The 56,528-nt window shown below is 64.8% G+C and carries 52 protein-coding genes, 1 pseudogene and 1 riboswitch (2 of these 54 only partly in view); of the genes and pseudogenes, 46 read left to right on the forward strand and 7 right to left on the reverse strand.

Annotated elements, in window-relative coordinates:
• On the forward strand, positions 1-1,620 hold the 3' portion of the coding sequence (locus L4X63_RS05475) for an alkaline phosphatase family protein (RefSeq protein WP_250677575.1). The gene continues 93 nt to the left of window position 1, outside the view; only the last 1,620 of its 1,713 coding nucleotides appear in the window; its start codon lies beyond the left edge, outside the window; it ends in the stop codon at positions 1,618-1,620.
• Positions 1,621-1,777: 157 nt separating this feature from the next.
• Here the strand turns inward: L4X63_RS05475 and L4X63_RS05480 are convergent, their stop codons facing one another.
• The 3 genes from L4X63_RS05480 to L4X63_RS05490 all read right to left on the reverse strand — a co-directional run bounded on the left by L4X63_RS05480 (position 1,778) and on the right by L4X63_RS05490 (position 5,414).
• A complete protein-coding gene (locus L4X63_RS05480; protein ID WP_250677576.1) occupies positions 1,778-3,601 on the reverse strand; it encodes an SPOR domain-containing protein in 1,824 nt (607 codons plus the stop codon).
• Positions 3,602-3,841: 240 nt separating this feature from the next.
• Positions 3,842-4,924 (reverse strand): class I SAM-dependent methyltransferase, encoded by a 1,083-nt coding sequence (locus L4X63_RS05485; protein ID WP_250677577.1) that lies wholly within the window; start codon positions 4,922-4,924, stop codon positions 3,842-3,844.
• Positions 4,925-4,964: 40 nt separating this feature from the next.
• Positions 4,965-5,414, reverse strand: coding sequence for a ferritin-like domain-containing protein (locus L4X63_RS05490; protein ID WP_250677578.1), 450 nt, complete (start codon positions 5,412-5,414; stop codon positions 4,965-4,967).
• A 453-nt stretch (positions 5,415-5,867) separates the two neighbouring features.
• Between L4X63_RS05490 and L4X63_RS05495 the strand changes: the two genes are divergently transcribed.
• From L4X63_RS05495 to flhB, 37 genes and pseudogenes are all read left to right on the forward strand, one after another.
• Positions 5,868-6,761: an ATP-binding protein gene (locus L4X63_RS05495; RefSeq protein ID WP_250677579.1), complete on the forward strand. Its 894-nt coding sequence runs from the start codon at positions 5,868-5,870 to the stop codon at positions 6,759-6,761.
• 80 nt (positions 6,762-6,841) lie between these two features.
• The gene (locus tag L4X63_RS05500; protein WP_250677580.1) at positions 6,842-7,432 is read left to right on the forward strand and encodes a hypothetical protein; all 591 of its coding nucleotides are present in this window, start codon (positions 6,842-6,844) and stop codon (positions 7,430-7,432) included.
• 329 nt (positions 7,433-7,761) lie between these two features.
• Positions 7,762-9,273: pseudogene (locus L4X63_RS05505) on the forward strand (spermidine synthase).
• Positions 9,274-9,446: 173 nt separating this feature from the next.
• Complete coding sequence (locus L4X63_RS05510; RefSeq protein WP_250677581.1) at positions 9,447-11,720, forward strand: Ig-like domain-containing protein; 2,274 nt, start codon at positions 9,447-9,449, stop codon at positions 11,718-11,720.
• A 167-nt stretch (positions 11,721-11,887) separates the two neighbouring features.
• Complete coding sequence (locus L4X63_RS05515; protein ID WP_250677582.1) at positions 11,888-13,231, forward strand: TolC family protein; 1,344 nt, start codon at positions 11,888-11,890, stop codon at positions 13,229-13,231.
• The gene (locus L4X63_RS05520; RefSeq protein WP_250677583.1) at positions 13,228-14,322 is read left to right on the forward strand and encodes an efflux RND transporter periplasmic adaptor subunit; all 1,095 of its coding nucleotides are present in this window, start codon (positions 13,228-13,230) and stop codon (positions 14,320-14,322) included. Before L4X63_RS05515 ends, L4X63_RS05520 begins: the two co-directional genes overlap by 4 nt.
• Before the next feature lie 117 nt (positions 14,323-14,439).
• A complete protein-coding gene (locus tag L4X63_RS05525; RefSeq protein WP_250677584.1) occupies positions 14,440-17,652 on the forward strand; it encodes an efflux RND transporter permease subunit in 3,213 nt (1,070 codons plus the stop codon).
• A gap of 123 nt (positions 17,653-17,775) precedes the next feature.
• Positions 17,776-18,204 carry a C-GCAxxG-C-C family protein gene (locus tag L4X63_RS05530; RefSeq protein ID WP_250677585.1) on the forward strand — a complete coding sequence of 143 codons (429 nt, stop codon included), beginning with the start codon at positions 17,776-17,778 and terminating at the stop codon, positions 18,202-18,204.
• A 92-nt stretch (positions 18,205-18,296) separates the two neighbouring features.
• Entirely contained in the window at positions 18,297-18,509 is a 213-nt protein-coding gene (locus L4X63_RS05535; protein WP_250677586.1) for a YgaP family membrane protein, read from the forward strand.
• On the forward strand, positions 18,506-19,333 hold the full coding sequence (locus tag L4X63_RS05540) for an MBL fold metallo-hydrolase (RefSeq protein WP_250677587.1): 828 nt from the start codon (positions 18,506-18,508) through the stop codon (positions 19,331-19,333). The genes L4X63_RS05535 and L4X63_RS05540 overlap by 4 nt, the downstream gene beginning before the upstream one ends.
• 212 nt (positions 19,334-19,545) lie before the next feature.
• Positions 19,546-19,944, forward strand: a complete 399-nt coding sequence (locus L4X63_RS05545; protein ID WP_250677588.1) for a rhodanese-like domain-containing protein — start codon at positions 19,546-19,548, stop codon at positions 19,942-19,944.
• A gap of 437 nt (positions 19,945-20,381) precedes the next feature.
• A complete protein-coding gene (locus tag L4X63_RS05550) occupies positions 20,382-21,404 on the forward strand; it encodes a sensor histidine kinase (RefSeq protein WP_250677589.1) in 1,023 nt (340 codons plus the stop codon).
• 99 nt (positions 21,405-21,503) lie between these two features.
• Entirely contained in the window at positions 21,504-21,866 is a 363-nt protein-coding gene (locus L4X63_RS05555) for a response regulator (protein ID WP_250677590.1), read from the forward strand.
• A complete protein-coding gene (locus tag L4X63_RS05560) occupies positions 21,863-22,372 on the forward strand; it encodes a chemotaxis protein CheX (RefSeq protein WP_250677591.1) in 510 nt (169 codons plus the stop codon). Before L4X63_RS05555 ends, L4X63_RS05560 begins: the two co-directional genes overlap by 4 nt.
• A 12-nt stretch (positions 22,373-22,384) precedes the next feature.
• Complete coding sequence (locus tag L4X63_RS05565) at positions 22,385-23,398, forward strand: response regulator (RefSeq protein ID WP_250677592.1); 1,014 nt, start codon at positions 22,385-22,387, stop codon at positions 23,396-23,398.
• Positions 23,399-23,591: 193 nt separating this feature from the next.
• Complete coding sequence (locus L4X63_RS05570; protein WP_250677593.1) at positions 23,592-25,706, forward strand: tetratricopeptide repeat protein; 2,115 nt, start codon at positions 23,592-23,594, stop codon at positions 25,704-25,706.
• Between the two features lie 109 nt (positions 25,707-25,815).
• Complete coding sequence (flgB, locus tag L4X63_RS05575; RefSeq protein ID WP_250677594.1) at positions 25,816-26,235, forward strand: flagellar basal body rod protein FlgB; 420 nt, start codon at positions 25,816-25,818, stop codon at positions 26,233-26,235.
• Positions 26,236-26,667, forward strand: coding sequence for a flagellar basal body rod protein FlgC (flgC, locus tag L4X63_RS05580; RefSeq protein WP_250677595.1), 432 nt, complete (start codon positions 26,236-26,238; stop codon positions 26,665-26,667). It abuts the gene before it with no gap.
• A gap of 12 nt (positions 26,668-26,679) precedes the next feature.
• The gene (fliE, locus tag L4X63_RS05585) at positions 26,680-26,994 is read left to right on the forward strand and encodes a flagellar hook-basal body complex protein FliE (protein ID WP_250677596.1); all 315 of its coding nucleotides are present in this window, start codon (positions 26,680-26,682) and stop codon (positions 26,992-26,994) included.
• A 132-nt stretch (positions 26,995-27,126) separates the two neighbouring features.
• A complete protein-coding gene (gene fliF / locus L4X63_RS05590) occupies positions 27,127-28,698 on the forward strand; it encodes a flagellar basal-body MS-ring/collar protein FliF (RefSeq protein WP_250677597.1) in 1,572 nt (523 codons plus the stop codon).
• 42 nt (positions 28,699-28,740) lie between these two features.
• The gene (fliG, locus tag L4X63_RS05595) at positions 28,741-29,733 is read left to right on the forward strand and encodes a flagellar motor switch protein FliG (protein ID WP_250677598.1); all 993 of its coding nucleotides are present in this window, start codon (positions 28,741-28,743) and stop codon (positions 29,731-29,733) included.
• Positions 29,720-30,427 carry a FliH/SctL family protein gene (locus L4X63_RS05600; protein WP_250677599.1) on the forward strand — a complete coding sequence of 236 codons (708 nt, stop codon included), beginning with the start codon at positions 29,720-29,722 and terminating at the stop codon, positions 30,425-30,427. Before fliG ends, L4X63_RS05600 begins: the two co-directional genes overlap by 14 nt.
• Positions 30,420-31,739 (forward strand): flagellar protein export ATPase FliI, encoded by a 1,320-nt coding sequence (fliI, locus tag L4X63_RS05605; protein ID WP_250677600.1) that lies wholly within the window; start codon positions 30,420-30,422, stop codon positions 31,737-31,739. Before L4X63_RS05600 ends, fliI begins: the two co-directional genes overlap by 8 nt.
• Positions 31,740-31,810: 71 nt before the next feature.
• Entirely contained in the window at positions 31,811-32,254 is a 444-nt protein-coding gene (gene fliJ, locus L4X63_RS05610) for a flagellar export protein FliJ (protein WP_250677601.1), read from the forward strand.
• Complete coding sequence (locus tag L4X63_RS05615; RefSeq protein WP_250677602.1) at positions 32,251-32,751, forward strand: MotE family protein; 501 nt, start codon at positions 32,251-32,253, stop codon at positions 32,749-32,751. Before fliJ ends, L4X63_RS05615 begins: the two co-directional genes overlap by 4 nt.
• A gap of 103 nt (positions 32,752-32,854) precedes the next feature.
• Positions 32,855-35,146, forward strand: coding sequence for a flagellar hook-length control protein FliK (locus L4X63_RS05620; protein ID WP_250677603.1), 2,292 nt, complete (start codon positions 32,855-32,857; stop codon positions 35,144-35,146).
• Between the two features lie 13 nt (positions 35,147-35,159).
• Complete coding sequence (locus L4X63_RS05625; protein WP_250677604.1) at positions 35,160-35,828, forward strand: flagellar hook assembly protein FlgD; 669 nt, start codon at positions 35,160-35,162, stop codon at positions 35,826-35,828.
• Position 35,829: 1 nt separating this feature from the next.
• Positions 35,830-36,225, forward strand: coding sequence for a TIGR02530 family flagellar biosynthesis protein (locus tag L4X63_RS05630; RefSeq protein ID WP_250677605.1), 396 nt, complete (start codon positions 35,830-35,832; stop codon positions 36,223-36,225).
• A gap of 113 nt (positions 36,226-36,338) precedes the next feature.
• The gene (locus L4X63_RS05635; RefSeq protein WP_250677606.1) at positions 36,339-37,187 is read left to right on the forward strand and encodes a flagellar hook-basal body protein; all 849 of its coding nucleotides are present in this window, start codon (positions 36,339-36,341) and stop codon (positions 37,185-37,187) included.
• Between the two features lie 648 nt (positions 37,188-37,835).
• Positions 37,836-38,375 (forward strand): flagellar basal body-associated FliL family protein, encoded by a 540-nt coding sequence (locus tag L4X63_RS05640; RefSeq protein ID WP_250677607.1) that lies wholly within the window; start codon positions 37,836-37,838, stop codon positions 38,373-38,375.
• Between the two features lie 12 nt (positions 38,376-38,387).
• Entirely contained in the window at positions 38,388-39,368 is a 981-nt protein-coding gene (fliM, locus tag L4X63_RS05645; RefSeq protein WP_250677608.1) for a flagellar motor switch protein FliM, read from the forward strand.
• A 14-nt stretch (positions 39,369-39,382) separates the two neighbouring features.
• Complete coding sequence (gene fliN / locus L4X63_RS05650) at positions 39,383-39,670, forward strand: flagellar motor switch protein FliN (RefSeq protein WP_250677885.1); 288 nt, start codon at positions 39,383-39,385, stop codon at positions 39,668-39,670.
• Positions 39,667-40,140, forward strand: a complete 474-nt coding sequence (gene fliO / locus L4X63_RS05655) for a flagellar biosynthetic protein FliO (protein WP_250677609.1) — start codon at positions 39,667-39,669, stop codon at positions 40,138-40,140. Before fliN ends, fliO begins: the two co-directional genes overlap by 4 nt.
• A 14-nt stretch (positions 40,141-40,154) precedes the next feature.
• On the forward strand, positions 40,155-40,895 hold the full coding sequence (fliP, locus tag L4X63_RS05660) for a flagellar type III secretion system pore protein FliP (RefSeq protein WP_250677886.1): 741 nt from the start codon (positions 40,155-40,157) through the stop codon (positions 40,893-40,895).
• 21 nt (positions 40,896-40,916) lie between these two features.
• A complete protein-coding gene (fliQ, locus tag L4X63_RS05665; RefSeq protein WP_250677610.1) occupies positions 40,917-41,186 on the forward strand; it encodes a flagellar biosynthesis protein FliQ in 270 nt (89 codons plus the stop codon).
• A gap of 1 nt (position 41,187) precedes the next feature.
• Positions 41,188-41,973 (forward strand): flagellar biosynthetic protein FliR, encoded by a 786-nt coding sequence (gene fliR, locus L4X63_RS05670; protein WP_250677611.1) that lies wholly within the window; start codon positions 41,188-41,190, stop codon positions 41,971-41,973.
• 7 nt (positions 41,974-41,980) lie between these two features.
• Entirely contained in the window at positions 41,981-43,039 is a 1,059-nt protein-coding gene (gene flhB, locus L4X63_RS05675; RefSeq protein WP_250677612.1) for a flagellar biosynthesis protein FlhB, read from the forward strand.
• A 164-nt stretch (positions 43,040-43,203) separates the two neighbouring features.
• Here flhB and glgP read toward each other — a convergent pair whose 3' ends face one another.
• The 3 genes from glgP to L4X63_RS05690 form a co-directional block, all read right to left on the reverse strand.
• Complete coding sequence (glgP, locus tag L4X63_RS05680; protein ID WP_250677613.1) at positions 43,204-45,750, reverse strand: alpha-glucan family phosphorylase; 2,547 nt, start codon at positions 45,748-45,750, stop codon at positions 43,204-43,206.
• A 21-nt stretch (positions 45,751-45,771) separates the two neighbouring features.
• A complete protein-coding gene (locus L4X63_RS05685; protein WP_250677614.1) occupies positions 45,772-47,139 on the reverse strand; it encodes a sigma-54-dependent transcriptional regulator in 1,368 nt (455 codons plus the stop codon).
• A gap of 157 nt (positions 47,140-47,296) precedes the next feature.
• On the reverse strand, positions 47,297-48,730 hold the full coding sequence (locus tag L4X63_RS05690; RefSeq protein ID WP_250677615.1) for a sensor histidine kinase: 1,434 nt from the start codon (positions 48,728-48,730) through the stop codon (positions 47,297-47,299).
• A gap of 192 nt (positions 48,731-48,922) precedes the next feature.
• On the opposite strand from L4X63_RS05690, the gene L4X63_RS05695 reads away from it, so the two are divergent.
• Positions 48,923-49,117, forward strand: a complete 195-nt coding sequence (locus tag L4X63_RS05695) for a hypothetical protein (RefSeq protein ID WP_250677616.1) — start codon at positions 48,923-48,925, stop codon at positions 49,115-49,117.
• A gap of 1 nt (position 49,118) precedes the next feature.
• On the opposite strand, the gene L4X63_RS05700 is transcribed toward L4X63_RS05695, so the two are convergent.
• A complete protein-coding gene (locus tag L4X63_RS05700) occupies positions 49,119-49,970 on the reverse strand; it encodes an HDOD domain-containing protein (protein ID WP_250677887.1) in 852 nt (283 codons plus the stop codon).
• Positions 49,971-50,136: 166 nt separating this feature from the next.
• Between L4X63_RS05700 and yihA the strand changes: the two genes are divergently transcribed.
• The 7 genes from yihA to thiC form a co-directional block, all read left to right on the forward strand.
• Positions 50,137-50,787, forward strand: a complete 651-nt coding sequence (gene yihA, locus L4X63_RS05705) for a ribosome biogenesis GTP-binding protein YihA/YsxC (protein ID WP_250677617.1) — start codon at positions 50,137-50,139, stop codon at positions 50,785-50,787.
• 236 nt (positions 50,788-51,023) lie between these two features.
• A riboswitch (cobalamin riboswitch) is annotated at positions 51,024-51,204 on the forward strand.
• An 87-nt stretch (positions 51,205-51,291) separates the two neighbouring features.
• Complete coding sequence (gene cobU, locus L4X63_RS05710) at positions 51,292-51,810, forward strand: bifunctional adenosylcobinamide kinase/adenosylcobinamide-phosphate guanylyltransferase (protein ID WP_250677618.1); 519 nt, start codon at positions 51,292-51,294, stop codon at positions 51,808-51,810.
• 53 nt (positions 51,811-51,863) lie between these two features.
• Entirely contained in the window at positions 51,864-52,916 is a 1,053-nt protein-coding gene (gene cobT / locus L4X63_RS05715; RefSeq protein WP_250677619.1) for a nicotinate-nucleotide--dimethylbenzimidazole phosphoribosyltransferase, read from the forward strand.
• Between the two features lie 19 nt (positions 52,917-52,935).
• Positions 52,936-53,688, forward strand: coding sequence for an adenosylcobinamide-GDP ribazoletransferase (gene cobS / locus L4X63_RS05720; protein WP_250677620.1), 753 nt, complete (start codon positions 52,936-52,938; stop codon positions 53,686-53,688).
• Between the two features lie 19 nt (positions 53,689-53,707).
• A complete protein-coding gene (locus L4X63_RS05725; RefSeq protein WP_250677621.1) occupies positions 53,708-54,304 on the forward strand; it encodes a histidine phosphatase family protein in 597 nt (198 codons plus the stop codon).
• Between the two features lie 27 nt (positions 54,305-54,331).
• Positions 54,332-55,873, forward strand: coding sequence for a cobyrinic acid a,c-diamide synthase CobB (locus L4X63_RS05730; RefSeq protein WP_250677622.1), 1,542 nt, complete (start codon positions 54,332-54,334; stop codon positions 55,871-55,873).
• Positions 55,870-56,528: the 5' portion of a phosphomethylpyrimidine synthase ThiC gene (thiC, locus tag L4X63_RS05735; RefSeq protein ID WP_250677623.1), read on the forward strand. Its footprint extends 649 nt past the window's final position; only the first 659 of its 1,308 coding nucleotides appear in the window; the start codon lies at positions 55,870-55,872; its stop codon lies off the right edge, out of view. The genes L4X63_RS05730 and thiC overlap by 4 nt, the downstream gene beginning before the upstream one ends.

Consider the following 56,528-nt stretch of genomic DNA (forward strand, 5'->3'; position numbering starts at 1 on the left):
GAGCAGGGGCTCGGGAAGATCGGGCACTTCGTGGTGATCTACCAGGAAAACCACAGCTTCGACAACCTCTTCAGCGAGTGGGAGAAGGTGAACGGTCTGGCGGCCTACGTCCCCCAGGTGGACCAGCGCGGCGAAAGGTACTCCTGCCTTCCCCAGATCGACGTGAACCTCCGCTCCCCCGTGCCGCTTCCTGCCACCTGCCTCGACACACGGCGCAACCTCGCCAGCGCCTTCACCAACTTTCCCTTTCCCATCGAGAAGTACATACAGGCGGACGATAGGACCTGTCCCCAGCCGGACGAGAGGACCCCCGCGGGGGTAGAGAAGGGGAAGGGGCTCCCCGGCGGGTGTACCATGGACCTCGATCACCGCTTCTACCAGGAGCAGTACCAGATCGACGGCGGAAAGATGGATCGCTACGTGACCGGTTCCAACGCGGCGGGGCTCGCCGTCGGGTACTACCGAAGCAGGGAGCTGCCCCTCTATAAGTACCTGCACGAGAGGAACCACCCGAACTACGTGATCGCCGACAATTTCTTCCAGGCCGCCTTCGGCGGTTCCTTTCTCAACCACCAATGGCTGATCGCCGCCCGGACGCCGCAATGGCCGAACGCGGTTAACGACGGCAAGGAGCGGGACCTTCACTCGGTGGTGGACGCGAACGAGATGCCGAAACGGACACCCCTCTACCAGCCGGTTGGGGAGGTTAAGGACGGTCCGCTCTCCGCCTCTTGCCAGCCGGGTCCGGGGCGCCCGAAGACCCCGGCGGGCGTCACCTGCGGCGATTATGCCGTCAACACCATCCAGTCCGCTTCCTGGCCATTCGATCCTTCCTCCAAACCGGAGCAGCGTCTGCCGCTTCTGGAAACGCCCACCATCGGGGACCGCCTCACCGCGGCCGGCATCGGCTGGGGATGGTACTCCGGCGGCTGGGCCGACGCCGAAGGAGCAACCGGCCAAGCCGGGTTCACTGGTGGCTCCGGCCCGGTCTGCGGCCCCGGCGCCATCCCCGGATCCATCTGGCCCCGCTGTCCGGACCGTTTGTTCCAGTTCCATCACCAGCCGTTCAACTACTACGCCGCCTACGCCCCGGGGACCGAGGCGCGCCGGGAGCATCTGCGCGACGAGGAGGAATTCCGGAAACTGGTCGCCTCTTCACCCAAGGGTGGGCAATGCCAGCTTAGGGCGGTCAGTTTCGTGAAGCCGCTGGGGGCCGACAACGAGCACCCTGGCTACGCAAGTGAGCGAAACGGCAACTCGCACCTGGTGGATCTCCTCCGCTCCATCGAGAAGAGCGCCTGTGCCGCCGATACCATGGTCATCGTCACCTATGACGAATTCGGCGGCCAGGCCGATCATGTTCCTCCGCCCAGCCCGACCAACCCGAAGGGACCGTATGACCAGTGGGGCCCGGGTACCAGGATCCCTGCCGTGGTCATTGCCCCCGGCCTTCCCTACCGGTTCGCCGTCGACCACCAGGAGCACGATACCACCTCCATCCTGACGACCGTCGAGCGGCGCTTCGGCCTTGCACCACTCGGCCCCCGGGACGGTGCGGTGGAAGACCTCGGCTCAGTGTACCAAGCGCCGCGCGCCGAAGAGCAGCGCCGCCGCCGGTAGGACTCCACTCGCAAACAGCTGACCTCACGGCCTTCGGCCACTCCCTCCCTTAAAGGAGTCGAGGGGTCAGGTGGGGAGAGTGAAATAGAAAGGGCGACCTTCCCCGTGATGGGGATTGGTCGCCCTTTTGTTTGGCGGGAGGGGGAGGTGAAGCTCTCTATTTGCCGACGGGGACCACGTTTACCTTGAGTCCCTTCGCCTCGAGTTTAGGGAGCTCCGCGACGGCGGCGGCGCGTGTTTTGTACACGCCGGCGGTGAGGAGGTAGCTCGGCATCGGCACATCGACCCTCTGGAGATGGCTCTTGATCCCGAGGCGGGCCAGGCGCTTTTGCTCCTGTTCGGCACGCTGCTGGCTTGAGAAAGAGCCGGCGAAGATATGGCGTTTCTTGTCCTTCCCGGTCATGGCGATGGCCGCGGCATTAGCCTGCTTGAGGCGTTCCATCATGGTGTCCACCGATTTCTTGTCGTTGCGGGTCGGCACCTCGAGTCTGACCATGGGAGTCTTTTTCTTTCCACCCTCGATAACCAGCGGACCGAAGCCGGCCTCAGCGATCTTCCTCTTGGCCTCGGTCATCTCGTTCAGCACCTGGTACTCGCCGACCAGGAGGGCGAATCCTTTTCCCTTAACGATCTTGTAAATCTTATTGCTGTTTTGTAGAGGCTGTTGCGGCTGGGCCGTCGTCTCGGAAGCGGCAGACCCACCTCCTGCGGTGGTCGTTTCGCCGCTAGCAGGAGCGGGGGCGGCAGCGCTGGCGGTAGCCTCGGAGGGCGCGGCCGAGGCCGGTGCCGCGTTGGCGGCGACTACCGGCTCCGGAGCCGGAGCCGGTGCCGGTGCTGCCGGGGGGGTGGCAGCCGTGTCGGCTGTTTGGGTCGCCGCCGGACTTGCCGTAGCCGCCGGAGTAGTGGCCGGAGTAGTGGCCGAACTTGCCGCCTTCTCTGAGGTCTCAGAGTTCCCTGCAGTCCCTGTGGTCCCTGCAGTCCCTGTGGTCCCTGCAGTCCCTGCAGTCCCTGCAGTCCCTGCAGTCCCTGAAGTCCCTGAAGTCCCTGAAGTCCCTGAAGTCGCTGAAGTCGCTGAAGTCGCTGAAGTCGCTGAAGTCGCTGAAGTCGCTGAAGTCCCTGAAGTCGTGGCCGGAGTGGCCGGAGTGGCCACCGGAGTAGCGGTTGACGTCTGACCCTGCGTCGGCGCAGACACTGCCAGGGAAGGTGCCTGCGCGGGATTGGCGGTGGTGGCCGAAGCGGCCGGTGCCGGAGCCTTCGCAGCGGCGTCTTTCGCAGCTGTGTTAGCCGCGGGGGCCGCGCCGGTGGTAGCGCTCCCTTTGGCAGCTACCGGTGCGGGTTTCTGGACCGGAACGTATTCGTCTGCGTCTTCGGAGATTATCGGGATGGTATTGGTCAGCTTGTCGCCAGTAGCAGCGGCTTTGGAAGGGGCGGTAGCGGTTTGAGATGCGGTTGCCGGAGCGGAGGCCGCCGGTGCGCTTGCGGACGCCTTAGCCCCCGATGCGCCACTGGCCGTCGCGCTGGCCACTGGCGGGGCCGCAACCGGCGGTGCAGCAGCCACTGGAGCCGCAACCGGAGCGGGGGGCGATGCTGGTCTGGTCACTGCCGCTGGAGGGGCCGCCGCGGCCGCGGTCGTATCCTGCGGCAGGCTCTGGAGGAGCTTGGCGAGATCCGGATCGAGATGGGCGGTACTATCAGGATATTCCTTCACCAGGCTCTTCAGAGCGGTAGCGGCCTTCTCGTCCCGGCCAGCGGCCAGGTACCCCTTGGCAAGCAGGGTCAGGGCCTCCTTCCGGAGGGGACTCTTCGGATAGTCCTTGAGCAGCCGCTCGAGCCACGTGGTCGCGAAGAAGTACTTCCCCGTTTCCATATGGTGTTTTGCTTCGGTCAGCATCGTTTGATCGTCGGTCTTCGCGTGCGACACAGCGGGCACCGTGAAGGCCAGCAGGCAGATCAGCAGCAACAGTCTCAATACTCGTATCATACGGAATCCACTCTGTCTTTGATGGTGTTGGCGGGGGCTGGACGCCCGGTCTGGTTATAAAACCGCGTAATCATAGCACGATTATCGAGTCTCATAAATAGCTAATGTGAAGAGGCGCGGCGGAGGGTTCATTGGATGGAGGTGACGGGTGCCGGTGGGGTGGAAAGGGGGGGAGAAGGAGACTCTGGAGAAAAAGATCGAAACGGGGTGAGGCGGGCCGGCGGGGGCGGGAAAGATCGCCTACCCGCGGTAGCGGATCAGGATGAGATCGCCGGCATAGCGGAGCGCCTGCTCCCGTTCGGTTCCGGCGAGTTGCGAGGCGGGTACCGGGGAGGCGAACCGGCGCAGGAAGCGGAGGGCGGTGGAGTCGAGGGGCTCGAGACGATGGCCGAGGCGGCCCGTCAGGGAGAGCCTTCCCAGCCGGGGGCGTGAGATCTCCTTGGCCAGGCAGGGATTGATCTTGAAGAGGGTGGTGGCAGGAGGAGGAAGGTCCGGCGCGCTGCTCCCGAGGTAGAGGACGAAATTTCCCGGCGAGGTCCCCCGGCTCTCCATCTCCCTGATCCGGGCCACCTCGTCTTGCACGTCGGGGAGCGCGGAGGGGTGGGCGAAGAGCAGCGGGGTGAGGCCGCATCCTTCCACCAGTTCCAGTAACTGGTCGATCCGGTAGGTATGGACGCACGGGTGGAGCAGGGCATCGGCCAGCCCGGAGCGGTAGCTGGCCTCGCCGGACTCCTCGAAGAAGCGTCTCAGCCGGGAGCCGGGACGGCTGCGGCGCACCATGTCGAGCACCTCCCGGGGCTCCCGGACACCGAGCAGGCGCAGGGCGAAGCGGATCGCCTCCTCTTCGCGCCGGGCGAACCGGCTGTAGAGCATGATTCTGACGATGCCTCCCCTCCCGAGCCGCGCGGCAAGCGCCTTCAACCCCTCCGAGGGATCGTCGAGGTGATGGAGGACACCGTAGGCGTCGATGAAGCCGAAGGGGCCGCCAGCAATGCGGGGATCGGTGAGGTCCCCGGCCACGAAGGTGACCTTGGTTAGGCCGTGCAAAAGGCAATGGAGCCTTGCCCGGTTGAGGCTGCGCCGGGAAAGGTCGAGGGCGGTAATCGGGAGATCGGGATTGGCGAGCGCGAAGGGGTAAGGGGCGAAGCTCCCGCACCCGGCGATCAGGATCCGGCGGAGATCGGGTGGGGGAAGCTCGCCGTTGAAGCGGCTCCAGAGTGCCTCGAGATTGAGGGCGTAGGTGTCCCGGCGGCGGACCGAGGCGAGGAGGGGGAACTGCGGGTAAGGATAGAGCTCGTAATGGCGGCGGACTAATTCGGACATCGTGTGCGGGAAACCCTCTCCTTCTGGCAGGTTGGCGCGCCTAGCGCAAGGGATGGCGCGGGATGGTGATGATATCGTTGATGTAGTTCAGGTGGCGTTCTTCCTGCGAGTAGTTGTCGAGGATGACGCTCTTGATGTCGTCGGGCCAGGGGAGGGCGGCCGCCTTTTCGTAGTTGCGGTTGGTGATCACCTCGTTGGCCTTCATCGCCTCCATGGCCCCCAGCGAGCCGGAGGCGCTCATGAGCATGGTGAACCCTTCCAAGAGATACCCCTTGAAGTCCGGCTTCGCCTCGATGGGGCGGCCGTCCAGCTGCATGACCAGCGAGCGGAGTTTCTGGATGTGGGCCTGGTGGTCGTCCTGGAAGTCTCGCAACCTCCGGCAGATGTCGTCGTATTCCAGGTGCTTGATCACCTGGCGGTAGGCCTCCACCGCGTCCACGTCCAACTGGATAAGATCGTTCAGCCGCTCGATCATCTTTTTCCGGTCCATGGCTCCCCCCTTTGTGGTCCTGGTCGCTGGCACTCCCCCCCCTTTCCGCGATGTCTGCAATTGTAACGGGTTATCCCCCCATGGCAACGGCCGCTCTGCGCGGGCCGGTGACGAGTGTGGACGATGCCGGGGGAGAGGCCGCTGGAGGGACGGGATCGCCCTGGAATCATTGGTTGAATGGAAAGAAACGCCGTATGTGGCTGCAAAGCACGCAGCGGATGGTGAAAGCTCCCGGCAAAGTTTGTTGACACGGGGGAGCCCGATAGCGTATACAACATCGTTTTCTTTTTCTGCCGCAGTTTCAATAGGTTGGCCCATCCTCATTGACCCCGTCTTTTGTTGGCCCCGTCAACCGCTTGTTGCTTCCGTGGCATCAGCTATCCAGGCTCCGTCTCGCTGCCAGTCATCTCCGGCGGCCCCGGCGCCCTTTACCCTACGTTCCGAGAGAGGCCCATGATCAATCTGAAACCCGAAGTAGTCGCCCAGCTCGAGCGCGTGCTCGGCTCCGTAGAGATGCTCCTTCCCAAGGCCGTGAAGCCGGTCGACTGGTCTGCCTGCCACGCCGCCAACTGGCGCCGCCACTCCTTCTCCGGCTACCTCGAGCCGGTCAAGGTGACCGACACCACCGACCTCGACGAGCTTTTGGGGGTCGAGAAGCAGCGCGAGATCATGGTGAATAACACCAAGCAGTTCCTCAAGGGGCTGCCCGCCAACAACGCCCTTCTGTGGGGCTCGCGTGGCACCGGCAAATCCTCGCTGGTCAAGGCGCTTTTGAACCGCTTCGCACCGGAGGGGCTGCGGGTCATCCAGGTCGAAAAGGAGGATCTCATCTACCTCTCCGAGATCTTCTCGGCGGTCGAGAACCAGCCGTACCGCTTCATCCTGCTCTGCGACGACCTCACCTTCGAGGTGGGGGAGCTGAGCTACAAGATGCTGAAGAGCGCCCTCGACGGCTCGGTCTATTCGGCACCGGAAAACGTCCTGATCTACGTGACCTCCAACCGCCGCCACCTCCTGCCGGAGTACGAGTCGGACCTGATCGGCGGCAAGTTCGTCAACGGCGAGCTCCAGCAGAGCGAGGCGATGGAGGAGAAGGTTTCCCTCTCCGACCGCTTCGGCCTCTGGGTCGCCTTCCACGTCTTCAACCAGGACCGCTATCTCGAGGCGGTGCGGCTTTGCATCGAGCGGGAGGCCAAGAAGCGCGAGGTGCAGATCCCGTGGAACAAGGACCTCGAGCTCGACGCCATCCAGTGGTCGCACGACAAGAGCAAGCGCTGCGGCAGGACCGCGTTCCAGTTTTCCAAGAACTGGGTCGGGCGCTACCTGCTCGCCAACGGCTACGCCTAGGAAGGCCGGGGTACCGCTGGCAAAAAGGGTTCCGTTCGCTATCATTAATCTTTATTCATCTCAACTGCGGAGGTGGCAAGATGAAACGTTTAGCGAGCGTGCTCTGTTCCCTGTTGCCCGTCGTCCTGCTGATGGCCGGCTGCTCCAACACCTCGATCCGCGGCCACTGGAAGGACCCCGGGTTCTCGTCCCAGGCCCATTCGGTGCTGGTGGTGGGGCTCCCGCCCAATTCGATGATCGGCAACATGTGTACCGACGAATTCGTCCGGCAGCTGACCGGCCGCGGCATTCCCGCCACCGCCGGCTACAGTGCCCCCCCTTCCGGGTACTCGCGGGCGGCCATGGCGGCCAAGGCGCGGGAGCTCGGCCACGACGGGGTGGTGGTCTGCCGCTACCTGGAGCGCAAGCAGCGGCTCGACGTCTACCCGGCCGACGACCGCTCCATGTTCTTCGACCGCGGGTGGGAGCTCTGGCCCCCCAACGAGTACGTCGAGAACGAGTATGACGTCTTCCGGACCGTCCTTTTGGAGGGGGCCGGCGGCAGAGCGGTCTGGTCAGCGGTTTCCGAGACCTTTGCCCCGGGATCGGAGCAGAAGGTGCTGAAGTCGTACGTGAAAGCGATGCTGAAAGAGATGGAAAAGGACAGTGTACTGGCAAAGCCCAGGCACTGACTTAGGATGAACAGGTTTCGGCGATTAAAATATTTCAACTGTCAGTTCCAGCGCTTATGCCGTCCGTCCCCCCGGACGATTTGAACTTTCCAGTTAGTAGATACTGTGTAATTTTTGTTAATGTCATATAATCGTTGACTTTACAGCTGGTTAGAAGTACATTCCCGTGATTGTACATGAGCCTTGTCGGTGAATGGGGCCTTTTTCAGTATCCCTCCGGTATTTCCTTCCGTCCCGCGCCGACCAAACTGCCGTTTCCGGCAGTACGGGGACCCGTTGTGAGCCGTTTTCTGGTGTTCTTTATCGCCGGCTGGTCCGGTTTCTCCATGATGGCGGTGGAGCTTCTGAGCGGCCGTATCCTGGCCCCGAGTTTCGGCAACAGCATCCAGGTTTGGGGAGCGGTCATCACCGTCTTCATGGTGGCCCTTTCGGTCGGGTACCTGGTTGGAGGGCGGCTTTCGGTCCGTGAGCCTTCCCTGGCCAAGTTCGCCCTGATCCCCCTGGCCACCGCTGCGGCGATGACTCCCGCGGCCCTCTTCGCGGATCCGCTGATGGACCGGATCTTCGACCTGATCCTCGATCCGCGCTACGGCGCCTTGACGGCGGCGGCGCTCCTTTTCTTCCTGCCGACCATGGTGGGGGGGATGGCGTCTCCCTACGCCGTCCGCCTGCTGGTCGACGACTGCAGCGCCAGCGGACGTCACGCCGGGTTCCTCTTTTTCGTAAGCACCACCGGCAGTGCGGCCGGTACCATCCTGACCTCCTTCTACCTCGTCCTGATCATGGGGGTCGGCCAGATACTTTGGAGTTTCATCGGTGTTTCAGCGGCACTGGGCATCTTGACGCTGGCACTGTCCCTCTTTGGTTTGAAGAGGGGTACCGTCCCCGAAGAGTCCTGATCTCTTCGCGGGGGTATCTCCTCGTGTTTTTTCACTGTGATGTTCTTCCGGGGATGGAGACGGATGGTCAAAGCACTGCGTTTGGTCATACTGCTGGTGTGCGCAATGGTGGGGCTTTCGGGGACGGCGTTCTCCGATACCGTCATCCACCAGGAGCGTTCTCTCTACCGCAACCTCTTCGTCACCGAGGATAGCGATACCCGCTGCCTGCGCTTCAGCACCCACACCAACACCGTCCAGACCTGCTTCGCCCTCGAGGAGCCCGAGAAGGTGCTCTTCGACTGCAACAAGATGATCCTCGGCTCCCTTCTGCTTCGTCCCAACCCGCGCCGCATCCTGATGGTCGGGCTGGGCGGGGGGACCCTCACCTCGACGCTCTCCAAGCTCCTCCCCAACGCCACCATCGACGTGGTCGAGATCGATCCCGCCATGGTCCGGGTGGCCAAAGAGTACTTCAACTTCAAGCCCTCCCCCCGGGTTCACATCACCGTGGAGGACGGGCGGGTCTTCGTCAAGCGCGCTCTGGCCAGGGGGGCCAAGTACGACCTCGTCATCCTCGACGCCTTCGACGACCTGTACATCCCCACCCATATGCTGACGGTGCAGTTCTTCTGGGAGATCCAGAAGATCATGACCGCCGACGGGGTGCTGGCCGCCAACACCTACTGCAACACCAAACGTTACGACCGGGAGTCGGCCACCTACCAGGCGGTCTTCGGCCCCTTCTTCAACCTGAAGAAGTTCTGGAAGAATACCCGGGTGGTCATCGCCGAGCAGGACGGCCTGCCGTCCGAGGAGGCCCTCGCCCAAAACGCGAAGCTGCTCCAGAAGAAATTCGCCCGCTTCGGGATCGAGACTTCCTGGCTGTTGCCGCTCTTCTCCACCGAGGTGGACTGGGACGAGCGGGCCCCCACCTTGAACGACCAGTTCCTCCCCTTCTAGGGGTTTAGCTCTCTCGCAATTCCAACCACCGGCCGCGGCGCCCGCCCGCCGCGCTCTTATGCTGCGGCCGCCGGCGCCCGCTTGCCGGCTTTCTGCTTCTTGACACCCCCCTGCCTTGGCGGTAAGCATACTGCATACAGCCCAAGCCCTGAATTCCCTGAAGGAGATTGCGGATGGTGAGATTGTTGGCGGCCCTTTTACTGGCGAGCGTCCTTTTGTTCGGTTGTTCCGGTTCGGGAGGCCAGCCGGTCACCCTGACCGAAGTGAGGGTAACGCCCGCTTCCCCCACCCTGGCCCCCGGCACCACGACCACCTTCCGGGCCACCTCTGTCTACTCCAACGGCAACATGGTCGACGATACCGCGCTCGCCACCTGGAGCTCCTCCAACCCCGCGGTCGCCACCGTCAACGGGAACGGGGTGGCCACCGCCATCAGCGCCGGGACCACCACCATCAGCGCGACCCGCTCGGGGGTCACCGGGACCACCACCCTTACCGTGGCCGCCATCCAGAGCATCTCGGTCGCCCCCGCCACCCAGATCGGCATCGTCGGCACTACCCAGCAGTTCCGGGCCACCGCCACCCTCACCAACGGCGCCACCCAGGACGTCACCAGTCAGGTCACCTGGAGCAGTTCCGCCCCCTCGCTGGCGACGGTCTCCGCGGCCGGGGTGACCACCGCGCTCGCCGTGGGGCCGGTCACCGTGACCGCCACTTCCGGCACGGCGAGCGGAAGCGCCGCCCTCAACGTGGTGACGGTCACCTCGCTCGCCATTGCGCCGCTGGCTTCCACCGCCGATCTCGGGACCCCCGTGCAGTTCACCGCCACCGGGACCCTCTCCAACGGCGGCAGCAGCGACATCACCACCCTGGTCACCTGGAGCTCCTCGGACCAGACGGTGGCCACCGTCAACACGGCCGGTGCCGTCACCGGGGTCAACGCCGGGACCGCCACCATCACCGCTTCTTTCACGGGGGTGGCGAGCGCAAGCACGACCTTCACCGTGCTTCCCCCCACTTCGCTGACCGTCGCTCCCGCCAACGTGAGCCTGGTCGCGGGGAGCACCAGGCAGTTCACCGCCACCGGCGGCTTCGCGGACGGGACCACCCGCGACCTCACCTCGCTGGCCAGCTGGAGCTCGTCGGCCCCCTCGGTGGCGGCCGTCAGCAACGTCTCCGGGAGCCGGGGAACCGCCACGGCACTCGCCAACGGCACCGCGGTGATCGGCGCCAACGTGGCCGGGGTGACCGGGTCGACCACCCTCACCGTGAGGACCCTGAGCTCGATCACGGTGACCCCTGCCAACCCGACCGTCTCCGTCGGCTCCTCCTTACAGCTCACCGCCACCGGGACCTTCTCGGACAACAGCACCCAGGATCTCACCAGCCAGGTCACCTGGAGCTCCTCGCTTACCAGCGTGGCGACGGTCAGCAACGTTTCCGGTACCAAGGGGGTCGTCATCGGCCAGGCCCAGGGCTCCGCGGTTATCACCGCGAGTTTCCCGCAGGCCGGAGGAGCGGTGACCGGCTCGACCACGGTGACCGTGCAGCGGGGGCAGACGACCGCCGCCAACGAGGCCTTCGTGACCAACTCCGGGACCGCCTTCCTCTCGGCCGTCGACCTGATCGGCAATTCGGTCCTCTCCAACGTACTGGTTGGCGGAGCCCCCCAGGGGGTGGCGCTCAACACCGCCAGCCGGCTCGCCTACGTCGCCAACAATAACAACGGCACGGTCTCCGTGGTGAACATCGACAGCAGCACGGTCGTCGACACAGTGACCGTGGGAGCGGGTCCCTGGGGGGTGGCGGTCAACAGCGCGACCAACCGCGTCTACGTCTCCAACCAAAGCGGTACCGTCTCGGTCATCGACGGTTCCACCGGCACGGTGGTGACCACCATCCCGGTCGGGGCCTCCCCGCGCAACCTGGCGGTCAACGTCGGGACCGGCCGTCTCTACGTGGCGAACTTCGGCTCCAACACCGTCTCGGTGATCAGTACCGCCACCAACCAGGTGGTCGGCACCGTCAACGTGGGGCTTGGGCCGGTGGACGTGGCGGTCAATCCCGCGGCGGGCCTCGTCTACGTCGCCAACAGCTTCAGCTCCACCGTCTCGGTGATCAGCACCGCCACCGGCAACGTGGTGAGCACCATCCCGGCCGGCAACAACGCCCAGGGGATCGCCTTCGATCCCACCTCCGGCAGGCTCTACGTGACCTTGGGGAACAGCAACCAGCTCGTGGTGGTCGACACCGGCACTAACGCCGTGGTGGCCACCATCCCGGTCGGGACCGCCCCCCGCGGGGTTGCCGTCCGCCCCTCCTCCGGGAGGGTCTACGTTGCCAACTTCGGGAGCAGCTCGCTGTCGGTGGTCAACTCCACCACCAACTCGGTGGTGGCGACCATCCCCGGGGTCACCGGGGCCGCCCAGGTAGCCGTCATGCCGTGATTTATTTCCGCTAACCTTCTCATGAGCCGCCCCGGTCGAAGGGACTAAAGGAGCCCCGGCCTTATGCCGATATGGAATAAAGGGTTGACAATTTGTTCTGCAATATATATACAAAAATCCATATATATTTTTTGCTGGATCTGTGCGGCTGCGACAGGGAGGTTGCGGTGAAGAAATACCTTGTGCTGCTGAGCGTTACGCTCTGGGGAATGGCTGCCGTTCCCGTCTTCGCGGAGAGTGTCACCCTGCGGGAGGCGGTGGGGCGTGCCCTGGAGAACAACCACCATCTGAGGGCGGCGGCCCGCGAAGAGGGGGCGGCCCGGGAATCGGTCGCCGTCAGCCGGAGCCGCTACCTGCCCCGGCTCTATCTCGACAGCGGGGTGGCGCTCTCCACCACCCCGAGCACGGTCTTCATGATGAAGCTCAACGAGGGGCGGATCAACCCCGGCAGCGACTTTACTGCCGACCGGCTCAACCACCCCGACCCGCGGGCCGATTTCGCCACCACGCTGACCTTGGACCAGCCGCTGCTCGACTTCGGCATCTCTAGCGGCGTGGATATGGCGGCCAAGGAGGCCGAGGGGGCGGAGCTGCGGACCGGCGAGGGGCGGGAGGAGATCGCCTTCCGGGTGAGCCTCGCCTACTTCGAGGTGCTGAAGGCCCGGGCCTACAACGACATCGCCGGGCAGGCGGTGGCCGACGCCCGGGAGCACGAGCGGCTGGCGGGCCTGCGCGAGCGGGACGGGCTGGGGCTCAAGTCCGATTCCCTACGGGCGGCCACCGCGCGTTCCGAGGCGGAGCAGCGGCTGGTGAGCGCCGGGAACAACCTCACCATCGCGCGGCTGAGGCTGAACCTGTTAACCGGCGGCAAGGATGGGGAGGAGCTCGACGCCGGGGTGGGCCCGCGGTTGGCCGCGCCGTCCGCCGGTAAGGACGACCTGGTGCTCCTGGCCCAGCGAAGCCGGCCGGACCTGGCGGTGGCCAACAACGCCGTCCAGCTCGGTGAGCTCGGGGTGCGCCGGGCCAAGGAGGCCTACCTCCCGACCGTCCACGCCCAGGCGAGCTACCAGGTCAACGACCGCAGCGTCCCCTTGGGGTACGACAACGACTCCTGGACGGTAGGGGTGAGCCTGCGCTGGGAGCTCTTCGACGGCCTGAGCCGCTCGCACGAGCGCTCCCGCGCGGAGCTGAAACGGGAGGCGGCTGCCGAGCTCCTCGAGAACGTGCGGCGCGAGGCGGCGCTCCAGGTGAAGGAGAGCCTGTTGAGGCGCCAGGAGGCGGAGCTGCGGCTTGCCTCGGCACAGGGGGCGGTCCGGGCGGCGGAGGAGGGGATGCGGCTCATCGCCTTGCGCTTCCAGAATGGGCTTTCCTCGATGGTGGAGCTTCTCGACGCGGAGGCGGCGCTCAACGGGGCGCGGGCCAACCTGGTCGAGGTGGAGAACGGACTGCAGGTCTCCTCCGCGGAGGTGTACTTCAGGGCAGGGGTTTTGGTTAAGGAGGTCATGAAATGAGAGCAAGCCGGCTGACGATCCTGGCACTGCTGGTGCTGACGGCTTTGGGATGTGGCAAGAAGGAGGAGCACGCGGTGCAGAGCGCCCCGCCGGTGGTTCGGGGGGTGACGCTGACCGCGGTGGCGGCCGAGGGTATCCCGGAGGTCACCGAGGCGGTGGGGACGGTGAAGGCCAAGACCTCGGCGGTGATCGCCGCGCGGGTCTCGGGTAGCGTCACCGGGGTCTACGCCCGCGAGGGGGACCGGGTCGGCAAGGGTAAGCTCCTCGCCGCCATCGATGCCGCCGAAACCGGGGCAGCCGCGGCCGGGGCCGCCTACGGCGTCGACGAGGCGGCCCGTGCGCTGGAGGAGGCCCGCTCCCGCAAGAGGCTGGCCGACGCCACCTTCGACCGCTACCGTAAGCTCTTCGCCGAGCAGGCCCTGACCCGCCAGGAGTTCGAGGTCCGCCAGTCCGAGAAGGAGGTGGCCGCCGAAGGGGTGGCCCGGGCGCAGGCGAGGCTTAAGCAGGCGACCGAAGCGTCCCGCGCAGCCGGAGCGGTCGCCGGCTACGGCAAGGTGACCGCCCCCATCGCGGGGGTGGTGCTGGCCAAGCAGGTCGAGCCGGGGCAGACCGTTTTCCCGGGGACCCCGCTCTTCACGGTGGAAGGTGACGGAGGATACCGGCTCGAAGTGGCGGTACCCGAGGCGCTCCTCGGCAGGATCAAGGCGGGGGACGTGGTCGGCATCGCCGTCGAGGGGGCTCCCTCCACCGGCCGGGTCTCCGAGGTGGTCCCCCTGGTGGATCCCTCCACCCGCACCTTCATCGCCAAGGTCGACCTCTCCGGCAAGCGGCTCAGGTCGGGAGCCTACGGAAAGGCGCTCTTGAAGACCGGATCGCGGCAGGGGATCGCCGTTCCCGCCGCCGCGGTGGTCGAGCGCGGCTCCCTCACCTCGGTCTGGGTCGCCGGTCCCGACCGCATCGCCAGGCTCAGGCTCGTGAAGCTCGGCAACCGGGCGGGCGACCGGGTGGAGGTCCTTTCGGGGCTGAGCGCCGGGGACCAGGTGGTTACCGCGGGAATCGAGAAGCTTTCGGACGGCGCGAAGATCGAGTAGGACCTATTCCCGCCGGCCTGGCCTCAAGCTCGCTCTCCTTCAAGGAGGAAAGGGTGAGGATGGGTGGCCGGCAAAGAGAAACGCAGAGCCCGCTCGCGGGCTACAGCGGAGAGACGCATGGAAAAACTCGGTTTGGCGGGGCGGATCGCCCGTACCTTCATAGATTCGAAATTGACGCCGCTCATCGTGGCCGCCTCGCTGCTCTTGGGGCTCTACTCGGTGCTGGCGACCCCGCGCGAGGAGGAACCGCAGATCGTGGTTCCCATGGTGGACATCTACCTCCCGATGCCGGGGGCGACCCCCAAGGAGGTCGAGGAGCGCCTGGTCATCCCCTACGAGAAGAAGATCTGGGAGATCAAGGGGGTGGAGTACCTCTACTCGGCCTCCCGCCCCGGGATGGGGATCGTGACCGTCCGCTTCCTGGTGGGAGAGAACCTCGAGCAGTCGCTCGTCAAGCTCTACAACAAGGTGATGTCCAGCCGCGAGATCCTTCCGCCGGGCGCGAGCGAGCCGCTGGTGGTCCCGAAGTCGATCGACGACGTCCCCATCCTGACCCTCACCCTCTGGTCGGAGCGCTACGATCACAGCGCCCTGCGGCGGGTGGCCCAGGAGCTGAGGGACGACCTCGAGAAGACCGATAACGTGGCGGAGACCGAGATCAAGGGGGGGCTCTCCCGCGAGCTCAAGGTGAACCTCGACGGCGCCAAGCTCTCCTCCTACGGGCTCACCGCCGGTGCGGTGATGGGGGCCATCGAGAAGGCCAACGTGGCCAGACGCGCGGGCACCGTCTCCACCGGCAACCGGGAGTACACCCTGGACGCCGGGGGCTTCATCTCCGACGCCGCCTCCGCCCGGAGGCTCGTGGTGGCGGTGAAGGACGGCCGCCCGGTTTACCTTGGCGAGGTGGCCGCCGTCACCGACGGGGTGCAGGAGCCAACCAACTACGTCTTCTTCGGCCTGGGGCCGGCCGCCGCCAAGAAGGGGATCACCGGCGGGCGCGGCGACTATCCGGCGGTCACCATCTCGATCGCCAAGCGTAAAGGGGCCAACGCCACCTGGGTGGCCGAGGACCTCCTGAAACGGGTGGAGTTCCAGAAAGGGAAGATCATCCCCTCCGAGATGAAGGTCACCGTGACCAGGAACTACGGGGAAACCGCCAAGGAAAAGAACAACGAGCTCCTCTTCCACATGTTCCTGGCCGCCATCTCGGTCACCATCCTGATCGCGATCTTCATGGGATGGCGGGCCGGTGCGGTGGCAGCCATCGCCATCCCGGTGACGCTGGCCTTGACCATGTTCATCTTCAACCGGATCGGCTACACGCTGAACCGGATCACCCTCTTCGCCCTGATCTTCTCCATCGGGATCCTGGTGGACGACGCCATCGTGGTGGTGGAGAACATCCACCGCTACTTCACCACCACCAAGCTGAGGCCCCTGGAGGCCTCCGTGAAGGCGGTGGACGAGATCGGCAATCCGACCATGCTCGCCACCCTGGCGGTCATCGGCTCCATCCTCCCGATGGGGTTCGTGGGGGGGCTCATGGGCCCCTACATGCGCCCGATCCCGGTCGGGGCGTCGATGGCGATGGTCTTCTCGCTCCTGATCGCCTTCATCGTCACCCCCTACTTCGCCTACCGGTTCATGAAGGGCGAATCGCACTTCCAGGTCGATGCCCCCCCGGAAGAGAGCTGGGTGACCGGGTTCTACCGCAAGGTGATGGGGACCCTGATCCACAACAAGAAGGTCCGCTACAGCTTCCTGTCGCTGGTGGTGGTCCTGCTGCTCCTCTCCTGCTCGCTCATCTATTTCAAGGCGGTCACCGTGAAGATGCTCCCCTTCGACAACAAGAGCGAGCTGCAGCTGATCGTGGACACGCCGGAGGGGACCACCCTGGAGGAGACCCAGCGGCTGGCGGCCGAGCTGGGGGACGCCCTCAGGAAGGTGCCGGAGGTGACCGACTTCGAGAGCTACACCGGGATCTCCTCCCCCTTCAACTTCAACGGGCTGGTCCGCCACTACTACCTCCGCAAGGGGCCGACGGTGGCCGAGATCCAGGTCAACCTGGTCGGCAAGGATGAGCGAAAGGATCAGTCGCACGACATCGCCCGCCGCATCCGCCCGACCCTGAAGGCGATCGCCGACCGCTACGGCGCAAGGATCAAGGTCGCCGAGATTCCTCCCGGCCCGCCGGTCCTCTCCACCCTGGTGGCGGAGGTCTACGGCCCCGACCAGAAGAGCCGGGTGGAGATCGCCCGCAAGGTGAAGCAGATCTTCGCCTCCACCAACGGCGTGGTGGACACCGACTGGTACCAGGAGGACGACCAGCCGAGCATCCGCTACCAGGTGGACCGGGAGAAGGCCGCCCTTTCCGGGGTCGATCCCGACCAGGTGGTGAAGACGCTGCAGGCGGCGGTGGGGGGCGCCCAGGCCGGGCTCATGCACGTCCCGACCGAGAAGGAGCCGGTGCTGATCGACGTCCGCCTCCCGGTCGGCTCGCGCAACGACCTCTCCTCGCTCTCCTCCCTCTACCTCCCCGGAGCCCGCGGCAACGTGCCGCTCTCCGAGCTCGTCAAGGTGGTGAAGGGGGTGGACGACAAGTCGCTCTACCGCAAGAACCTGAAGAGCGTGGTGTACGTCACCGGCGACGTGGCCGGGGTCATCGAGGCGCCGGTCTACGCGATCCTCAAGATGCAGAAGGAGATCGACGCGATTCAGCTTCCCGGCGGCTACCACATCGAGCAGCGGGCCGCCAGCCAGCCCTGGAACGAGGAGCGCCCCGGCATCAAGTGGGACGGCGAGTGGCACATCACCTACGAGGTCTTCCGCGACCTGGGCGCCGCCTTCGCCGCGGTCATGGTCCTCATCTACGTGCTGGTGGTCGCCTGGTTCCGCGACTTCACGACCCCGCTCGTGATCATGGCCCCGATCCCGCTCACCCTGATCGGCATCCTCCCGGGGCACGCGCTGATGGGGGCCTTCTTCACCGCCACCAGCATGATCGGCTTCATCGCCCTGGCCGGGATCATCGTCAGGAACTCCATCATCCTGATCGACTTCGCCGAGCTCAGGCGCCGCGAGGGGATGCCGCTCGACGAGGCGATCATCGACGCCGGTGCGGTCCGCTTCCGCCCCATGCTCCTGACCGCGGCGGCGGTCGTGGTGGGAAGCTTCGTGATCCTCTTCGATCCGATCTTCCAGGGGCTCGCGATCGCCATGATGTGCGGGGAGATCGCCTCCACCACCCTTTCCAGGATCACGATCCCGATCCTTTACTATCTCGTGGAGTCCTGGAAGGAGAAGAAAAAGGGCGCTGAACAAGCAGGTTAAACATTAAAAGCTATGCGGTTGTGTTGTGAGGGCTTTTAAGATTAATATATCGAGATGCCGCGATGGCAATGACTAACAACCAGCGGTTCGAGTCAGTACTCGATCCGTCTATCTGGAGAGTGCATGTTCTGGAGCAAGAAAGAGGCTGTTCAAAGTGAGGGGATGTCGGTATCCGAGGCGGTGGCCACCGAGGCGGAGGCCTTGTACCGGTCGGGTAAGATGCACTGCGCCGAGGCGGTCCTGAGCGCGGTGAAAAACCGCTTCGCCCCCCAGGTTTCCGACGAGGTGGTGCGGATTGCCGCCGGCTTCGGCGGCGGTTCGGGGGCCGGCTGCATCTGCGGCGCGGTCTCCGGCGGCACCATGGCCCTTGGCCTCGTGATGGAGGGGAACAAGAAGGCGGTGGCCGCCAAGACCCGCGAGCTGCACGAGTGGTTCAAGGGTGAGTACCGGGTCACCTGCTGCAAGGTGCTGACCGCCAAGGGAAAAAGCGGCTGCGTCGACCTCACCTCCCGCGTCGCCGGTAAGATCGCCGAGATGCTGGAAGAAAACTAGCCGCTCCCCTGATGGGTGGGCGGGAGAACCGGGCCGGAAGGCCCTGCACGCGAGGAGGGGGAGGCCCCCGTCTCGCGAAAAGGAGAAAGACGATGTACATAGACAGAGCGCTCAGATTGATGGCCGGCTTCTTCACCCTGCTCTCGCTGGCTCTGGCCCACTACCACGATCCCCGCTGGCTCTGGTTCACCGCCTTCGTCGGGCTGAACCTCTTCCAGTCCGGTTTCACCAACTGGTGCCCGGCCATGGCCATCCTGGCCAAGCTCGGAGTCCCCAAGCTGCCGAAGGAATCGTGCTGTAAATGAGCCGGCGGATCCGGATCGTCTGCGACAACACGGCAGGAGCCCTGGCCGGCACCCTCGGTGAGCACGGCTTCGCAGCCCATATCGAGGCGGACGGGTCGTCGATCCTTTTCGACACCGGCGGCGGCCACACGCTGCTGCACAATGCCCAGCGGATGAACCTGGACCTGCGGGCGGTGGGGGAGGTGGTCCTCTCACACGGCCATTACGATCACGCGGGGGGGCTTTGGCCCCTTTTGCAGAGCACCGGAGGAAAGCGGGTGCTCGCCCACCCGAAGGTCTTCACCCGCCGGTACTCCCTGCGCGAGGGGGTCTGCCGCTCGGTGGGTATCCCCTATCCCGAGGAGTTCCTGGCCGGGATGGGGGCAAGCTTCTCGTACAGCGAGGATTTCCGGGAGATCACCCCCGGCATCTACCTTACCGGCGAGGTCCCCCGCGTCACCCCCTTCGAAGAGGGTGACCGCGGCCTCTTCTGCGACGAGGAGGGATGCCACCCCGACCCGGTGCCGGACGACCAGTCGCTGGTAGTGAAGACCGGCAAGGGACTCCTCCTGCTTCTCGGCTGCTGCCATGCAGGCGTCATCAACACGGTGGAGCACGCGCGGCAAAAGAGCGGGGAAGAGCGCGTCTACGCCGTAATCGGCGGCTGCCACCTCTCCTTCTGTTCCCAGCCCCAGATCGACGAGACCGTACGGACGCTCAAGAGGTACGGCGTCAAGAAGATCTGCGCCGGGCACTGCACCGGCTTCGAGGCCTCCGCCCGCCTCTCCCGCGAGTTCCCCGCCTCCTTCCGCCCCGCCCAGGTAGGCTACACCATCGAGTGGTGACCGCGCACAGCCGCCCACCCATCCTTCCAGCTCTCTTTCGTGTTACCCGCTCTCCCTCCCTTGGAGGGGAGGGCAGGGGTGAGGATGGGGTAAGGCTGGATCGAGGATGGGGGCCGAAGGCTGCCGCGACCTTGATCTTGCCAGCGGGCCGGGATCGTGTTATCAGGGGAGTCCGCAATCTTCACCATGAATTAAACGGAGGTCTCTCCTCGATGAAACGGTTGTCCACAGTAACGCTCGTCTCCGCTTTCGCCATCCTCGTGCTCCTCTCCTCGCTTGCTTTCGCTGCCGGTGTCACCAATTTGACTTCCACCGATGCGAAGTCGCTTTTGGCCCGCAACCCGAAGATCTACGTGCTGGACGTCCGCACCCCGGAAGAGTACCGGCAGGCCTACCTCAAGGGCTCCCACCTGATCCCGCTCGGCGAGCTCGAGCGCCGGGTGGCCGAGGTCCCGCGCCAGAAGCCGGTCCTGGTCTACTGCTCGGTGGGGCAGCGTTCCCTGGTGGCCGCCCAGTACCTCGCTTCCCATGGCTACAAGGAGATCTATCAGATCTCCGACGGGCTGATCGGCTGGTACCGGAAGGGGTACCCGATCGAACGCGGCCGCTGATCGCCCTGCTGACCGGCTTGACTGTCCGGTTTCCCCACGATGGCTGCCCTTTCGTCGGCGGCTGTAAATCCTCCCTGTCCCCCCTTTGTCAAAGGGGGGGACGATAGGGCCGGGCCTCCCCGCTCCCGGTACCGCGCCCTCACCCGCCGCTCCCCCCCCGCTCACACTCGCTCACACTCTATCCCGTACTTGACCTAGGTCTCCCTACCCCGGTCCACCTGGCCTCTAGTCGTGGCGAAAGGGCATGCCACTCCTCAGGCGCCCGGGCTCACTTTCCCCATGCCCCGCCTGCCCGGTACGGCAGGTAAAATCTGGTAGACTCTGTTTAATGACCTTATCGCTCAAGCTCTGCAAATAATTCCCGATAAGCCAAGGGAAAGGTAGTGTTGGGTGGAGGTGTGATGGGCACGGAATGTGAAAATTTCACCAATGTGCTAATGGAGCAGGTTGGCTCCGGCATCGTCTTTTTGGATGCGCACGGTAAGGTGGCGTTGATCAACCGTAAGGCCGAGGAGATCCTCAAGGTGGAGCGCAGCGAGGTGCTCGGCAAGCGGGTTGACATGCTCCCCTTGCGCACCGCGATATACCGCGTACTGAGCGAGAATTCCCACGACGAACCGGCCGAGATCAGCGTGGAAGGATCGGTGGTGCTGGTCCGCTCCTCGGCGGTCCAGACCGGCAGCGGCTGGGGCGAGTTCTTCGAGATCCGCGACATCACCTCGGAAAAAAGGGAAAAACGGGAGCGGGAGGAGTTCGTGGCCATGATGACCCACGACCTCAAGTCCCCCCTCACCGTCATCATGGGATACGTGCAGGCGCTTTTGGGGGAGGTCCCCGGCAAGGTCGACCCCTCGCTGCTGATGTTCATCAAGGAGATGGACAAGAGCTCCAAGAAGATGCTCTCGATGATCGAGGACGTGCTGGACGCCTACCGGCTGGAGGCCGGGCTTTTGCAGATCGACCGGCAGCCGTGCAACGTGCAGGCGCTCTTGGAGGGGTGCTGTAACGACGGCGCCCGCGAGGCGGTGGTCCACGGCTCCTCCTTCCTGAGCGAGATCTGCGCGGGAATCCCGCCGCTCAACGTGGACGCCAAGCAGATCGCCCGGGTCTTCGCCAACCTGATCGGCAACGCGGTCAAGTTCACCCCCCGCCGCGGGACCATCAGGGTCTCCAGCGAGGTGCAGGACCAGTACCTGGTGGTCGAGGTGGAGGATACCGGCATCGGCATCCCGGCCGACGAGGTCCCCCGCATCTTCAACAAGTACTTCCGCGCCTCGGGGGCCCAGGGGTTCAAGGGGACCGGGCTCGGGCTCACCATCTCCAAGGCCATCGTGGAGGCCCACGGCGGGAGTATCGGGGTGGAGAGCGCGGCAGGAAAAGGGAGCCGCTTCTTCGTCCTGCTCCCCATGGAAACTGACCTCCCCGAAGATACTAAAGTTTCCACCGGGGCAGCCGAATAGCCTTCATGAAAATGATCAAGCTTCCCGGGGGCGTACTGCCGTCCCGGGCCTGTTCATAAAGCCCCCAAAGCGGGAGGCACCAACACCAAGGAGGAAACCATGGGCAACGTACTGATCGTCGACGATTCATCCACTATGAGAAAGATCATCTCCCGCAGCCTGCGCCAGGCAGGGCTCCAGGTTGACGATATCTACGAGGCCGGCGACGGTATCGAGGGGCTCGCCGCCATGGAGGGAAAGAGCATCAGCCTCATCCTCTCCGACATCAACATGCCCAACATGGACGGGCTGGAGTTCATCAAGGCGGTCCGCGCCAAAGGGGTCAAGGTCCCCATCGTCATGATCACCACCGAGGGGGGCGAGGACATCCTCAAGGAAGCGATCAACAACGGCGCGAGCGACAGCATCAAGAAGCCGTTCACCCCCGACCAGTTGAACGAGAAGCTCGGAGGGCTTTTATGATGGCCCTCAACCAGGAGATAGCCGAGAGCACCCGGTTGAGCGAGGCTGACCTGGCAGGTTACGTGATCAACGCCACCAAGGAGGTCTTCAACACCATGGTGATGATGGCCCTGGAGGACAGCTACCCCCTCAAGGAGCCGGTCACCTCGTTCCACTGCTCGGTCACCGGCATGGTCGGGCTGGCCGGGACCTACACCGGCATCCTCTCCATCCACTGCCCCCAGTCCTTCGCCCTGCGGATCACCTCCAACATGCTCGGCATGGACGTCGGCGAGGTGGGGGAGGACGTCAACGACGCCCTGGGGGAGATCGCCAACATGCTCGGCGGTTACGTGAAGCAGATCCTCTCCAAGGGGGGGCTCGACATCAACCTCTCCATCCCGACCGTCATCGCCGGGGAGGATTACACCATCAACTCCATGTCCGACAGCGACTGCGTCGTCATCCCCTTCACCAACGAGAACGAGCGGTTCCTGGTGGGACTCAAGCTGCATAAGGAAGGTTAGCCGGACGTCACCATGGCCGCTTTTGAGAAACTCCAATCGATGCTGGATGCCGCCATGAGGCAGGCGGGCGAGGAGAGCAGCATGCTCCTCGGCCAGAACCTGACCGTGGGGCCCTCCGACGTGCTGAACACCGACCGCAAGAGCTACCTGGCCGGCGAGGATGGGGCAGTCTACGCGGTCGGCGTCGAGTCGCGCGAGGCCTACCCCGGCTTCTTCTACCTCATCTTCTCGCTGGGCGACGCCATCGTCATGAGCTCCATCCTGCTCGGCATCCCCGGCCCCCGCATCCAGGAGAAAAGGCGGCTGAGCATCCAGGAGCCTGACGACGTCGATGCCTTCGGCGAGATCGCCAACCAGATCATCGGCTCCTTCAACACGGTTTTCCAGCCCAAGCTCCCCGACAAGGTGCACTTGAAGCTCCTCACCCCGCAGAAGTACATCCCGGACATCGATGAGCTGACCGATCAGGTCCCCTTCCCGGACGGACCGTACCTCATGTACCGCGCGCCGCTGGAGATCCCCGGCTACGACATGTACCGGCTGGACATCATGATTCCCCCGGCCTTGGCCAACCTGTTCGATCCCCAGCCGGAGGAGGCGCCGGCGGAGGCCGTAGCGGCCGAAGTGGCGGAGGAGGAGGTCCCGGCGGCCGCCCCCGCGCTTCCCCCCTGCGTCCTGGTGCTCGGCGACGACGACGTGCGGCGGGAGATCATGGACGGGCTCTCCCCCGAAGGGTTCACGCTGATGGATGCCCCGCTGGGGGCCGACCTCCCCGAGCTCTTCTCCGACGGCAACGTCAAGGTGGCGGTGGTCTCGCTCAAGCGGACCTTCGACCGCGACCTGGCCATCTGCAAGCGGCTCGCCCCCATGATCAAGCGCTGCGGCGGTTCCCTCCTCCTCTGCGCCCCCGAGTGGACCAGGAGCGCGGTCTTGAAGGCGCTCAAGGCGGGCGCCTGCGACATCCTCATGCAGCCGCTCGACGCGAGCGAGCTCAAGCTCAAGGTCGGCAAGGTCCTCCACTGCTAGCGCGAGTCAAAAAAACACCTCCCCCGCGGAGGTTTTTTTGACTTCGCCCGTCGCCGCCCGTACCCCGCCCGCCGCTCCCCTCACCCGCCCCTCTTAAAACTCCTGGAAATCCTGCCGCTTTCGCCCCCGCCATCCGTTTTTCAGCACCGGGGGGAGCCCCGCGCATTGCCGCGGCGGAGGCGGCCGGTTCGGCATGGCTTTTGCCTTACCCATTCCCATGACCTCTCCCCCCCGTACACTCTCCGCTCTCCGGCTCGCTCTCGTGGCGATCCTCGTCGTCGCGCTCCCCCTGGCGGCCCAGGCGCAGGACAACCGTCTGCGCAGGGTGCGGGTCATCCCCCATGCAGGCTCCTCCACCGTCCGTCTCTTCTTCCAGGACCCTCCCGAGTACCGGGTCTCCACCCTCCCGGGACGGGTGGTCATCGAGGTCACCGGGGCTGACGCCCCCCCCTTTAAACGGTTCCGCTCCTACAGCGACAGCCACCTCTCCGGCATCGTGGTCACCCCCCGCTACCACGGGGTGACGGTCACCATCAGGACCCGGGAGAGCGATCCCGGCGTGCGGGCGGTGGCGCTCGCCGACCCCTCGGTCCTCTCCGTGGAGGTGGGCCCCTCCGCAAAGAAGGTGGCGCTCTCCCCCGATATCCTGCCGGGACGCGAGCCGATCCTGGCCGGTATCCAGGAGTTCGTGAAGAACTACCAGCTCCCCTACCGGACCGCGCTCCCCTTTGTCCCCACCGACGCGAAGCTCTTGGCCGGGCAGCTCTCCTCCGACGAGGTGAAGCTCTTCCAGCAGGCGGAGGGGCTCCTCTACCGCGAGCGGGCCGCCGAGTCGCTGGAGATCTTCAACGGTTTCGCCGCCCGGGGGAACACCGCCGTCAAGGCGCTCGCCTCCTACCGGCAGGGTGAGGCGCTGTTGCTGCTCGACCGGGTGCCGGAGGCCCTGGCGAGCTTCCGGCAGGGGGAGACCCTCTGGCCCGCCTACCTGGAGAACGCCCCCGGCATCGCCCTGGGCTACGCCGAGGCGCGGGCACGCGGCGGGGACTTTGCGGGAGGACGCGCCCAGCTCTCCCGGCTGATCCAGGCCCTCAACGGGACCGTCTACGCACCGCCGCTCTTGGACCGGCTGGCCCAGATGTACGAACGGCACGGCGACGGGGAGGCCGCGCTCGCCATCTACCGGACGCTCGCGGTCCACGCGGACGGGACGGTGGCGGCCACCCGGGCACGCATGAAGCTCGCCGACCGGGACATGTTCACCGTCCCGCGGGAGAGCTACCGCGCGCTCCTCGAGCGCTACCAGGCCGTCTACCGCGCCCCCGGCGACCTCGCCGTGCGCGACGAGGCGCTCTTCAAGATCGCCCTCCTGAAGGCCCTCTACGGCGCACCCCGCGGCGCGCTGGAGGCCTCGGTCAACTACGACACCTGCTACCCCCGCGGGATCTTCTCCACCGTGGTCAAGAAGATGCGCGAGGAGCTGCTCTTGCCGGTCTACCGCGAGCTCTACGCCGCCAAGGATTCCGCGGCCCTCGCCAAGCTCGCCGCCGACAACCGCGAGCTCCTCTCCCGCTGCTTCACCGATCCCGGCTTCGCCCCCCGGCTGGCCGATGCCTTCCGGAATGCGGGGATGCTGACCAAGGAGCTGGAGATCTTCCCCGATCTGGCCGACCGCAACTGGGCGGCCTCCTCGGCCCCCTTCCTGGTCTCCCGCATCGTCGAAGACTCCCTCACCCTCGGCAACCAGACGCTTGCCCAGGCCGCCGCCCGCGAGTACCTCTCCCGCTTCCCCGGCGGCTCCCAGGCCGGGAGGGTCCGCGAACAGCTGGCCCGCATGGCCTACGACCGGGGCAACCTCAAGGAGGTGGCGGCCGGGCTTGCCTTCCTCGCCAAGGGGGGCAAGGCGGAGTTCCCCGAGAGCGATTACTACCTCGGCAAGGCCCAACTGGCGGCCGGCGACCAGCGGGGTGCGCTGCAGTCCTTCTCCCGCTTCGTGGCCCGGGTCCCCGATGGCTCTCCGCTCGCCCTGGACGGCTTTTTCGCGCTGGCCGGTGCCCAGAGCTCCCTCAAGGATTTCGCCGGCGCCCTGGCCAGCTACCGCCGCGGCCTCAAGCTCGCCAAGGGGGAGGACGCCGATCAGTTCCTCTACAAGATGGGGGAGCTGCACCTCCGGCTCAACCAGGTGCGCGAGGCGCGCGAGGCTTGGGAGCAGGTGGCCGCCAAGGGGGGAGGGGGAACCTGGGGAAAACTGGCGGCCGAGGCGTTGTCCGACCTCAAGTGGCGGCTCAAGATCGCCGGCGAGCTCCCCTGACGCCTGTCAAAAATATGACCCACGCGGCCGCTAAAGGCCGCAAATCCGGCATCTTCCGGCTGGTACGGCTTTTGCTGGAGCCCCAGCAGCACGCAAGGAGGCAGACACCATGCCCGTCAACAGTATCTTCGGCAACACCATCGACCTGCTCGGCAAGACCCTCGACCTGAGGGCCAAGCGGCAGGTGCTCATCTCCGCCAACCTGGCCAACGTGGAGACCCCGGGGTACACCCCCTCGGACGTCACCTTCGAGTCGGAGCTAAAGAGCGCCCTCACCAAGGGGAGTATCGACACCCCGCCCGCCAATCCGCGCCACATCCCGCTCCGTCACGGGTCGCAGTCCCTGGAGATGGTGCAGGGGACGGTGGTGCAGGCCCCCGACGCCAACGCCGGGCTGGACGGCAACGGGGTGGAGATGGAGAGCGAGATGAGCCGGCTGGCCGAGAACCAGATCATGTACAACGCCTCGGTGCAGCTCCTCGTCAAGAAATTCGAGGGGATGAAGATGGCGATAAGGGGGACCCTCTAAATGGACTTTTTCTCTTCGATGGACATCAGCGCCTCCGCCCTGAGCGCGGAGCGGACCAGGATGAACCTGATCTCTTCCAACCTTGCCAACGCGAACTCCACCCGCACCGCGGAAGGGGGCCCCTACCGCCGGCGGGACGCGGTCTTCACCGCCACCCCGGCCCCCGGCTCCTTCGGGGCGGCGCTGGGGCGCGCGACCCAGGCGAGGAGCGTGGCGGTCACCAACATCGTGGAGGATCAGAACCCTCCCCGCCTGCAGTACGAGCCGAACAACCCCGACGCCGACGCCAAAGGGTACGTCGCCTATCCGAACGTCAACGTGGTCGAGGAGATGGCCGACATGATATCGGCCAGCCGCAGCTACGAGGCCAACATCACCGCCACCCAGGCCGCCAAGAGCATGGCGATCAAGACCCTCGACCTCGGTCGCTAAGGAGGAAGCTACATGCAGATCACCGGTATTGAAGGGATTGGGGTAGGGGGAGGGGTCTCCCAGGCGTTTCCGGTCAAGCAGGCGGAGAGTGCCGCCGGCAACCCCGCCGTCGGCTTCGGTCAGCTGATGGAAGATATGATGAGCAAGGTGGACGGCCTCCAAAAGAGCGCCGACCACTCCATCCAGGGCCTCGCCACCGGCGAGAGCAAGGGGCTCCACGAGGTGATGCTTGCGGTCGAGAAGGCGAGCGTCTCCTTCCAGTTCCTTACCCAGGTCCGCAACAAGGCGGTCGAGGCCTACCAGGAGATCATGAGGATGCCGGTCTAGTGCCGGTCCCCCTTGCCCCTGTGTCGAAATTTTGACCTCTTTTACGTTTTCCTGACTTACACGAACGATTCGCGATGACGGGAGCCGGTCACCGGATGTCCAGGTGACCTTCGAGCTCCCTGTGGGGATGCCATGCCGGAAGGACTCAAAAAACTGCTGGAACCGTTTCTTGCCCTGAGCACCGGGAAGAGGCTCGTGGTGGCCGGGGTGGCGCTCGCCTCCCTGCTGGCCTTCGCCGCCTTGATCGTGGTGGCCAACAAGACCGATTACCGGCCGCTCTTCTCCAACCTGAACTCGGACGATGCCGGCGAGATCGTCAAGAAGCTCAAGGAGCAGAAGGTCCCCTACCAGATTTCCGACGACGGCAAGGCGCTCCTGGTCCCCGCCGACAAGGTCTACGACCTGCGGCTTTCGCTCGCTTCCGACGGGCTTCCCCAGGGGGGCGGCATCGGCTTCGAGATCTTCGACCGCAAGAACTTCGGGATGACCGAGTTCGTCCAGAAACTCAACTACCAGCGCGCCCTGCAGGGCGAGCTCTCCCGCACCATCTCGCAGCTTTCCGGGGTCGAGTCGGCCCGGGTTCACCTGGCCATCCCCGAGAAGAGTCTCTTCAAGGAGGCCGAGAAACCGGCCACCGCCTCGGTGGTGCTCAAGATGAAGTCCAACCGGAGCCTGCGCGACTCCGAGGTGCAGGGGGTGGTCCACCTGGTCGCCTCCTCCATCGAGGGGATGGATCCCGACAACGTCACCGTGCTCGACTCCCGCGGCAAGATGCTCTCCACCTCGTCCTCCTCCGACCCGGCCACCAGGCTCACCGGCGCCCGCCAGGAGGCCCAGCGGCAGTTCGAGAAGGGGACCGAGGACAAGCTGCAGAGCCTCCTGGACAAGGTGGTCGGCACCGGCCGTTCCGCCGCCCGGGTCTCGGCCTCCTTCGACATGAAGAAGGTGGAGCGCTTCGAGGAGCGCTACGACCCGGAGACCGCCGCGGTACGCAGCGAGCAGCGGAGCGAGGAGAAGGGGGGGACCACCACCACGGCAAGCGGGGTCCCCGGTGTGCAGTCCAACATGGCGAGGACCGGCGGCCCGGCCGCGGCCGGCAGCACCGGCGGCGGCACCAAGAGCGACGAGACCCTCAACTACGAAGTGAGCCGCACCACCGCCCGCACCTTCGAGCCGGAGGGGGCGCTCTCCAAGATCTCGGTGGCCATCCTGGTGGACGGCAAGTACGAGCTCTCCCCGGGGGCCAAGCCGGACGCCAAGCCGAAGTACCAGCCCCGCTCTCCCGACGAACTCTCCAAGATCGAGGCGCTCGTCAAGAGTGCCGTCGGCTTCAACGCGGAGCGCGGCGACCAGGTGACCGTGGCCAACATCCCCTTCCAGGACACCGGCGAGGGTGGCATGGAGCCCCCCGCCTGGTATGAGGCACCCATCGCACAGCTCGGCATCAAGTATGCGGTGATCGCCCTGGGCTTCCTGGCGCTGCTGCTGTTCGTGATCCGTCCGCTCATGAAGGTGCTCAAGGTGGAGAAGCCGGCTTCCTTCCTTCCGGTTGCCAACGAGGCCGAAACGTCCCGTATGCTCGAGGAGCAGCGCCGCGAGCAAGAGAAGCTGCGGCTCACCCAGCTCGAACTGGTGGAGAAGGTCAAGCAGGACCCCTACCAGGTGGCCCAAATCCTTCAGAACTGGCTTACCCACAAGGAATAGCGCCGCCATGACCACGACCATGACCATTTCACGAGGTGCCGCATGACCGGAGCGGAAAAAGCCGCGGTACTGCTGCTCTACCTGGGGCCCGAGGCTACCGCCAAGGTGTTCGGCCATATGGACGACGCCGACATCAAGAAGATCAGCCAGAGCATGTCGAGGCTCGGCCATGTCCCGCGCGAGGAGATCTCCAACGTGGTGGCCGAGTTCACCGACATTACCAACCCGGAGACCGGCTTCTTCTCGCAAGGGGAGGAGTTCGTCAAGAAGATCCTCGAGAAGGCGCTGGGGACCACCCGCGCCGAGACCCTGTTGCAGGAGATCCGCACCGCCGGCATCGGCGACATGACCGACATGCTGGCCAGCCTGGATCCCCGCACCATCGCGAACTTCTTCTCCCAGGAGCACCCGCAGACCATCGCCGTCATCCTCGCCAAGCTCAAACCGAAGCAGACGAGCGAGATCATCGCCCTCTTGCCCCAGGAGCTGCAGGCCGAGGTGGTAATCCGCATCGCCGAGGTCGACCAGGTCTCCCCGGAGATCCTGGCGGAGATCGACGAGGTGATCAGGGCCGAGCTGACCGCCCTGGGCGGCGTGCAGCGCTTCAAGGTGGGGGGGGTCGAGAAGGTGGTGGACATGTTCGGCCATCTGGACCGAAGCCGCGAGAAGAAGATCCTCGACAAGCTCGACACCATGAACCCGCCGCTGGCCGAGGTGATCAGGAAGCACCTCTTCACCTTCGAGGACATCTTCAAGCTGGACGACCGCGCGATCCAGGCGATCATGCGCGAGGTCTCCAACGACACCCTGACCCTGGCCATGAAGACCTCCACCGACGAGGTCAAGGACAAGATCTTCCGCAACATCTCCAGCCGCGCGGCGGAGATGATCAAGGAGGACCTCGAGGTCATGGGGCCGGTGCGGCTTTCCGACGTGGAGAAGGCCCAGTCGGAGATCATCAAGATCGTCCGCAAGATGGAAGAGGAAGGGAAGGTCGTTATCGCGGGACGCGGAGCCGACGATGTCCTTGTCTAAGATCATCAGAAAGAGCGGCGAGGCTCACCCCCCCTTCACGCTGGTCCCCCTGGACGGCGAGCTCAAGGCGGCCCCCGGCGACATCTTCAAGCCGGTCACTCTCGGCTGGCAGGAGCCCGACGAGCCGGAGAGCGAGGAGGAGCCGTACGAGCCCCCCCCCATGATCCCCGAGGAGGAGGCCCTCCGGAGGATCCGCGAGGCGCACGCCGAGGGGTTCCGCGAGGGGAGGCAGCAGGCCGAGGCGGAGCTCGCCAAGCTGGGCGAGGCGCTCGGCCAGGCGCTACTGGCCACCGGGGCGCTGCGCGGCAAGCTCATGCACGAGGTGGAGGAGGACCTCCTGAAGCTCTCGGTGATGATCGCCCGCAAGGTGATGCTCCGGGAGCTTTCGCTCGACCCCGGGATCATGACCGGCCTCGTGCAGGCGACCGTCGAGCAGGCGAGCACCGGGGGGAGCGTGGTGGTGCGGCTCAACCCGCAGGAGTACACCCTTTTGGCCGAGTCCCCGCAGCTGGTCCCGCTTTTGAGGGAGAATCCCTCCCTGACCCTGAAACCCGATCCCGCCGTCCCTCCCGCAGGGTGCCTGGTGGAGACGGTGAGGGGGAACATGGACGCGGGGCTCGAGTCGCAGCTGGACGAGATCTTCCGCCGCCTCTGGGAGGAACGTAACGCCCGCCGGGAGGAAGACAATGATTGACCTCGCCCGCTACTTCCCGGTGGTGGAGAGCGCCAAGCCGGTCCGCTTTCACGGGCGGGTGACCCAGGTGGTAGGCCTCGTGATCGAGGGATTCTGCCCCGAGACCGCGGTCGGGAGCCTCTGCGAGGTCCATTCCGAGGGGTCCGCCCCCATCCCGGCCGAGGTGGTGGGATTCAGGGAGAACAAGACGCTCTTGATGCCCCTGGGGGAACTGAGGGGGGTGGGGCTCGGGAGCCTCATCTCGGTCCGGCGCGAGAAGGCGGCCCTGGGGGTCGGCCCGGCCATGCTCGGAAGGGTGATCGACGGGCTGGGCGCCCCGATCGACGACAAGGGGCCCATCGCGGTCTGCGACGAGTACCCGATCTACGCGGCCCCGGTCAACCCGATGAAGCGCCGCCCGATCAGGAAACCGCTGAACCTCGGAATCCGGGCCATCAACGGGCTTTTGACCTGCGGCGAGGGGCAGAGGGTCGGCATCATGGCGGGCTCCGGGGTCGGGAAGTCGACCACCCTCGGCATGATCGCCCGCTACACCGAGGCCGACGTTAACGTGATCGCCCTGATCGGCGAGCGCGGGCGCGAGCTCCGCGAGTTCATCGAGAAGGACCTCCAGGAGGAGGGGTTGAGGAAGTCGGTGGTGGTGGTCGCCACCTCGGACCAGCCCCCCCTGGTGAGGATGCGCGGCGCCTACATCGCCACCACCATCGCCGAATACTTCCAGGCCCAGGGGAAGAAGGTGCTCCTCATGATGGACTCGGCCACCCGCTTCGCCATGGCCATGCGTGAGGTGGGGCTCGCCATCGGCGAACCTCCCACCACCAAGGGATACACCCCGTCGGTCTTCGCGGCGCTCCCGAGGCTTTTGGAGCGGACCGGGAACTTCCAGGGGGGGAGCATCACCGGCCTCTACACGGTGCTCGTCGAGGGGGACGACTTCAACGAGCCGATCTCGGACGCCATGCGGAGCATCCTGGACGGCCACATCATCCTGACCCGCGAGCTGGCGGCGAGGAACATCTACCCGCCGATCGACCTTTTGAACAGCGCAAGCCGCGTGATGTCGGACGTGACCACCCGGGAGCACCGGCAGCTGGCCGGGCAGTTCAAGGAGATCCTGGCCGCCTACCGGCAGGCCGAGGACATGATCAACATCGGCGCCTACAAGGCCGGGAGCAATCCCAAGATAGACTACGCCATCGCCAAGATGGACCGGATGATCGCCTACCTCAAGCAGGACGTCACCGACGGGGTCGACATGGATGAGGCGATCGCCTCCCTGGCGGCGATCTTCGAGGATGGCGGGTATGGCTGACGCTTCCCGGCAGGAAGGGGAAGGCGGCCGGACAACGGCGGACCGACGGTAAAAAGGGGAGGCGCTAAGCCATGGCAGGACCCGAATTCAGACTTGAGCAGGTACTTAAATTCCGCAAGGAAGTGGAGAGGATACAGCAGCTGGAGCTCGCCAAGGCGAGGCAGCAGCACGAAAACGCCCGCGAGCAGCTGTCGAACGAGAAGGCCGCCCTGGAGACGCTGACCGAGGAGCTTGCCCAGCGGCAGGCCTCCGGGATCGACGCCAAGGACCTGCAGCTCTACGGCGCCTTCGCCCGCAGGAAGAGCCGCGAGATCGAGGAGATGCGCCGTTCGGTGAGCATGCTCGAGAAGGCGGTCCAGGAAAAGCGCGAGGCGCTCTTGACTGCGGCCAAGGAGAAGAAGGCCTTGGAGGTCTTCAAGGAGAAGAAGATGCGTGACCTGAGGATGGAGCAGCTTTTGAAAGAGCGGGCCTTCCTGGACGAGCTGGCGGTCCAGGGGAGGGGCGAGCGGGCATGAAGAAGGTCATCCTCATCCTCTTCGCCGTCGCCGTCAGCGTCTACCACTGGGGCCCCCAGTTCGACTGGCCCGGCCAGGCGAGCGCCACCGAGAACAGGAGCGGCTACCACCCTCCGGCGACCGATGCCGCCTCCCTCGAGCTCAAGCGCCAGCAGCTGGACCAGCGCGAGGCTGCCCTCAAGGCCAAGGAGGCGGAGCTCGCCCGCCTTTCCGCCACCCTCGACGCCCGTGTCAAGGAATTGAACGCAGCCAAGAAGTCGCTGGAAGGATCGCTCGCGGCCAAGAAGCAGCAGGACAACGACCGCTTCAAGAAAATGATCAAGATCTACAAAGGGCTGAAGCCGGACGACGCGGCGGCCCTCATGAACAAGCTCGACAGCAAGACGGTCATCGAGATGCTGAACATCATGGACCAGAAGACCGCGGTCAAGCTGATACCGTTACTGACCCAGCCCCGGGTGCTCGAGTGGACGAGGATGAACCTCTCCTCGCGCTAGCGAGCCCATCCCGGGACGGGCGGACCGTTGTAGTAAGCGTGGCGCGAAGGCGCACGCCATTCTGGAAAAAAAGGAGGTGAGAACAATGATTCCAAGTGCAGCAATGTTTCAACCCACGGCGCCCATGCCCATGACTCCGGCTGCCGGTAACCTTACTTCCTCACCGGCTCCGGGTTCCGGCCCGGAGAGCTTCGCCGGTGTCTTGCAGGGGGCGCAGGCTTCCCTTGACCATGGGACAGGGACGGCCGCCGGTGGGACCCCGTCCGGGGCTTCCGCCCACTCCGCCGGTGCGGCGGCCTCCGCCACAGTACCACCGGCCGGTTCGGAACAGGCTGGCGCGGCACCAGAAGGTGCATCCTCCGCAAGAACTGCGGTCAGCGGCCAGGCTCCCGGGACGGCCAAACCGCCGGCGGCTGCCGGTGCCAACGCCCCCCAGACCGTCGCGGCCAACCAAGACGGCCAGACCGCGGCAGTTTCCACGGCGGCGGCCGGGCCTGACGGCAGTACCTCCCCCGCTTCCTCCTCGCATGACGGCCAGGATGAGGAAGCGGCAACGGACGGCGACAAAGATTCGGCCAATACCCAGTCAACCGCCCAATCTCCGCTCTGGAGCTTCGCTCCCAGCCAGTTGGCCATGGCGGGTGCCATGGCGGCCCAAGGGAACCAGCAGCCGGTAGCGGCGGCGCCAGCCAGCCAGCAGGAGCCGGCCCAAACTGCGGTAACCACCGCGGCAGGGATAGCGGCCGGAGAGCAGACGGCTTCCACCCCGGGAGCCGTGGGAAGTACCACCACTGCAGCAACCCAGGTGGCGGTGACCTCCGCCCAGACCGCGGTCCTCAACGACGGGACCGGGATCACGGTTGTTACCCCGGGAGCGGACGCCGCTCTTCCGGCGGCCGTTTCAACCCCGCAAGGGGGGGCGGTCAACCAGGCCCAGGGCGGCCAGCCCGCAGCCCAGCCTCAAGGGGTGAGCGTCCAGACGGTCCCTTCCGGACCGGTTCCGGCCGCCTCGGCCTCGCCGGCTCAACCTGCCGGCGGTGCTCAGTCCCCGGTAACCACCACGTCCTTCCAGCCGACCCAGGTGGTGGCCTCCTCCTTCCAGCCGGCCGGCATCGCCAACGCAGCAGCGGCTCCGGTCCAGGGAAGCGGCGAGGGGCAGGTGAAGGTGAAACAGCAGCAACAAGCAGAGCTCGACGGCATGACCGCCGCCGGCGCCAACCAGAAGGGGGCGCAGGCGGACAATGACAGTGTGGGCGGCGTGGAGGGTGACCACCGTCAGCCCACTGCGCAGGCGGGTGCCACCACCCAGAACGGGGGAACGCAAACGGCCTCGACGCCCGTAGCAAACAACCAGGCCAACGCGCCGAGCCCGGCCGCAGCACCACCGGCACAGCCGGCCACCATACCGGGGCAAGCCGGTACCTCTAACGCGGCAGCCTCCAACGCCGCTCCGGCCCAGGCGGCCACTCCCGCCACCGGCCAGCAGGGGCAGAACGTGAACGCCAGCGCCCCCCAGCCGGCGCCGGTGACCACGGTTGCCGCCCAGACCGCCGCCCCGCTCCAAGGTGCCGTCACCGGTAACGATCCCATGGCCACCTTCGTCCAAGGCCAGACGGTGGATTCCCGTCAGGAGGAGGGATCGGCCGGCAGCAGCGACCGCCGCGCCACCGCCACCGACAGCCATGTCCGCAGCCTCTTTGCGGAGAAACCGGCCGGCCAGCCGGCCCAGGCCACCACGGTAGCCTCCAGCGAGGCCACCGGCACCAAACCTGCAGTGCAGACCCAGGCGGGGAGCCCGGGGGTACCGCAGGGCGCCGCGGAGCAGAAGGCTTCCGGTGACGGGCAGCACCAGAGCGGATTCCAGAAGGAGCAGTACCGGCCCCAGGACCAGTTCTTCAACGTGGGGCTCAACGCACCGCAAAACCAGCCGGCGGCGCAGCCCGCCCCGACTGACAGCTCGGCCCATCTGAAGAGCCTGGAGCAGAGCATCATGGCCCAGGTCAAGGACGGGGTGGTAACCCACGACGCCAAGGGGAACGGTCAAATTACCGTCAGGCTGAACCCGGACGAGCTGGGTGAACTGAAGATCCAGGTGAGGATGGTGGATAACACCGTGAAGGTAGAGGTGCAGGCCGACAACAAGATGGTCAAGGATCTCCTGATGGGGAACCTGGACAACCTCAAGCAGGCCCTCGCCGGAAAGAACTTCACCATGGAAGGGTTTAACGTCTCCACCGGCAACGGAGGCTTCAACGGCTCCCTCGCCGACCAGGGGAACTCTCAGCAGCAGTCGACTCCCCGCTACCTGAGGAACGCCGGCTACGCGGACGCCGCCCCGGGCAAGGTCAACTACGTGACCGAAGAGACCGACAACCTGGTCAGCGTCAGGCTGTAAACAAGGAGGCAACATGATAACCGACGTAACAACCACCGCGGCCACCTCCAACACTTCTGCGGCCGACGCGGCGATGAAGCAGTCGGCCGGGCTCAACAAGGACGACTTCCTCAAGCTGTTCGTCACCCAGCTGCAGAACCAGGATCCGCTGAACCCGCAGGACAGCTCGCAGTTCATAGGCCAGCTGGCCCAGCTGACCCAGGTGGAGCAGGCCTACAACACCAACACCAACCTGCAGAGCCTTCTCAACCAGGGGACCAACGGCATGACCATGTCCTCGGTCTCCATGATCGGCAAGACGGTCGAGGCACCCGGTTCCCAGGTCAACCTGCAGTCGGGATCGGCAACCAGCATCAACTTCTCGCTGGCCGGTGCGGCCGACTCGCTGACGGTCACCGTCAAGGATGCCACCGGCGCGGCCGTCAAGACCATCACCGCCGGCTCCACCAGCGCGGGTGAAGGTTCGGTATCCTGGGACGGCACCGACGCCTCGGGAAACCAGCTCGCTTCCGGCGCCTACAGCTTCTCGGTGAGCGCCAAGGATTCCAGCGGCAACAACGTAGTGGCCACTCCGCTCATCAAGGGGAAAGTCGACGGGGTCGACATGTCCGGAGCCACCCCGGTCCTGACCATCGGCAACGTAAGGTTGAACCTCACCGACGTGACCTCCGTGGGGGGCTAGCATGATCGACAACAGCGTCCTTTTTCCGCAACCCATACAGGCTCCGGTCAGGCCCCGCACCACACCGAACCAGGTGCCGCAGGGGCAGCCGGCAGGGAGCAACTCTCCCTTCGCCCAGGTCCTCGACCAGAAGATCTCCGGCGAGCCGGTGCGCCTCTCGCAGCACGCGCAGGAGAGGCTCAGGTCGCGCGGCATCACCCTCTCGGAGACCGACATGAAACAGCTGGCGGGAGCGGTGGACAGCGTGGCCCAGAAGGGTGGCAAGGAATCCCTGGTTCTCATGGGGGACGCCGCCCTGGTAGTCAGCGTCAAAAACCGGACAGTGGTCACCGCCATGGACCGGCAGAGTCTCAAAGGAAACGTCTTCACCAACATCGACTCGGCAGTGCTCCTGTAACGGAGCGGATCTTTTAACCAATCAACCATCAACGGGCTGGCCCTCCATGAGGAAGCCCCGGGACACCGACCGACTGAGGTGTCCGCAACCACAAGGACTTTAGGAGGCACACAATGAGCGTTACTTCCGCACTTTTCACCGGCGTGAGCGGTCTTCAGGCTAACGGCGCAGCAATGAGCGTTATCGGCAACAACATCTCCAACGTCAACACCGTTGGCTTCAAGGATTCCCGCACGATTTTCGCGGATCTTCTCTCCGACAACACCGTCAACAGCTCCCAGATCGGCAAGGGCGTCCAGGTGCAGACCGTCCAGAACATATTCACCCAGGGGTCGTCACAGACCTCGGAGAACGTCACCGACCTTTCCATCCAGGGGAATACCTTCTTCTCCCTGCAGGCCCCCGGGGTAACCGCGGCGAGCCCCGCCTCCTCCTACCTCTCCCGCGCCGGCGCTTTCTCCGTGGACAGCTCGAACACCCTGGTCAACCCCAACGGCTACCAGGTGCTCGGCACCGACGGCAAGCCGGTCACGTTCCCTGCCGACTTCAGCAAGGTCACCAAGATCGATTCCACCGGCCACATCACCTACCTCGCCACCGACGGCGTCACCCAGGAGTACTACAACGGCAACGGCGTGGCCGGCCTCCCCATAACCGGGACTCCGGGGGTGTCGATCGCGGTCGTTTCCGTCCCCAGCCCCGGCGCGCTCAGCAAGGTCGGCGGCTCGCTCTACCAGACCACCGCCGCTTCCGGCGCCGCTGCGGCTACCCCGACCTTCGCCGCCGCGACCGCCAACGGAACCAGCGAGAAGATCCTCTCCAACTCGCTGGAGCAGAGCAACGTGGACATGGCCAACGAGTTCGTCAACATGATCGTGACCCAGCGCGCCTACTCCGCCAACTCCAAAACCATCACCACCACCGACCAGATGACCCAGGAAGTGCTGCAGCTGATCCGTTAATCCGGTGAGGTACCAGTAAAGGGGGGGCGCGGTCCGCCGCGCTCCCCCGCGGCACTTCCCGTGAGGGACACGGGGCGAGGTGCGCCCGGGAACTGTCACCTGGCCGTGCCTCGGACCTCGTGCCACCGGCCGGGGTGCGTCCGGGCCTTCCCGCTGGGACAAAATCCCCCCTGTCCCCTCTTCGCAAAGGGGGGGACCCGATGCCGGCTTTGGTGCGCGCGGCTTCCATGGTACCCGGTGCGCTTGGTGCCGCTACGCGGTCGTGTCGGACCTCTGACACTGTGCCTCAGTGATGACAGGGGAGCCAAAGTCGGCGATATCGTGACCAAAACGGCCATTCCCCCCGGCGCCTCCCCTCTCAGCCCCCTCGCTCCAGCGGTAAAACCGCTCTGGAGTAGCCCCGGCGCGCCCGCTGCCCTGGGTGCCGGTCAATTATTTGACCGCCGGGGGCCCGGTTCAAGCTTCCGTCCGGCCGGATTGCCGCCGCCGGAGCCCGCGGCTTACGCTAACTCCCCGCCATTTTCCCCGCCTCTACGCAAATTTCCCAATGATCCCGTCCATCTCGCCGCGCGCCGGCGTTTCTGGCACCCCCGTTGCAAAGAGTCTCTCTCGTAATCACCCAGTTCAGGATACAAAGGAGATTCGGGTATGGCCGAACAGGCAAAGGCTCAGGACGCCCCACCGAAAGACAACAAGAAGCTCTTCATCATCATCGGCGCGGCGATCGTTGCGGTTGCCATCCTCGGCGCCGCGGCGATGTTCTTCATGGGCGGCAAGTCCGACAAGAAGGGACAGGCCGCCGAAGGTGCCAAGGTGGAGGCCAAGAGCGAAGCCAAGTCCGAAGGCGGACACGGCGAATCCAAGGGGGGCGAAGGTGGGGCCGCAGCTTCCACGGTCTATCCCTTGGAGCCTTTCATCGTCAATATTTACGACGGGCAGGAGATCCGTTATCTGAAACTCAAGGTCGAGTTCGAGCTGGCCAACCCGCAGGCCAAGGCCGACCTCGACGCCAAGGTCGCTCCCATGCGGGACGCCATCCTCATTCTTTTGACCACCAAGACCATGCAGGAGATCCAGGATCTCCAGGGCAAGAACCAGTTGCGTGAGCAGATCTTGGGCTCGGTCAGCAAGATCCTCCCCCCCGGCAAGGTCACTAAAGTTTATTTCACCGACTTCGTGGTGCAGTAGAAGGTGCCTGCGATGGAAAAGATCCTCACCAAGGAAGAGATTGATGCCCTGGTAGCGGCGGTTTTCGAGGGGAGCATCATCCCCGAGAAGGAGCTGGCCAAGGTCGGGCAGCAGGCCGAGGAGTTCGACCTCCTCGACGTCGAGGCCCACCGGGTCATCCCCAACCTGGACATCGTCTACGACGGGTTCATCCGCTACAACCGGGTCACCCTGTCGAACCGGCTCGGACGCATGGTGGAGATCCAGAAGGGGGAGGCGCGGCCCTACAAGTTCGGCGACTTCATGGACATCCTCCCCTCGCCGGTCTGCATGGCGATCTACAAGATGGACCCCCTGAAGGGTGCCGCCCTGGTCGCCCTCGACTCCACGCTGGTCTTCACCATCGTGGACAGCATCCTGGGGGGGAGCGGGATGACCGGCGGACAGGCCATCAACCGCCTGTTCACCTCCATCGAGCTCAGGCTGGCCGAGAAGATCGTCAAGGATGTGCTGGCCGACCTGGAGAGGGCGTGGGCGCCGCTTTGCCCGGTCGACATGAACTTGCTCCGCATGGAGATGAACCCGCGCCTGGTCAACATCGTGCCGGTCGAGTACCAGGTGCACACGGTCTCCATGAAGATCCAGATCGAGGAGACGGTGGGGAACATGATCATGGCCATCCCCTTCATGACGATCGAGCCGATCCGCGACAAGCTCAAGCGCGGGATGCAGACCGACATGATGGTGGTGGACCCGCTCTGGTCCTACCGGTTGTCGGAGGAATTGCTGGAGGCTCCCCTGGAGCTTTCGGTGGAAATGGGAGGTGCCACCATCACCCTGGCCGAGCTTTTGGATCTCTCGCCGGGGGACACCATCATGCTGGACGCCAGCGACAAGGACGAGCTGACGGTGAAGGTGGGAGGCACCAAGAAATTCATGGGAATAGCGGGGGTAAGCGGCGGCAACAAGGCGGTACAGATCAGCCGCGCCCTTTGTGGAGGGGGTGAAGCTTGAGTGAGAAGCTCGTGATGGAAGAGCAGAAGGACGTCCCGCAGATGAAGAACCTCGAGTTCATCATGGACATCCCGCTGCAGCTCACGGTGGAGCTGGGGAGGACCAAGCTGCTGGTGAAGGATGTCTTGCAGCTGAACCAGGGTTCGGTGGTGGAGCTGACCAAGCTTGCCGGGGAGCCTCTGGACGTCTTCGTCAACTCCAAGCTGGTGGCGCGCGGCGAGGCGGTGGTGGTGAACGACAAGTTCGGCATCCGCCTGCTTGATATCGTCAGTCCTAACGAAAGGGTGGACAAGGTGCTATGAAACGACTGATTCCGGGAGTGCTGTCCGTGGTGTTCCTCTCCTCGCCGGCCTGGGCGGCCGAGGGGGGAGGGTTCGACGTGGCCGGGAGCCTGGCCCAGATGGTCGGCTCGCTGGTGCTGGTGATCGGGATCATCCTGATCCTCTACTACCTGGCGGGCAAGCTCATGAAGGCCCCGCAGGCCGGCGGCTTCCGCTACATCCGCGTGGTGGAGACCAAGCACCTGGCCCCCAAGAAGCAGCTGGTGCTGGTCGAGGTGGGGGGGGAGTACCTCCTTTTGAGCAGCTCCGGCGAGGGTGTCAATTTCCTGAAGCAGATTGACATGATGGAGGAGATCGAGGTGGTCGACGAGCGCGGTTACGCGACGCTGATCCCGGTCCAGCTGAAAAAGAAACTGATGACCTTCGCGGGCGAGCTGGCTCCCAACCGGCAGGAAGCTCCCCAGTTCAACAAAAGCGGTGGATTCGCGTGAAAAAGCAGTGGCTCCTGGGGGGGCTTTTGGTGGCCCTCCTCTCGCTGATAGTGGTGGCCGGCGCGAGCGCCGAGCCGCTCTCGCTTCCGACGGTCAGCGTCGGGGTGGGGAAGGTCTCCAAGCCGGGCGACGTCAGCACCGTCTTGCAGATCTTCTTCCTGATGACGGTGCTCTCGCTGGCGCCGAGCCTGTTGATGATGACCACCTCCTTCACGAGGATCGTGGTGGTCCTCTCCTTTCTCCGCTCGGCGCTCGGGACCCAGCAGGCCCCCTCCAACCAGATCATCGTCGGGCTTTCGCTCTTTCTTACCTTCTTCGTGATGGCGCCGGTCTGGCAGCAGGTCAATACCCAGGCCTTGCAGCCGTACCGGGCGGCAACCATCACCCAGGACGAGGCGATCAAACGCGGGGTGGCCCCGATCAGGAAGTTCATGCTCTCCCAGGTGCGGGAGAAGGACCTGGCCCTGTTCATCTCGCTCTCCAAGCTCCCCCGTCCCCGTAACGCCGACGACATCCCGACCATGACGCTTATCCCGGCCTACATGGTGAGCGAGCTGAAGACCGCGTTCCAGATCGGCTTTCTGGTCTACATCCCCTTCCTGGTGCTCGACATGGTGGTCGCCTCGGTGCTCATGTCGATGGGTATGATGATGCTGCCGCCGGTCATGATCTCGCTCCCCTTCAAGATCCTCCTCTTCGTGCTGGTGGACGGCTGGGGGCTCATCATCGGCTCGCTCATCAAGAGCTTCGGTTAATCGTTCAAACGGAGAAACGCTATGTCACCCGAACTCGTGGTAACCCTTGGCAGGAGAAGCTTCGAAGCCGTGCTGCTGCTGTCGGCGCCGCTGCTGATCTGCGCCCTGGTGGTCGGCCTGCTGATCAGTATCTTCCAGGCGGTCACCTCCATCAACGAGGCAACCCTCGCCTTCGCTCCGAAGATCGCCGCCGTCATGGTGGCCATCGTCATCTTCTTCCCCTGGATGATGAGCTACATGAGCGACTTCACCCGGGAAATCTACGGCCTGATCGCCAACATGAGGCACTAGTGTGTTCGAGGCCCTCCCGATCAAGGTCTTAAGCGACCTGGTCCCCTTCGCCCTGGTGCTCGCCAGGGTCGCCAGCCTCTTCGCGGCCATCCCGGTCTTCGGCTCCCGGGTGGTCCCCAACCGGATCAAGGTGCCGCTCATCTTCTCGCTGGCGCTCCTCATCTTTCCCATCGTCAAACCGGCCGTCGTCCCCGCGGTGGGGGACACCATCGGCCTCGGTCTCCTCGTGGTGCGGGAGAGCCTGATCGGCCTCACCTTGGGCTTTCTCTCCCAGCTGATCTTCGCCGGCGTCGAGTTCTGCGGGCAGCAGGTGGGGACCCAGATGGGGATCTCCATGGCCGCCCTCTTCGATCCCGCCACTCAGAACAACGTCCCCACCATGGCCATGTTCGAGGGGGTGCTCGCCACCATGCTCTTTTTGGCCCTGGGGGTGCACCACTTCTTCATCCGGGCCATCGTGGAGAGCTACCAGCTCGTCCCCCTGGGGGCCTGGCACATAGACGAGGGGGTGCTGAAATTCCTGATCCAGGCCTCCTCCGGGATGCTGGTCATTGCCATCAAGCTGGCCGCCCCGGTGGGGGTGGCGCTTTTGGCCACCAGCGTGGCGTTAGGCATCGTCGCCCGCAGCTTCCCCGCCATGAACGTCTTCATGGTCAGCATGCCGCTCAACATCGGCATCGGCTTCGTCATCCTCGGCATCTCGCTGCCGGTCTTCCTCCGTGTCCTCGAGGGCGCCTTCGGGGGGCTCGCGGGGCAGGTGAGGGTGCTCTTCAAGCTGCTCGCCTAGGTGCCCCATGTCCGAGGACAAACACTCCAAAACAGAAAAACCGACAGCGAAGAAGGTCTCCGAGGCCAAGAGCAAGGGGAACGTTCCCCGCAGCCGGGAGGTCACCTCGACCGTCAGCCTGCTGACCGGGATGATCGCCCTCTACGCGACCTCGGGGATGATGGTCACCACCCTGAAGCGGAACATGCGGGAGATCTTCGGGGGGATGGCCCACTTCGACGCCACCCCGGGAAACGTCCAGTCCCTCTTGATCCGCGAGCTTGGCTACCTGGCCGTCATGCTCCTTCCCTTCGTGCTCATCCTGATCGTCGTCGGGGTGGCGGTGGAGGCGGCCCAGGGGGGGATCAACCTAAGCGGCGAGAAGATGAAGTTCGACCTTGGGAAGCTCAATCCGATCGAGGGGATCGGAAGGCTCTTCAATAAGAACTCGCTCTTCGAGGTGGCCAAATCCTTCGTCAAACTGATCATCGTCGGCTACGTCGCCTACAAGATCCTCGCCGAGGAGATCGAGAGCGTTGTCTTCCTGGTGGACAGCGACCTGCAGGGGATCTTCGCCTTCGTCGGGCACCTCTCCTTCAAGATCGTGCTCCATACCTGCGGCGTCATGATCGTGCTGGCGGTGATCGACCTCGCCTTCGTGAAGTGGCGCTTCATGGAAGAGCTGAAGATGACCAAGCAGGAAGTGAAGGACGAGCATAAAAACTCCGAGGGCGACCCGGCCATCAAAGGGAAGATCAAGCAGAAGCAGTTCCAGATGGCGCGCCGGAGGATGCGGCAGATCATCCCCACCGCCGACGTGGTGGTCACCAACCCGACCCACTACGCGGTGGCGCTCAAGTACGAGCGGGAGAAGAACGCCGCCCCGGTGGTGATCTACAAGGGGATCGACCAGATGGCGCTGCAGATGAAGATCCTGGCCAAGGAGAGCAAGGTGACCCTGGTGGAGAACCGTTTCCTGGCCCGCGAGCTGTACAACCAGGTGGAGGAAGGCTTCGAGATCCCGGAAGCCCTCTACGCCGCCGTCGCCGAAATCCTCGCCTACGTCTACAGCCTCAGGCGGCACTAACGCTTCCACCACTCACTCTCCCCCCCTTGAAAAAAGGGGACTTTCCGGCGGAACCCACTGGCGAAGTTGTTAAGGAGCTTAGAAATGCAGCGGCCTCCCCGAGTCAAATCGAGGAGGCCGCAGTTGTTTCAACGTAGGACCTGGAACTTGTCCCTAGGACCTGTTCATCCCCACAGCACGAGTCCCGGGTCGTAGACGGTGCCTAGTTCCGGATGCCTGGGCATCACCCGGAGCATGAAGCCGTGGCGTCCGCAGAAGCGGCACTCGAGCTCGCCCACGAAGTGCCCCGCCCGCTCCTTGTGCGGCTCCAGGGGGACGATCTCTCCCCCCATGATGGTTCCTCGGGAATCGAGCACCCCGAAGTAGACCTCTACCGCGATCTCGGAGAGCGGGATCTCGCCGGGGGTGATCCGCACCTTGATCGGGAGCCTTTCCCCCACCATGACCTCCCGCTCGATCTCGGCCTCGATGGTGTCGATGGAGAGCTGCCCCCACTTCGCGTGCAGCCGCTCCTTCCACCGCGCGAGCTCCACCGCGAGCCTCAGTCCGTCCCGGTTCAGTTTCTCCCAGTGCTCGAAGGCGGGGAGGTAGCAGCGGCGGGTGTATTCCTGGACCATCCGGTCGGTGCTGAAGACCGGGCAGAGGCTCTGCATGGAGTTCTTCATGCAGGCGGTCCAGCCGCGCGGGACGCCGTCGGGGCCCCGGTTGTAGAAGAGGGGGACGATCTCCTTTTCCAAAAGGTCGTAGATGGCTCGGCTCTCCACCTCGTTCTGGTAGGCCAGGTCCTCGTACACCTCGCCGCGCCCGATGGCCCAGCCGTTGTTCCCCCGGTATCCCTCGCACCACCAGCCATCCAGGATGCTCAGGTTGAGCCCGCCGTTGAAGGCGACCTTCATGCCGCTGGTGCCGCTTGCCTCCTGGGGCCTGAGCGGGGTGTTCAGCCAGACGTCCACCCCCTGCACGAGGTGGCGGGCCACCGAGATGTCGTAGTCCTCCAGGAAGACGATCCGGGGCCGGAAGCGCTCCTGGTGGGAGAGCTGCACGATCTGGCGGATCAGCTCCTTCCCCTGGTGGTCGGCGGGATGCGCCTTGCCGGCGAAGACGATCTGGACCGGCCGCTCGGGGTGGTTCAGGATGGAGGCCAGCCGCTCCTTGTCCATCAAAAGGAGGGTTCCCCGCTTGTAGGTTGCGAAGCGGCGGGCGAAGCCGATGGTGAGGATCTCGGGGTCGAGCACCTCCCCGGCCTGGGCGATCTCCTTGGGGCTCGCCTCGAGCTGGGTGAGCTGTCCTTTCAGCGTGCGGCGGGCGTAGTCCACCAGCCGGGCGGTGCCGCGCCGGTGGGTGCGCCACAGCTCGGCGTCGGGGATGCGGGAGACCTTGCGCCAGTGGAGCTCCTGGCTCTGCTCGTCGAGCCACCTGACCCCGAGGTAGCGGATCAGGAGGCCGGTCATGTCGTCGGAGAGCCAGCTCTTCTGGTGGACGCCGTTGGTGATGGAGGTGAGGGGGAGCTGCTCCTCGGGGAGATCGGGCCAGACGTCGGCCCACATACGGCGCGAGACCTCGCCGTGGAGCTCGCTCACGCCGTTGGAGTGCCCGGAGAGCTTCATGGCGAGCACCGCCATGCAGAAGCCGTCGTTGCCGAGCCGGCTCTGGCGCCCGAGGGCCATGAAATCTTCGCGGGTGAGGCCGAGCGCCCGGTAGTACTGTCCGAGGTAGCGCTCGATGAGCTCGGCGGGGAAGAGGTCGATGCCGGCCTGGACGGGGGTGTGGGTGGTGAAGATGTTGCCACCCTTGACGGCTTCCATCGCCTCGTGGAAGGAGAGGCGTTCCTCTTCCATCAGGATCCGGATCCGCTCCAGGGCGAGGAAGGCGGCATGTCCCTCGTTCATGTGGCAGACGTTGGGCTCGATGCCGAGTGCGCGCAGGGCGCGGATCCCACCGATCCCCAGCAGGATCTCCTGGCGGATCCGCATCTCCTGGTCGCCGCCGTAGAGCCGGGTGGTGATCTCCCGGTCGGCGGGGTGGTTACGCTCGAGGTTGGTGTCGAGGAGGTAGAGGGTGCCCCTCCCCACCGTCACCCGCCAGATCTGGAGATCGACCGGGCGCCCGGCGAGCTGGATCTCCACGGTGACCGGCGCCCCGGTCTCATCCCGTTCGAGGTGGAGGGGGAGGGTGTAGAAGTCGTTCTCCGGGTAGACCTCCTGCTGCCACCCCTCGAGGTTGAGGGATTGCCGGAAGTATCCCTGGCGGTAGAGGAGCCCCACCCCCACCAGGGGGAGCCCCAGGTCGCTCGCGGACTTGAGGTGGTCGCCCGCCAGGATGCCGAGCCCCCCCGAGTAGACCGGGAGCGACTCGTGCAGCCCGAACTCCATCGAGAAGTAGGCAATGCTGGCACCCGGGTTGCCGTAGCGCTCGTACCAGGTCCGGGCGGTGAGGTAGTCGTCCAGCCGCTCCTCGACCTGGGCCAGGTAGGACATGAACCCCTCGTCGGCCATCAGGCTCTCCAGGGTGGCCTGCTGCAGGCTCCCCAGCACCTCGAGGGGGTTGTGGCGGGCGACCCTCCAGAGCTCGGGATCGAGCCTCTTGAAAAGCCCTATGGCGTCAGGGTCCCAGGTCCACCAGAGGTTGTAGGCGATCCTCTGCAGACCGGAGAGTTCCCGGGGAAGCGATGGTACGACAGTGAAACGGTGTAGCGTCTGGCTGAGGTTCATCTGAGCACCTCGCGTAAATCGCTACTCCGGCCTCCCGATACCGAATTTCTCGAGCCGGTATTGTAGCGTCTTGTAGCTCATTCCCAGCAGCGGAGCCGCCTTGCTGATCACCCAGTCGGCGCGCTGCATGGCCTTGACGATAAGGTCACGCTCCAACTCGTCCATGGATATCCCCTCGGGGGGGAAGTCGAAATGCAGGCGGCCGGCCGGGCCCGCCTCGCTGTGTACCTCGGCCGGCAGATCCTCCGGCAGGATGTAGTCGCTCTCCGCCATCAGCACGCCGCGCTCGATCACCGACTCAAGCTGACGGACGTTCCCCGGCCAGCTGTACTCGAGGAGCACCTTCATGGCCGCCTTGGAGATCCCCTTGAGCGGAATGCCGCAGGAGGCGGAGTACTTCTTGAGGAAGAAGTTGGCCAGGGTCAGGATGTCGTTCCCCCGCTCCCGAAGCGGCGGGAGGGTGATGCGGATCACGTTCAGGCGGTAGAAGAGGTCCTCGCGGAAGCCCCCCCGCTTGGTCTCCTGCTCGAGGTCGCGGTTGGTGGCCGAGATGATGCGGACGTCCACCGGGATGTTCTGCTTGCCCCCCACCCGCCGGATCTCCTTCTCCTGGATGGTCCGCAGGAGCTTGGCCTGCATGGCGGTGTTCATCTCGCCGATCTCGTCGAGGAAGACGGTCCCCCCCTCGGCGGCCTCGAAGATGCCGATCTCGCGGGAGCCTGCGCCGGTGAAGGAGCCCTTCTCGTGCCCGAAGAGCTCGCTCTCGATGAGGGAGTCGGGGATGGCCGCGCAGTTGATGGCGAAAAACGGCTTCTCCTTGCGCGGGCTCCGCTCGTGGATGGCGCGGGCGACCAGCTCCTTGCCGGTCCCGGACTCGCCGTAGATGAGCACCGTGGTGGAGGTCGAGGAGATCTTGTTGATCATCCTGACCACCTCCAGCATTTTCGGGTGTTCGCCGATCATGTTGGGAAGGGTTTTGGTCTCGGCCAGCCGCTTGTGGAGGACCCGGTTCTCCTTGAGGAGCATGATCCTCTCGAAGGCGCGCTGCAGGGTAAGGATGAGGTCGTCGCGTTCCAGCGGTTTCTCCAGGTAGTCGAAGGCCCCCTTCTTCATGGCCTCCACCGCCGAGTCGACGGTGCCGTGGGCGGTCATCATGACCACGCACTGGCTGGCGTCCTCGGCGAGCACCTTTTCCATCAGTTCCATCCCCGACATCCCCTGCATCTTCAGGTCGGTGAGGATCAGGTCGAATTCGGCCTTCTCCAGTTCCTCGATGGCCTCCCTCGCTCCCGGGACTGCGGTCACGCTGTACCCTTCCTTGGTGAGGATGGCGGTGAGGATGTCGCGCTGTCCTTTTTCGTCGTCAACAATGAGGATGCTGCCTGTCATGTCACTCCTGTCCATCGGGCAGTGATAGAGAATAAATGTCCGATTCTTGGTTTTGATGCAGTGTTAATGGCCTCTCATATTGTACCAGATCGATTCACTGTTGGCGGCAACCGCGGCAGTGAGAATTATCCCCTGCCGGGCCGGCCGCCGACACCGGTCAGACCCTTTCTTCCGCCCCGCGTCCCGCCTGGGGAAGCTTGACCGTGAAGGTGGTTCCTTCCCCCTGGCGGCTCTCGACGGTGAGGGTGCCTCCGTGCTCCTTGACGATCCGTTCGGTGATGGCAAGCCCAAGACCGATCCCGGCCTCCTTGGTGGTGAAGTAGGGCTGGAAGACCTTTTCGAGGTCCTCCGGGGCGATCCCCACCCCCTGGTCGGCGAAGGTGAGGAGGATCATCCCCTCCTCGCGGTCGAGCCGTGCCCCCAGCGTCACCGTTCCCCCTTGCGGCATGGCCTGGGCCCCGTTGGTGATGAAGTTGCAGAGGCAGTTGCGCATCAGCTCGGGATCGACCCGCATGGCGGGGAGGTCGTCGGGGATCTCCCGCACCACCTCGATCCGCTGCTCTTTCAGCCGGTCCTCCATGAGCGGCATCGCCTTGTCGATCAGCTCCGGGTAGGTGATCTCCTGGAGTCTCAGCTTCAGGGGGCGCCCGTAGTTCATGAAGTTCAACACCATGTAGTTGGCCTTGCGGACCTCCTCCTTGATGGTGTCGGCGATGGAGTTGAACTCCTTGGCGGTGTCCGGGGTGGTGGGGAGGAACTCGCTCTTCAGGTGATCGATGGCGAGGCTGATGTAGTTCAGCGGATTGCGGATCTCGTGGGCGATGCCCGAGGCGAGCTGCCCCACCTTGGAGAGGTGCTCGGCCTGGTAGAGCCGTTTCTCGAGCTGTTCGCGCTCCTTGAGCTTGGCCACCATCTCGTTGAGGTTGTTGGCCAGTTCGCCGATCTCGTCGCCGCTTTCCACCTGGAAGGTCACCGAGAGATCGCCGGCCGAGACGTTCTTGACGCCGCTGGCCAGCCGGTGGATCGGCGAGGTGTAGCGGCGGGCGAGGAAGATGGTGAGGAAGATACCGATCAGAAAGACCGTGCTGGTGGCGACCAGGCGGCGGACGAAGTTCGCGTGCTGGATGTCGCGGATGTTGTCCAAAAGGAGGTTGATCTGGACGTAGCCGAGCTGCTCGTCACCGACGATGACCGGGACCACCAGGTCGTACGGCTTGAGCGACGAGCCGGAGCCGGTACCGCGGCGGGAGGCCTTGAGTCCCTTTTCGAGTTTCTTGATCTCACGCTTCTTGCCGACCTGGGCCGGGTCCGAGGAGTTGATGATCTCCCCCTCGTTGTTGATGATGTTGATCTCGTTGACCCCCTTGTGCCGCGCCTGCTGGAGGTAGTCGGTCAAAAGGGAGTTCTCGACGTCTGTCTCGGAAGTGAGATCTTCCACACTCAGCTGGATCGCTTTCGACACCACGGTGGAGCTGTCCTGGATCTCCTGCACGAGGTCGTTCTGGCTGAACTGGTTCAGCACGAAGAGGATCAGCATGGCGATGATCAGCATTGAGAGCATGATCATGACCAGCTTGGTATTGAGTTTCATCGGGTACCTTCTTTTACATGAAATCCGATTAAGTTTGCGAGTATACAACAGGGGTACTTTCGAGACAAGATGTATGTCCCGCCGCTCCAGCCACCATTTTGCAAAAAGACGACAGTATAGCCGACATTTTTATCGATTGTGTTAAGATGACTGTCAGTCGCAGGTTATTTTCATTCTGGGAAGGGGGTGCCGATGGGCGACTATGCGGTGGACAGGATTCCTGGCAGTATCTTCATCGACCCGGAGGCGGGGGGAGAGGAGCACCGGCGCCGGCGGGACCATCCGGCCAAGAAGCCGGCCCAGGCGGACAGCGTCAGTATCTCCGATGAGGCGTTGAGGCGCTGCAGACAGGACGACGAGGAGCGGGACGGGGAGCCTGCCGGCTGACTCACCCGACGAAGAGGGCACGGTCCTTTTCGAAGGCATCGGCAAAGGTATTCAAGAGGCCGGTTATCTTGTCGCCGGAAAGGGAGAGCATGGCGGCCGCCCGCGAGCCGGGGATGTCGAGGTCCTCTTCGGGGGTGCGGGAGCCGATCCCGAGCTTCTTGCAGAACATGTCGGCCAGGGCGGTGACCGCGCTCAGCCTGGCCAGCGCGGGGTCGTCGATGCTGTCCAGTTCAGGATCGTGGTGCTGGAGGATCGCTTTGGTCAGAATCTCCGGGAAGTTCCACTTCTTCACGACGTAGGCCCCGACCTCCTCATGGGTGAAGGGGTAGATGGTCTTTTCCGCTTCCTCGAAAGAGATCCCCTCGTTATAGACGTGCTGCATGACCTCCTGGAACTTGTCGCGGTCCAGGGTGTTCATGATGATCTTGCCGATGTCGTGGAACAGCCCGGCCAGAAAGGCCTCCTCCTCGTTGGCCGCCCGGGTGTCGTGGGCGAGGATGCGGGCGGCGAGCCCTGCCGCGAAGGAGTGCTCCCAGAGCATCTTTTCGGTGAGACCGTACGGCTTGTAGACCTGCTTTACGGAGGCGGCGACGACGAGGCTTCGCAGCGTGCTGAACCCGAGGATGACGATGGCGCTGGAGAGGGTCTGGATCTGGCGCTGGCAGCCGTAGAAGGAGGAGTTGGAGATCTTCAGGACGCGGGCGGCGACGGCGGGATCGGAGGCGACTACCTTGGCGAGTTCGTCGGCGGTCGCGTTCTCGTTTTCGATGAGCTTCATGACCTTGAGGGCCACAACCGGAATGGTGGGGAGGTCGGCCGCCTGCATGATGGCCGTTTCCAGTTCCTTGTTCAACGTCGGTTCCCTGTCAATCACCATGCCTCTATCCCTTCGGATACACATTATTTTCCAGATGCTGGGACAGATTATATCAACTCCTGGCCATTATCAAGCAGCTATTTAATGATTGAAAGGGCGAGAGAGGGCGGGCTATACTGCGCCGGAAAGGATCCTAGCCAACGTGATCGTAAAAAACACCGAATTCGTCAAAAGTGCCACCCGTCCCGCCCACTATCCCGAGGGAGATCTCCCCGAGGTCGCCTTCGCCGGGCGCTCCAACGTAGGGAAATCCTCCCTGGTCAACGTGCTGGTGAACCGGAAGAACCTGGTCCGCACCAGCTCCACCCCCGGACGCACCCAGCTCATCAACTTCTTCCAGGTGAACGAGGACTTCATGCTGGTGGACCTCCCCGGCTACGGCTACGCAAAGGTCCCGCTGGCGGTCAAGAAGGCCTGGCGGCCGATGATGGAGACCTACCTGTCCCGCCGTAAGAACCTGCGCGCGGTGGTCCTCATCCTCGACATCCGCCGCACCCCTGTCGAGGAGGATCTGCAGATGCTGGAGTGGCTGCGGAACTTCTCGATCACCCCCATCGTGGTGGTGACCAAGTGCGACAAGGTCTCCAAGAACGAGCGGGCCAAGCAAACCGCCATCATCGCCTCGGCCCTGAAGCTCCAGAAGGGGGAGCTCAGTTTCTTCTCCGCCCTCTCCAAGGAAGGGAAGGATGCCATCTGGGCGCGGATCGAGGCGGAGCTGTGGGGGGAGGACGCCCAGACCGGCGAAGACGCTCCGGCGGACGCAACCCCAGTCTCACCCCTCCCCTCCCCTTGAAAGTCCATCGGCGAGGTTAAAAGTCCCCCTTTGAAAACGGGGGATTTCTCCTGCTGCCACTGTCAGAAATCCCCCTGTCCCCCCTTTTTCAAAGGGGGGGGCGTTGTTTCGGCAGCGATCCCCCAGTATTCCGCCATGAACCCCTTGATGGCGAGGGAGCGGCACTCTCTCAACCGCCTCTTCACTGGAATAAATTTGACTTTCCCCCTCCCCTCTGTTAGAACGACACACTATCTAGAGCCATCAGTCGTCCGGGTGCCCCGAGAGGGGTTAAAAGGGAAGAGGGTGAGAATCCCTCGCTGTCCCGCAACTGTGAACGGTTATGAAAGCCGCAACTACGCCACTGAGATCATCGGGAAGGCGCGGCGAGTAAGTGGACCCGTGAGTCAGGAAACCTGCCTGGATGAAGGCTTTACAGTACCTCCGTGGAAGAGGGGCTAAAGCCGGAATCGCGACCATTAACCGATTTTCGACCCCCTTCCTCCATTGGAAGGGGGTTTTTTCATGTCCAAAATCGTCCTGGTCACCGGGGGAGCGCGCAGCGGCAAGAGCCGTTTCGCCGAAGAGTTGGCCGAGGAGTTTCCGCCCCAGCGGGGGTATCTCGCCACCAGCGAGGCGAGAGACGACGAGATGGCCGCCCGCATTTCCCGCCACCGGGCCCGGCGCGGCGACGGCTGGGTGACGGTGGAGGAGCCGATAGACGTCACCGTGGCCCTGCGCGCCAATGACGGGCTCTTCTCGGTCACCCTCGTCGACTGCATCACCCTCTGGATTTCCAACATCCTCTTCAAGGAGGGGGCCGAGGCGGTGCTGCCGCGGGTGGCGGAACTGGCGGCAAGTTTCCCCACGCTGGCCACGCCTCTCGTGATCGTCACCAACGAGGTGGGGATGGGGATCGTTCCGGAGCATCCGCTGGCCCGAACCTTCCGCGACCTCGCCGGTGAGGCCAACGAGATGCTCGCCGCCAAGGCCGGCGAAGTCTATGTAACCATTTCCGGGCTCCCCTTGAAGCTGAAGGGGTAGGCCGAACAGCACCATCTGCAACTGCATTTTCATAAATCCGATCGGAGGACCCAATGAAACTTCTGGAAAACGCCCTGGCTAAGATCCAGCCGGTAGACGAGGGATTCCTGGCCAAGGCCCAGGCGAAGCTCGACAACAAGACGAAGCCGCTCGGCTCTTTAGGAACACTGGAGGATATGGCCCGCCGGGTGGCGGCCATTACCGAGAACCTCTCCCCCGACACGGACAAGAAGGTCATCTATACCTTTGCCGGCGACCACGGCATCGTCGAGGAGGGGGTCTCCGCCTTTCCCAAGGAGGTAACTCCCCAGATGGTGCTGAACTTCCTGCGCGGGGGCGCCGGCGTGAACGTGCTGGCGCGCCACGTGGGGGCCGAGGTCCGGGTGGTGGACGTCGGGGTCGACTTCGATTTCGAGCCCGCCCCGGGCCTTATCATCCGTAAGGTCGCCAAGGGGACCCGCAATTTCGCCAAGGAGGCCGCCATGACCCGCGAGGAGGCAGTGGCCGCCATCGAGGTCGGCATCGATCTCGCCAACCAGGCCAAGGCCGAAGGGGTCGCTCTCCTTGGGACCGGCGAGATGGGGATCGGCAACACCTCCCCCTCCTCGGCCATCATCGCCGCCTTTTCCCGCTGCAGCGTCCAGGACGTCACCCACCGCGGTACCGGCATCAACGACCAGGCCCTGGAGCACAAGATCGCCGTCATCGAGACCGGCCTGACCCTCAACCACCCCAATCCCGAGGACCCGGTCGATGTGCTTGCCAAGGTCGGGGGGTACGAGATCGCCGGTATCGCCGGCCTCGTGCTGGGCGCCGCCGCCAACCGCATCCCGGTCGTGGTGGACGGCTTCATCTCCACGGCCGGTGCCCTGATCGCGTGCGAGATGCACCCCTGCGTGAGGGACTACATCTTTGCCGCCCACAACTCCGTGGAGATCGGCCACCGGATGATGCTGGAGCGGATCGGCGCCGAACCGATCCTCGATCTCAAGCTGCGGCTGGGCGAGGGAACCGGCGCCGCGCTCGCCATGGGGCTCATCGAGGCTGGTGTCAAGGTGCTGAAGGAGATGGCCACCTTCGCCGAGGCCGGGGTCTCGGAAGGGTAGGGCCGGTCCGGGGGATGACATGAGACTATTGGTACTGGCCTTCCAGTTCCTGACCATAGTACCGATCCCGATCGCGGTGCGCTGCGAGGAGCGCGACCTGGGGCGTTCCATGTCCTTTTTCCCCCTGGTGGGGCTGGCGCTCGGGGCCATGCTGGCGGGAGCCGACTACCTCCTCTCGCCGGTGCTGCCCCGTGCGGTGGGGGATCTGCTCCTCGTCGTGCTGGTCACCGTGGTCACCGGGGCCCTCCACCTCGACGGCCTCTCCGATGTCTGTGACGGCCTGGCTGCCCGGGGATCGAAGGAGCGTTTCCTCGAGGTGATGAAAGACTCGCGGGTGGGGGCGGTGGGGGCGGTCGCCCTCGTGCTGGCGCTGGGGCTCAAATACCAGGCGCTCCTTGCCCTGCCGGCCTCCTCCAAGCGGGAGGCCCTCCTCTTTTTCCCGGTGGCGGCGCGCTTTGCCCAGGTACAGATGACGGTGGGGTCGGCGCGGGCCCGCCAAAACGGCCTCGGCTCCGCCTTCCTGACCGGCGCCGGGGGCGCCCAGTTCGTTACCGCCTTTATCCTCACGCTGGGAATCGGGTTCCTGCTGCTCGGGCTGAACGGGCTCGCCTGCAGCTTCGTTCTCTATTTCGTCACCTGGGCCATCAAGAGCTGGTCGCATCGGCGGCTCGGCGGGGTGACCGGCGACGTGATCGGCTGCGCGAGCGAGTTGAACGAGATCGCCGCCCTGCTGGTGCTCTTGGTGCTTTTCAACCGCGGCTGGCTGAGTTGAAACAAGGAGTCTTATTAACATGATGGAGATGACCCGGATCTATCTCGTCCGCCACGGAGAGGTCGACCCTTCCCACTGCTACAACGGCCACCGCGACGTCGACCTCACCGAGCGAGGCGTGGAGCAGTACCACCAGTTGAAGCCGCGTCTCGAGCAGGGACGGATCTCCGCCTGCTACACGAGCGACCTGACCCGCACGGTCAGGGGAGGGCAGATCCTCGGCGGGCACCTGGGGCTCGATCCCGTTAAGGTGCGCGAGTTGAGGGAGCTCGACTGCGGCGCGTGGGAGGGGCTTTCGCTGACCGAGATCATGGAGAAGCGCCCGGACGAGTGGGCGGCGCGGCTGGCCGACCTGGCCGGCTTCCGCGGCCACGGCGGGGAAAGTGTCGGCCAGTTAGCCGGCCGCGTGCTCCCGGCCCTGCGCGAGATCGTGGAGAGGCACCGCGGCGAGGAGGTGCTGGTGGTGGCGCATGGCGGCGTCAACCGCGTCATCCTCATGGATGTCCTCGGCGCCCCCTTGGCCAACATGTTCAGCGTCGAACAGCGCTACGGCTGCCTCAACGTGATCGACTACTTCGCCGACGGCAACGCGGTGGTGAAGCTGGTGAACGGCTAGGGCGGAGATGGGGAGCCAGGGGATCTCATGAAAAGCGTGGTGATTGCGGCGCCGCACAGCGGCTCGGGTAAGACCACCGTCACCCTCGGCATCATGGCCGCCCTGAGGAGGCGCGGGCTTTTGGTCGCCCCCTTCAAGGTCGGGCCCGATTTCATCGATCCCGGCTACCATGCCCTGGCCACCGGCCGGATCTCCGTCAACCTCGACGGCTGGATGTGCGGCCGCGACTTTGTCAGGAGCACCTTCGCCCGCCATACCGAGGGAGCCGACATCGCCGTGGTGGAAGGGGTGATGGGGCTCTTCGACGGCATGGACGGGGTAAGCGACGCCGGGAGCAGCGCGGAGGTGGCCAAGTTGCTCGATGCCCCCGTAGTGCTGGTGGTGGACGCCCGCAGCCAGGCCCGTAGCGCCGCCGCCCTCGTCCACGGCTTCGCCTTCTTCGATCCGGAGCTCCGGGTGGCGGGGGTGATCTTCAACAACGTCGGGAGCGACAACCACGAGCGCCTCTTGCGCGATGCGATGGCCGCCTCGCTGCCGGACATCGCCGTCGTCGGCTGCCTCCCCCGGGACCCGGAGCTGGCCATCCCGTCCCGGCACCTGGGCTTGACCACCGCGGACGATAACCCGCTCTCCCCCGGCTTCCTCGCCCATTTGGTTGAGGTCGCCGAGCGGTATATCGACCTGGACTTCCTGGTGGGGAGACGCGGCATCCAAGGCAAATCCCCCCTGTCCCCCTTTTCACAAGGGGGGGGCAGGGGGACATCCTCCACTGTGGAGGGGCCGCGGGGCTCTTTCGCCATCATCCCCCCTCCCCTGGAGGGAGGGGGCGAGGGGGTGGGGGAAGCTGGCAAGAAAGAAGGAGTTTGCTGCGCCACCGTCCTTGCCCGGCCATATGCGCCTGCCGGCGCAGCCGCCGAACCCGTCGGCACGGTTATCGCCGTTGCCCGCGACGCCGCCTTTTGTTTCGTCTACGAGGATAACCTCCGTCTTCTGAGGGAATCCGGCGCCGAGCTTCGCTTCTTCTCCCCGCTGGCGGGCGACGACCTCCCCGCTGGCGTGGGTGGGATCTACCTCCCCGGCGGCTACCCCGAGCTCTTCGCCGGGGAGCTCGGCCGCAACGCCGCGCTGATGGAGAGCGTGCGGCAGGCGGTGGCGGCCGGAATGCCGGTCTACGCCGAGTGCGGCGGGTTCATCTATCTCACCCGTGGCGTGCGAAGCGGGGACGGCTTCCATCCCTTGGCCGGTGTCTTCCCGGTCGAGACCCGGATGCTCCCCCGCCGCAAGGCGCTGGGTTACCGCGAGGTGGAGCTTATGGCCGCCACCACGCTGGGGGGCAAGGGCGCCATCGCCCGCGGGCACGAGTTCCACTACTCCGAGATGGAGGAGATGCCTCCCTCGGTCGAGCGGGTTTACACGGTAAAAAGAAGGGGCGTCGTCATCGGCACCGAGGGGTACCGGATCGGCAACTGCCTCGCCTCTTATATTCATCTCCATTTCGGCGGCTCGCCCGCCATGGCATCAAGCTTTGTGGGACACTGCAGGGCGTACAGAGAAAGGAGTGTCCTATGAAGACACAGATCGAACAGGCCCGCGACGGGGTGGTTACCCCGCAGATGGCCCAGGTGGCTGCAGACGAGGGATTCACCGCCGAGTATGTAAGGGAAAAGGTGGCCGAAGGGAAGATCGTCATTCCCTGGAGCCGGATCCATAAGCCGCGGGTGGCCGGTATTGGGCAAGGACTCGGGACCAAGGTCAACGCCTCCATCGGGACCTCCTCCGACATCATCGACTACGAAGCAGAGGTCCGCAAGGCGAAGGCCGCCGAGGAGACCGGCGCCGATACCCTTATGGAGCTTTCGGTGGGGGGCGACCTGGACCGGGTGCGGCGCGAAGTCATCGGGGCCGTCAACCTCCCGGTGGGGAACGTTCCCCTCTACCAGGCCTTCTGCGAGGCGGCCAGGAAGTACGGCGACCCCAACAAACTCGATGAAGAGATGCTCTTCGAGATTATCGAGCGCCAGTGCGCGGACGGGATGTCCTTCATGGCCGTTCATTGCGGGATCAACCTCTACACCCTGGAGCGACTCAGGAAGCAGGGATACCGCTACGGCGGCCTGGTCTCCAAGGGGGGCGTCAGCATGGCGGCCTGGATGATCGCCAACCGCCGCGAGAACCCGCTCTACGAGAAGTTCGACCGGGTGGTGGAGATCCTCAAGCGCTACGA

Origin of the sequence: Geomonas sp. Red32 (genome assembly GCF_023652955.1) — a bacterium.
GTDB lineage: Bacteria > Desulfobacterota > Desulfuromonadia > Geobacterales > Geobacteraceae > Geomonas.

Excerpts from the sequence above, each read along its gene's own strand:
- L4X63_RS05520 (WP_250677583.1), top strand. The coding sequence starts at position 13,228 with ATGAGAGCAAGCCGGCTGACGATCCTGGCACTGCTGGTGCTGACGGCT.
- L4X63_RS05535 (WP_250677586.1), top strand. The coding sequence starts at position 18,297 with ATGTACATAGACAGAGCGCTCAGATTGATGGCCGGCTTCTTCACCCTG.
- L4X63_RS05730 (WP_250677622.1), top strand. The coding sequence starts at position 54,332 with ATGAAAAGCGTGGTGATTGCGGCGCCGCACAGCGGCTCGGGTAAGACC.
- cobT (WP_250677619.1), top strand. The coding sequence starts at position 51,864 with ATGAAACTTCTGGAAAACGCCCTGGCTAAGATCCAGCCGGTAGACGAG.
- fliO (WP_250677609.1), top strand. The coding sequence starts at position 39,667 with ATGAAACGACTGATTCCGGGAGTGCTGTCCGTGGTGTTCCTCTCCTCG.
- L4X63_RS05485 (WP_250677577.1), bottom strand. The coding sequence starts at position 4,924 with ATGTCCGAATTAGTCCGCCGCCATTACGAGCTCTATCCTTACCCGCAG.
- cobU (WP_250677618.1), top strand. The coding sequence starts at position 51,292 with ATGTCCAAAATCGTCCTGGTCACCGGGGGAGCGCGCAGCGGCAAGAGC.
- L4X63_RS05560 (WP_250677591.1), top strand. The coding sequence starts at position 21,863 with ATGATGGCCCTCAACCAGGAGATAGCCGAGAGCACCCGGTTGAGCGAG.
- fliJ (WP_250677601.1), top strand. The coding sequence starts at position 31,811 with ATGGCAGGACCCGAATTCAGACTTGAGCAGGTACTTAAATTCCGCAAG.
- L4X63_RS05525 (WP_250677584.1), top strand. The coding sequence starts at position 14,440 with ATGGAAAAACTCGGTTTGGCGGGGCGGATCGCCCGTACCTTCATAGAT.
- L4X63_RS05685 (WP_250677614.1), bottom strand. The coding sequence starts at position 47,139 with ATGACAGGCAGCATCCTCATTGTTGACGACGAAAAAGGACAGCGCGAC.
- cobS (WP_250677620.1), top strand. The coding sequence starts at position 52,936 with ATGAGACTATTGGTACTGGCCTTCCAGTTCCTGACCATAGTACCGATC.
- glgP (WP_250677613.1), bottom strand. The coding sequence starts at position 45,750 with ATGAACCTCAGCCAGACGCTACACCGTTTCACTGTCGTACCATCGCTT.
- L4X63_RS05725 (WP_250677621.1), top strand. The coding sequence starts at position 53,708 with ATGATGGAGATGACCCGGATCTATCTCGTCCGCCACGGAGAGGTCGAC.
- L4X63_RS05695 (WP_250677616.1), top strand. The coding sequence starts at position 48,923 with ATGGGCGACTATGCGGTGGACAGGATTCCTGGCAGTATCTTCATCGAC.
- L4X63_RS05615 (WP_250677602.1), top strand. The coding sequence starts at position 32,251 with ATGAAGAAGGTCATCCTCATCCTCTTCGCCGTCGCCGTCAGCGTCTAC.
- L4X63_RS05540 (WP_250677587.1), top strand. The coding sequence starts at position 18,506 with ATGAGCCGGCGGATCCGGATCGTCTGCGACAACACGGCAGGAGCCCTG.
- fliM (WP_250677608.1), top strand. The coding sequence starts at position 38,388 with ATGGAAAAGATCCTCACCAAGGAAGAGATTGATGCCCTGGTAGCGGCG.
- fliN (WP_250677885.1), top strand. The coding sequence starts at position 39,383 with ATGGAAGAGCAGAAGGACGTCCCGCAGATGAAGAACCTCGAGTTCATC.
- fliE (WP_250677596.1), top strand. The coding sequence starts at position 26,680 with ATGCAGATCACCGGTATTGAAGGGATTGGGGTAGGGGGAGGGGTCTCC.
- L4X63_RS05530 (WP_250677585.1), top strand. The coding sequence starts at position 17,776 with ATGTTCTGGAGCAAGAAAGAGGCTGTTCAAAGTGAGGGGATGTCGGTA.
- L4X63_RS05500 (WP_250677580.1), top strand. The coding sequence starts at position 6,842 with ATGAAACGTTTAGCGAGCGTGCTCTGTTCCCTGTTGCCCGTCGTCCTG.
- L4X63_RS05545 (WP_250677588.1), top strand. The coding sequence starts at position 19,546 with ATGAAACGGTTGTCCACAGTAACGCTCGTCTCCGCTTTCGCCATCCTC.
- flgB (WP_250677594.1), top strand. The coding sequence starts at position 25,816 with ATGCCCGTCAACAGTATCTTCGGCAACACCATCGACCTGCTCGGCAAG.
- L4X63_RS05570 (WP_250677593.1), top strand. The coding sequence starts at position 23,592 with ATGGCTTTTGCCTTACCCATTCCCATGACCTCTCCCCCCCGTACACTC.
- L4X63_RS05550 (WP_250677589.1), top strand. The coding sequence starts at position 20,382 with ATGGAGCAGGTTGGCTCCGGCATCGTCTTTTTGGATGCGCACGGTAAG.
- L4X63_RS05565 (WP_250677592.1), top strand. The coding sequence starts at position 22,385 with ATGGCCGCTTTTGAGAAACTCCAATCGATGCTGGATGCCGCCATGAGG.
- fliI (WP_250677600.1), top strand. The coding sequence starts at position 30,420 with ATGATTGACCTCGCCCGCTACTTCCCGGTGGTGGAGAGCGCCAAGCCG.
- flgC (WP_250677595.1), top strand. The coding sequence starts at position 26,236 with ATGGACTTTTTCTCTTCGATGGACATCAGCGCCTCCGCCCTGAGCGCG.
- L4X63_RS05620 (WP_250677603.1), top strand. The coding sequence starts at position 32,855 with ATGTTTCAACCCACGGCGCCCATGCCCATGACTCCGGCTGCCGGTAAC.
- flhB (WP_250677612.1), top strand. The coding sequence starts at position 41,981 with ATGTCCGAGGACAAACACTCCAAAACAGAAAAACCGACAGCGAAGAAG.
- L4X63_RS05625 (WP_250677604.1), top strand. The coding sequence starts at position 35,160 with ATGATAACCGACGTAACAACCACCGCGGCCACCTCCAACACTTCTGCG.
- L4X63_RS05630 (WP_250677605.1), top strand. The coding sequence starts at position 35,830 with ATGATCGACAACAGCGTCCTTTTTCCGCAACCCATACAGGCTCCGGTC.
- L4X63_RS05555 (WP_250677590.1), top strand. The coding sequence starts at position 21,504 with ATGGGCAACGTACTGATCGTCGACGATTCATCCACTATGAGAAAGATC.
- L4X63_RS05480 (WP_250677576.1), bottom strand. The coding sequence starts at position 3,601 with ATGATACGAGTATTGAGACTGTTGCTGCTGATCTGCCTGCTGGCCTTC.
- L4X63_RS05495 (WP_250677579.1), top strand. The coding sequence starts at position 5,868 with ATGATCAATCTGAAACCCGAAGTAGTCGCCCAGCTCGAGCGCGTGCTC.
- fliF (WP_250677597.1), top strand. The coding sequence starts at position 27,127 with ATGCCGGAAGGACTCAAAAAACTGCTGGAACCGTTTCTTGCCCTGAGC.
- L4X63_RS05635 (WP_250677606.1), top strand. The coding sequence starts at position 36,339 with ATGAGCGTTACTTCCGCACTTTTCACCGGCGTGAGCGGTCTTCAGGCT.
- L4X63_RS05690 (WP_250677615.1), bottom strand. The coding sequence starts at position 48,730 with ATGAAACTCAATACCAAGCTGGTCATGATCATGCTCTCAATGCTGATC.
- fliQ (WP_250677610.1), top strand. The coding sequence starts at position 40,917 with ATGTCACCCGAACTCGTGGTAACCCTTGGCAGGAGAAGCTTCGAAGCC.
- fliG (WP_250677598.1), top strand. The coding sequence starts at position 28,741 with ATGACCGGAGCGGAAAAAGCCGCGGTACTGCTGCTCTACCTGGGGCCC.
- L4X63_RS05600 (WP_250677599.1), top strand. The coding sequence starts at position 29,720 with ATGTCCTTGTCTAAGATCATCAGAAAGAGCGGCGAGGCTCACCCCCCC.
- L4X63_RS05640 (WP_250677607.1), top strand. The coding sequence starts at position 37,836 with ATGGCCGAACAGGCAAAGGCTCAGGACGCCCCACCGAAAGACAACAAG.
- L4X63_RS05490 (WP_250677578.1), bottom strand. The coding sequence starts at position 5,414 with ATGGACCGGAAAAAGATGATCGAGCGGCTGAACGATCTTATCCAGTTG.
- L4X63_RS05510 (WP_250677581.1), top strand. The coding sequence starts at position 9,447 with ATGGTGAGATTGTTGGCGGCCCTTTTACTGGCGAGCGTCCTTTTGTTC.